This is a genomic window from Streptomyces chumphonensis (assembly GCF_014779715.1).
Taxonomy (GTDB): Bacteria; Actinomycetota; Actinomycetes; order Streptomycetales; family Streptomycetaceae; genus Streptomyces; species Streptomyces chumphonensis.
Genome location: NZ_JACXYU010000013.1, coordinates 1 through 56,390, shown reverse-complemented (window position 1 = coordinate 56,390; position 56,390 = coordinate 1). Strand labels below are relative to the sequence as shown.

At 73.6% G+C, this 56,390-nt stretch carries 54 protein-coding genes (1 of these 54 running past the window's edge); 23 read left to right on the top strand and 31 right to left on the bottom strand.

The features are described 5' to 3' along the window. The 4 genes from IF129_RS20880 to IF129_RS20865 form a co-directional block, all read left to right on the top strand. Positions 1-4,099 carry the 3' portion of a non-ribosomal peptide synthetase gene (locus IF129_RS20880; RefSeq protein ID WP_191211301.1) on the top strand. The gene continues 344 nt to the left of window position 1, outside the view, so the window shows 4,099 of its 4,443 coding nt (coding positions 345-4,443); the start codon falls outside the window, past its left edge; the stop codon is at positions 4,097-4,099. A 96-nt stretch (positions 4,100-4,195) separates the two neighbouring features. Continuing rightward, a complete protein-coding gene (locus IF129_RS20875; RefSeq protein ID WP_191211300.1) occupies positions 4,196-5,299 on the top strand; it encodes an ABC transporter substrate-binding protein in 1,104 nt (367 codons plus the stop codon). A 119-nt stretch (positions 5,300-5,418) separates the two neighbouring features. After that, a complete protein-coding gene (locus IF129_RS20870; protein WP_224755344.1) occupies positions 5,419-6,381 on the top strand; it encodes a FecCD family ABC transporter permease in 963 nt (320 codons plus the stop codon). Next, entirely contained in the window at positions 6,378-7,178 is an 801-nt protein-coding gene (locus IF129_RS20865; protein ID WP_191211298.1) for an ABC transporter ATP-binding protein, read from the top strand. The genes IF129_RS20870 and IF129_RS20865 overlap by 4 nt, the downstream gene beginning before the upstream one ends. 40 nt (positions 7,179-7,218) lie before the next feature. Here IF129_RS20865 and IF129_RS20860 read toward each other — a convergent pair whose 3' ends face one another. The 3 genes from IF129_RS20860 to IF129_RS20850 form a co-directional block, all read right to left on the bottom strand. Continuing rightward, positions 7,219-7,788 carry a Uma2 family endonuclease gene (locus tag IF129_RS20860; RefSeq protein ID WP_191211297.1) on the bottom strand — a complete coding sequence of 190 codons (570 nt, stop codon included), beginning with the start codon at positions 7,786-7,788 and terminating at the stop codon, positions 7,219-7,221. 158 nt (positions 7,789-7,946) lie between these two features. Then, positions 7,947-8,867 carry a menaquinone biosynthesis prenyltransferase MqnP gene (gene mqnP / locus IF129_RS20855; RefSeq protein ID WP_191211296.1) on the bottom strand — a complete coding sequence of 307 codons (921 nt, stop codon included), beginning with the start codon at positions 8,865-8,867 and terminating at the stop codon, positions 7,947-7,949. Then, positions 8,864-10,309, bottom strand: a complete 1,446-nt coding sequence (locus IF129_RS20850; RefSeq protein WP_191211295.1) for a menaquinone biosynthesis decarboxylase — start codon at positions 10,307-10,309, stop codon at positions 8,864-8,866. The genes mqnP and IF129_RS20850 overlap by 4 nt, the downstream gene beginning before the upstream one ends. Positions 10,310-10,450: 141 nt before the next feature. Here IF129_RS20850 and IF129_RS20845 point away from each other — a divergent pair, with 141 nt between their 5' ends. Both IF129_RS20845 and IF129_RS20840 read left to right on the top strand, forming a co-directional pair. Further along, entirely contained in the window at positions 10,451-10,795 is a 345-nt protein-coding gene (locus IF129_RS20845; protein WP_191211294.1) for a PLD nuclease N-terminal domain-containing protein, read from the top strand. Between the two features lie 165 nt (positions 10,796-10,960). Beyond that, positions 10,961-12,205 (top strand): polysaccharide deacetylase family protein, encoded by a 1,245-nt coding sequence (locus IF129_RS20840; protein WP_191211293.1) that lies wholly within the window; start codon positions 10,961-10,963, stop codon positions 12,203-12,205. 11 nt (positions 12,206-12,216) lie between these two features. Here IF129_RS20840 and ccsB read toward each other — a convergent pair whose 3' ends face one another. From ccsB to hemL, 6 genes are all read right to left on the bottom strand, one after another. Further along, a complete protein-coding gene (gene ccsB, locus IF129_RS20835) occupies positions 12,217-13,326 on the bottom strand; it encodes a c-type cytochrome biogenesis protein CcsB (protein WP_191211292.1) in 1,110 nt (369 codons plus the stop codon). 5 nt (positions 13,327-13,331) lie between these two features. Next, the gene (resB, locus tag IF129_RS20830) at positions 13,332-15,128 is read right to left on the bottom strand and encodes a cytochrome c biogenesis protein ResB (RefSeq protein WP_191211291.1); all 1,797 of its coding nucleotides are present in this window, start codon (positions 15,126-15,128) and stop codon (positions 13,332-13,334) included. Positions 15,129-15,132: 4 nt separating this feature from the next. Beyond that, positions 15,133-15,897, bottom strand: coding sequence for a cytochrome c biogenesis CcdA family protein (locus IF129_RS20825; RefSeq protein WP_191211290.1), 765 nt, complete (start codon positions 15,895-15,897; stop codon positions 15,133-15,135). An 18-nt stretch (positions 15,898-15,915) separates the two neighbouring features. Next, positions 15,916-16,530 carry a TlpA family protein disulfide reductase gene (locus IF129_RS20820; protein WP_191211289.1) on the bottom strand — a complete coding sequence of 205 codons (615 nt, stop codon included), beginning with the start codon at positions 16,528-16,530 and terminating at the stop codon, positions 15,916-15,918. Positions 16,531-16,627: 97 nt separating this feature from the next. Then, complete coding sequence (locus tag IF129_RS20815) at positions 16,628-17,302, bottom strand: histidine phosphatase family protein (RefSeq protein WP_191211378.1); 675 nt, start codon at positions 17,300-17,302, stop codon at positions 16,628-16,630. A 68-nt stretch (positions 17,303-17,370) separates the two neighbouring features. Further along, the gene (gene hemL / locus IF129_RS20810; protein ID WP_191211288.1) at positions 17,371-18,690 is read right to left on the bottom strand and encodes a glutamate-1-semialdehyde 2,1-aminomutase; all 1,320 of its coding nucleotides are present in this window, start codon (positions 18,688-18,690) and stop codon (positions 17,371-17,373) included. A gap of 162 nt (positions 18,691-18,852) precedes the next feature. Here hemL and IF129_RS20805 point away from each other — a divergent pair, with 162 nt between their 5' ends. Then, the gene (locus tag IF129_RS20805) at positions 18,853-19,407 is read left to right on the top strand and encodes a hypothetical protein (protein WP_191211287.1); all 555 of its coding nucleotides are present in this window, start codon (positions 18,853-18,855) and stop codon (positions 19,405-19,407) included. Between the two features lie 221 nt (positions 19,408-19,628). Here the strand turns inward: IF129_RS20805 and IF129_RS20800 are convergent, their stop codons facing one another. The 6 genes from IF129_RS20800 to IF129_RS20775 form a co-directional block, all read right to left on the bottom strand. Beyond that, the gene (locus IF129_RS20800; protein ID WP_191211286.1) at positions 19,629-20,201 is read right to left on the bottom strand and encodes a peptide deformylase; all 573 of its coding nucleotides are present in this window, start codon (positions 20,199-20,201) and stop codon (positions 19,629-19,631) included. Then, positions 20,198-20,683: a hypothetical protein gene (locus IF129_RS20795; RefSeq protein ID WP_191211285.1), complete on the bottom strand. Its 486-nt coding sequence runs from the start codon at positions 20,681-20,683 to the stop codon at positions 20,198-20,200. The genes IF129_RS20800 and IF129_RS20795 overlap by 4 nt, the downstream gene beginning before the upstream one ends. A gap of 371 nt (positions 20,684-21,054) precedes the next feature. Beyond that, on the bottom strand, positions 21,055-21,240 hold the full coding sequence (locus tag IF129_RS20790; protein ID WP_191211284.1) for a DUF397 domain-containing protein: 186 nt from the start codon (positions 21,238-21,240) through the stop codon (positions 21,055-21,057). Between the two features lie 6 nt (positions 21,241-21,246). Beyond that, complete coding sequence (locus IF129_RS20785) at positions 21,247-21,432, bottom strand: DUF397 domain-containing protein (protein ID WP_191211283.1); 186 nt, start codon at positions 21,430-21,432, stop codon at positions 21,247-21,249. A 6-nt stretch (positions 21,433-21,438) separates the two neighbouring features. After that, entirely contained in the window at positions 21,439-21,642 is a 204-nt protein-coding gene (locus IF129_RS20780; RefSeq protein ID WP_191211282.1) for a DUF397 domain-containing protein, read from the bottom strand. Beyond that, on the bottom strand, positions 21,639-22,478 hold the full coding sequence (locus IF129_RS20775) for a helix-turn-helix domain-containing protein (RefSeq protein ID WP_318153866.1): 840 nt from the start codon (positions 22,476-22,478) through the stop codon (positions 21,639-21,641). The genes IF129_RS20780 and IF129_RS20775 overlap by 4 nt, the downstream gene beginning before the upstream one ends. Positions 22,479-22,634: 156 nt before the next feature. Between IF129_RS20775 and IF129_RS20770 the strand changes: the two genes are divergently transcribed. Further along, positions 22,635-23,063 (top strand): ATP-binding protein, encoded by a 429-nt coding sequence (locus IF129_RS20770; protein ID WP_381481642.1) that lies wholly within the window; start codon positions 22,635-22,637, stop codon positions 23,061-23,063. A 290-nt stretch (positions 23,064-23,353) separates the two neighbouring features. Next, positions 23,354-24,217: a helix-turn-helix domain-containing protein gene (locus tag IF129_RS20765; RefSeq protein ID WP_191211281.1), complete on the top strand. Its 864-nt coding sequence runs from the start codon at positions 23,354-23,356 to the stop codon at positions 24,215-24,217. A gap of 77 nt (positions 24,218-24,294) precedes the next feature. Here the strand turns inward: IF129_RS20765 and IF129_RS20760 are convergent, their stop codons facing one another. Next, positions 24,295-24,690: a hypothetical protein gene (locus IF129_RS20760; RefSeq protein WP_191211280.1), complete on the bottom strand. Its 396-nt coding sequence runs from the start codon at positions 24,688-24,690 to the stop codon at positions 24,295-24,297. 87 nt (positions 24,691-24,777) lie between these two features. Then, a complete protein-coding gene (locus tag IF129_RS20755) occupies positions 24,778-26,880 on the bottom strand; it encodes a restriction endonuclease (protein WP_191211279.1) in 2,103 nt (700 codons plus the stop codon). A gap of 216 nt (positions 26,881-27,096) precedes the next feature. Here IF129_RS20755 and IF129_RS20750 point away from each other — a divergent pair, with 216 nt between their 5' ends. The 6 genes from IF129_RS20750 to IF129_RS20725 all read left to right on the top strand — a co-directional run bounded on the left by IF129_RS20750 (position 27,097) and on the right by IF129_RS20725 (position 32,436). After that, on the top strand, positions 27,097-27,924 hold the full coding sequence (locus tag IF129_RS20750) for a helix-turn-helix domain-containing protein (protein WP_191211278.1): 828 nt from the start codon (positions 27,097-27,099) through the stop codon (positions 27,922-27,924). Continuing rightward, positions 27,921-28,235: a MazG-like family protein gene (locus IF129_RS20745; protein WP_191211277.1), complete on the top strand. Its 315-nt coding sequence runs from the start codon at positions 27,921-27,923 to the stop codon at positions 28,233-28,235. Before IF129_RS20750 ends, IF129_RS20745 begins: the two co-directional genes overlap by 4 nt. 95 nt (positions 28,236-28,330) lie before the next feature. After that, positions 28,331-28,726 carry a TOBE domain-containing protein gene (locus IF129_RS20740; RefSeq protein WP_191211276.1) on the top strand — a complete coding sequence of 132 codons (396 nt, stop codon included), beginning with the start codon at positions 28,331-28,333 and terminating at the stop codon, positions 28,724-28,726. A 33-nt stretch (positions 28,727-28,759) separates the two neighbouring features. Then, positions 28,760-29,542: a molybdate ABC transporter substrate-binding protein gene (gene modA / locus IF129_RS20735; RefSeq protein WP_191211275.1), complete on the top strand. Its 783-nt coding sequence runs from the start codon at positions 28,760-28,762 to the stop codon at positions 29,540-29,542. A 28-nt stretch (positions 29,543-29,570) separates the two neighbouring features. Beyond that, positions 29,571-31,559 (top strand): ABC transporter permease, encoded by a 1,989-nt coding sequence (locus tag IF129_RS20730; RefSeq protein ID WP_191211274.1) that lies wholly within the window; start codon positions 29,571-29,573, stop codon positions 31,557-31,559. Positions 31,560-31,677: 118 nt separating this feature from the next. After that, entirely contained in the window at positions 31,678-32,436 is a 759-nt protein-coding gene (locus IF129_RS20725; RefSeq protein WP_191211273.1) for an SDR family NAD(P)-dependent oxidoreductase, read from the top strand. Between the two features lie 53 nt (positions 32,437-32,489). On the opposite strand, the gene IF129_RS20720 is transcribed toward IF129_RS20725, so the two are convergent. After that, positions 32,490-33,683, bottom strand: coding sequence for an RtcB family protein (locus tag IF129_RS20720; RefSeq protein WP_191211272.1), 1,194 nt, complete (start codon positions 33,681-33,683; stop codon positions 32,490-32,492). A gap of 181 nt (positions 33,684-33,864) precedes the next feature. Here IF129_RS20720 and IF129_RS20715 point away from each other — a divergent pair, with 181 nt between their 5' ends. From IF129_RS20715 to IF129_RS20705, 3 genes are all read left to right on the top strand, one after another. Next, a complete protein-coding gene (locus IF129_RS20715; protein WP_191211271.1) occupies positions 33,865-34,794 on the top strand; it encodes a hypothetical protein in 930 nt (309 codons plus the stop codon). Positions 34,795-34,819: 25 nt separating this feature from the next. Further along, entirely contained in the window at positions 34,820-35,512 is a 693-nt protein-coding gene (locus IF129_RS20710; protein ID WP_191211270.1) for a DUF3558 domain-containing protein, read from the top strand. A gap of 96 nt (positions 35,513-35,608) precedes the next feature. Continuing rightward, on the top strand, positions 35,609-36,811 hold the full coding sequence (locus tag IF129_RS20705; RefSeq protein WP_191211269.1) for a DUF2637 domain-containing protein: 1,203 nt from the start codon (positions 35,609-35,611) through the stop codon (positions 36,809-36,811). Positions 36,812-36,849: 38 nt separating this feature from the next. Here IF129_RS20705 and lysS read toward each other — a convergent pair whose 3' ends face one another. After that, positions 36,850-38,583, bottom strand: coding sequence for a lysine--tRNA ligase (gene lysS / locus IF129_RS20700; protein ID WP_191211268.1), 1,734 nt, complete (start codon positions 38,581-38,583; stop codon positions 36,850-36,852). 204 nt (positions 38,584-38,787) lie between these two features. Here lysS and IF129_RS20695 point away from each other — a divergent pair, with 204 nt between their 5' ends. Together IF129_RS20695 and IF129_RS20690 are read left to right on the top strand one after the other, a co-directional pair. Beyond that, positions 38,788-39,405, top strand: coding sequence for a carboxylesterase family protein (locus tag IF129_RS20695; protein WP_191211267.1), 618 nt, complete (start codon positions 38,788-38,790; stop codon positions 39,403-39,405). Between the two features lie 67 nt (positions 39,406-39,472). Beyond that, complete coding sequence (locus tag IF129_RS20690; RefSeq protein WP_191211266.1) at positions 39,473-40,840, top strand: CoA transferase; 1,368 nt, start codon at positions 39,473-39,475, stop codon at positions 40,838-40,840. 55 nt (positions 40,841-40,895) lie between these two features. On the opposite strand, the gene hemB is transcribed toward IF129_RS20690, so the two are convergent. The 6 genes from hemB to IF129_RS20660 form a co-directional block, all read right to left on the bottom strand. Further along, entirely contained in the window at positions 40,896-41,957 is a 1,062-nt protein-coding gene (gene hemB / locus IF129_RS20685; protein ID WP_191211265.1) for a porphobilinogen synthase, read from the bottom strand. Continuing rightward, a complete protein-coding gene (locus tag IF129_RS20680; protein ID WP_318153874.1) occupies positions 41,954-43,606 on the bottom strand; it encodes a bifunctional uroporphyrinogen-III C-methyltransferase/uroporphyrinogen-III synthase in 1,653 nt (550 codons plus the stop codon). Before IF129_RS20680 ends, hemB begins: the two co-directional genes overlap by 4 nt. Positions 43,607-43,755: 149 nt before the next feature. Continuing rightward, a complete protein-coding gene (gene hemC, locus IF129_RS20675; protein WP_191211264.1) occupies positions 43,756-44,748 on the bottom strand; it encodes a hydroxymethylbilane synthase in 993 nt (330 codons plus the stop codon). Continuing rightward, a complete protein-coding gene (locus IF129_RS20670; RefSeq protein WP_191211263.1) occupies positions 44,738-46,063 on the bottom strand; it encodes a glutamyl-tRNA reductase in 1,326 nt (441 codons plus the stop codon). Before IF129_RS20670 ends, hemC begins: the two co-directional genes overlap by 11 nt. Continuing rightward, entirely contained in the window at positions 46,060-46,860 is an 801-nt protein-coding gene (locus IF129_RS20665; protein WP_191211262.1) for a redox-sensing transcriptional repressor Rex, read from the bottom strand. The genes IF129_RS20670 and IF129_RS20665 overlap by 4 nt, the downstream gene beginning before the upstream one ends. Positions 46,861-47,194: 334 nt before the next feature. Then, complete coding sequence (locus tag IF129_RS20660; protein WP_224755331.1) at positions 47,195-47,458, bottom strand: glutaredoxin family protein; 264 nt, start codon at positions 47,456-47,458, stop codon at positions 47,195-47,197. An 80-nt stretch (positions 47,459-47,538) separates the two neighbouring features. Here IF129_RS20660 and IF129_RS20655 point away from each other — a divergent pair, with 80 nt between their 5' ends. The 3 genes from IF129_RS20655 (at position 47,539) to IF129_RS20645 (ending at position 51,234) form a co-directional block, all read left to right on the top strand. Continuing rightward, on the top strand, positions 47,539-48,438 hold the full coding sequence (locus tag IF129_RS20655) for an HAD family hydrolase (RefSeq protein WP_191211260.1): 900 nt from the start codon (positions 47,539-47,541) through the stop codon (positions 48,436-48,438). Positions 48,439-48,852: 414 nt separating this feature from the next. Further along, positions 48,853-49,647, top strand: a complete 795-nt coding sequence (locus IF129_RS20650) for an ECF subfamily RNA polymerase sigma factor, BldN family (RefSeq protein WP_191211259.1) — start codon at positions 48,853-48,855, stop codon at positions 49,645-49,647. A gap of 306 nt (positions 49,648-49,953) precedes the next feature. Next, positions 49,954-51,234: a DUF5667 domain-containing protein gene (locus tag IF129_RS20645; protein WP_191211258.1), complete on the top strand. Its 1,281-nt coding sequence runs from the start codon at positions 49,954-49,956 to the stop codon at positions 51,232-51,234. A gap of 111 nt (positions 51,235-51,345) precedes the next feature. Here the strand turns inward: IF129_RS20645 and IF129_RS20640 are convergent, their stop codons facing one another. From IF129_RS20640 to IF129_RS20615, 6 genes are all read right to left on the bottom strand, one after another. Further along, a complete protein-coding gene (locus IF129_RS20640) occupies positions 51,346-52,425 on the bottom strand; it encodes a lysophospholipid acyltransferase family protein (protein WP_191211257.1) in 1,080 nt (359 codons plus the stop codon). Continuing rightward, on the bottom strand, positions 52,422-53,453 hold the full coding sequence (locus IF129_RS20635; RefSeq protein ID WP_191211256.1) for an NAD-dependent epimerase/dehydratase family protein: 1,032 nt from the start codon (positions 53,451-53,453) through the stop codon (positions 52,422-52,424). The genes IF129_RS20640 and IF129_RS20635 overlap by 4 nt, the downstream gene beginning before the upstream one ends. Before the next feature lie 182 nt (positions 53,454-53,635). Continuing rightward, the gene (locus IF129_RS20630; RefSeq protein WP_003948845.1) at positions 53,636-53,734 is read right to left on the bottom strand and encodes a 30S ribosomal protein bS22; all 99 of its coding nucleotides are present in this window, start codon (positions 53,732-53,734) and stop codon (positions 53,636-53,638) included. A 119-nt stretch (positions 53,735-53,853) separates the two neighbouring features. Continuing rightward, on the bottom strand, positions 53,854-54,063 hold the full coding sequence (locus IF129_RS20625) for a helix-turn-helix domain-containing protein (RefSeq protein ID WP_191211255.1): 210 nt from the start codon (positions 54,061-54,063) through the stop codon (positions 53,854-53,856). Between the two features lie 127 nt (positions 54,064-54,190). Then, entirely contained in the window at positions 54,191-55,015 is an 825-nt protein-coding gene (locus tag IF129_RS20620; RefSeq protein WP_224755330.1) for a phosphatase, read from the bottom strand. A 93-nt stretch (positions 55,016-55,108) separates the two neighbouring features. Beyond that, positions 55,109-56,281, bottom strand: a complete 1,173-nt coding sequence (locus tag IF129_RS20615; RefSeq protein WP_191211254.1) for an acetoin utilization protein AcuC — start codon at positions 56,279-56,281, stop codon at positions 55,109-55,111. Positions 56,282-56,390 lie beyond the last annotated feature (109 nt).

Here is a 56,390-nt window from a genome sequence, read left to right as displayed (position 1 = left end):
CGACCTGGGCACCGAACCCGTCTTCGCCCACGCCCTGTTCCGCACCGGCCCCGAGCAGCACCTCTGGTACCACCGGGTGCACCACATCGCCCTGGACGGCTACGGGCTCTCGCTCGTCGCCCGCCGCGTCGCCGAGGTCTACACGGCGCTCGACGCGGGCACGGAGCCTGCCGAACGCACCTTCGGCACCCTGGAGTCGGTCCTGGCTGAGGAACGCGCCTACCTCGCCTCCGAGCGACACGGCCGCGACCGCCGGTACTGGACGGAACGGTTCGCCGACCGGCCCTCCGTGCCCACCTTCGCGGCCAGTGGCCGGACCGCCCTGCCCGCCCGCGACTTCCGCCGCCACATCGCCGACCTCGGCCCCCGGGAGGCCGACCGGCTGCGAGCGCTCGCCGGAGAGCTCGGCGTCACCTGGCCCGACCTCGTCCTGGCCGGGACGGCCGCGGCGCTGCACCGGCACACCCGGGCACCCGAGGTGGTGCTCAGCGTCCCGGCCGCCGCCCGGCTCGGCTCCGTGAGCCTGCGGGTGCCCTGCATGGTCCGCAACATCCTCGCCCTGCGGCTGCCCGTCGAGCCCGGCGACACGCTCCGCGAGCTCGCGGTACGCGCCTCGGCCGAGCTGCGCGCCGCCACCCGGCACCAGCGCTACCGCTACGAGCAGCTGCGCCGGGACACCAGGCTGATCGGCGCCGAGCGGCGGCTGTCCGGGCCGGGCGTCAACATCATGCCCTTCGGCTACGCCCTGACCTTCGGGACGGCGACCAGCACCGCGCACAACCTCACCGCCGGACCGGTGGACGACTTCTCCGTCAACGTCTACGACCGGGGCGAGGGCGGTCTGCGCGTCGCGTTCGACGCCCACCCCGAGCTGTACACCGAGGCCGACCTCGCCGACCGCGCGGGTGAACTGCTCGACCTGCTGCGCACCGGCACGGCCACCGCCCGCGTCGGCCTCGCCCCCGACGCCGGCCGCGCCGCCGGGCGGACGCCGCGCCCCGCCCCCGGCCGCCGGGTCACCGTCCTGAGCGGTGGCCCGCTGCCCGGCCCCGTCCGCACCGTTCCGGAGCTGTTCGCCGCCCGGGTCGCCGAGGACGGCGACCGGCCCGCGCTGGTGGACGGCGACCGCGTGCTCAGCTACGCCGAACTGGACCGCGACGCCCGCACCCTGGCCGCACGCATGGCCCGGCACGGCGTCCGGCCCGGGGCCCTGGTGGCGGTGCTGCTGCCGCGCGGGACGGCGGCGGTCACCGCCGTCCTCGCCGCCTTCGCCGCCGGGGCCGCCTACTGCCCGCTGGACGTCGCGGCCCCCGCCGCCCGCACCACGGCCCTGCTCGACGACGCGGAACCGGCCCTCGTCGTCACCCTCGGCGCCCACGCCGACCGGGTGCCACCGGGCGTCCGGACGCTGCTCCTCGACGAGCCCGGGGCCCAGACCGAGCCGGGCTCCGAACCGGCACCGGAACCGGCGTCGGAGCGGGGGGAGGCGGCCTACGTCATCTTCACCTCCGGCTCCACCGGCACCCCCAAGGGCGTCCGCGTCGGCCACCGGTCGCTGGCCCGGTTCGTCGCGGCGGCGACGGAGCGCTACGGGATCACCGCCGAGGACCGGGTGCTCCAGTTCGCCCCGCTGCACTTCGACGCGAGCGTCGAGGAGCTCTTCGTCACCCTGTGCGCGGGGGCGACGCTCGTCCTGCGCACCGCGGAGATGACCGAGTCCGTCGACACCCTGCTGCGGGCCTGCGAGGCACACGGGGTGACCGTCCTCGACCTGCCCACCGCCTACTGGAACGAACTCGCCTACGCCGTCGCGGGCCGTGCCGTCACGCTGCCCGCGAACCTGCACACCGTCGTCATCGGGGGCGAGAGCGCCTACCCGGAGCGGGTGGACCGCTGGCGGGACACGGTCGGCGACTCGGTCCGGCTGCTCAACACCTACGGGCCCACCGAGGCCACCGTGGTGGCCACCGTGGCCGACCTCGGCGACCCGGAACTCCCGCGCGGCCAGGTGCCGATCGGCCTGCCCCTACCGGGCACCACCGTGGCCGTCGTGACCCCGGGCGACTCCGGCCCCGAGGCGGGCGGCGAACTGTACCTGCTGGGCGACTCGCTGGCCCTCGGCTACCTCGGCCGTCCCGACCGGCAGGCCGCCGCGTTCGCCCCGCTGAGCGAACTGCCGGGCGGCCCGCGCGCCTACCGCACCGGGGACCTCGTCGGGTTCGGCACGGACGGACTGCTGCGCTTCCTGGGCCGTGCGGACGACGAGTTCAAGCTCAGCGGCCACCGGGTGCAGCCCGCCGAGGTGGAGTCGGCCCTGCTCGGCCACCCGCGGGTGCGGGAGGCCGCCGTCGTGGGGCAGGAACTGCCCGACGGCACCAAGCGGCTGGTCGCCCACGTCGTCACCGAGGCCCCGGCGCCGGACGAGACGGAGCTGCGGGCCCACGCCCGCGCGGTGCTGCCCGCCCCCCTGGTGCCCGCGCTGTTCGTCCCGGCGGACCGGCTGCCCCGCACCGGCACCGGGAAGATCGACCGCAGGGCCCTCACCCCGCCCGACGCGGCACCCGGGGCGCCTGCTGCGCCGGAGCCGTCGGCGGAGCAGGAGCCCCCCGACGCGACCGTCGGCGTCATCCTGGAGGTGTGGCAGCAGGCACTCGGCGGACGGCGGCTGACCGCGCACGACGACTTCTTCGACGCGGGCGGCCAGTCGCTCCAGGCCATCCAGGCCGCGAACCGGCTGACGGTACGGCTCGGCCGGGACGTGCGGGTGGCGACGCTCTTCCAGCACCCCACCGCCGCCGGGCTGGCCGCCGCCCTCGCCGCCGCCGACGCCGGCCCGGAGGCGGGAGCGGCCCCGGCCGACCCGGGCCCCGGGGCGGGGACGACGGCCGCCGGGCCGCCCGCCCAGGCGCTGGAGGACGCGCTCCTCCGCCTGCCCGGCCCGGTGCCGTCCCGCCCGGTCACGGGTGCCGACGGGCCCGGACGGGTGCTGCTCACCGGCGCCACCGGCTTCGTCGGCGCCCAGCTCCTGGCCGAACTCCTGCGCCGCACCTCGGCGGAGGTCGTCTGCCCGGTGCGCGCCCCGGACGCCGAGGCGGCCGGGCGGCGGCTGGAGGAGGCGCTGGCGGCCCAGCGCCTGACGCCCGAGCCGGAGGCGGCGAAGCGCATCGTGCCGCTCCCCGCCGACCTCGCCCGGCCCCGGCTGGGGCTGGACGAGGCCGCGTGGGCCGACCTGGCGGCGGGCGTGGACCTGGTCTGCCACAACGGGGCCATGGTCAGCGTCATGCGGGAGTACGCCTCCCTGCGCTCCCCCAACGTGGCGGCCACCCGTGACCTGCTCACGCTGGCCGCCGCCCGGGGCGTCCCGTTCCACCTGGTCTCCACGCTGTCCGTCGCCCCGCCCCGGGCGCTGGCCGCCGAAGTACCGGAGGAGTACCTGCCCGCGCACCCGGGCCTGGTGACGGGCTACCAGCAGTCCAAGTGGGTCGCCGAGCAGCTGGCCCGCGGGGCCGCCGAACAGGGGCTGCCGGTGACCGTGCACCGGCTCGGGCGGGTCACGGGCGAGGCCCGCACCGGGCACGTCAACCCGCAGGACGTGCTGTGGGGGGTGCTGCGCACCGGCGTGCCGCACGGCGTCCTGCCCGAGCTGTTCGAACAGGAGGTGTGGACCCCGGTGGACTACGTCGCCCGGGCCCTCGTCGAGGTGATGCTCGCCCCCGAGCAGCCCGGCGGCGTCCTCAACCACGCCCCCGCGCCGCCCGTCCGGCTCGACGAGCTGTACGCGTCGCTGCGCGCCTACGGCTACCCGGTGCGCTCGGTGCCGATCGCCCGCTGGCACGCCGAACTGACCGCCCGTCCGGCCGCGCGGGAGGGCGTGGCCGCCACCACGCTGTCCTTCTTCGACTCCTGGGAGGCCCCGGACACCGGCGGCGGCGCGGGCCCCGAGACGCTCGACATCGGCACCGTGCGCGCCGAGCGGGCCACGGCGGCGCTGGCCGGCAGCGGGGTGACGTGCCCGGCCCCGGACCGCGCGCTGGTCTTCCGCTACCTCGACCACTGCGTGGCCACCGGCGCGCTGCCCGCACCGGCCGAGCGCGGGTGACGTGAGCGACGGCGGGCGTCGACCGGGAACCCGGGGCGCCCGCCGTCCGACTACTGCACGGAAGGACGTCGTCCCCCGCCGTGCGTTGGAGTCGCCATGCCCTCGTTCCGAACCACCGTCGCCCTGGGCACGGTGCTCGCCACCGCCTGCCTCGGCGCGCTGGGCTGCGCCCCGGCCGACAGCGGCACGACCGGCTCGGCCGAGCCCGCCGCGGCCGTCGGCGAGCGGGAGGCGTGGGAGGGCGAGGGCTACCCGGTGACCCTGGACGTCTGCGGCGTCGAGCAGACCTTCACCGAAGCCCCCGAACGCGTGGTGGTGATGAACGGCGCCTCGGTCGCCGAGGTCTCGACGCTGCTCGACCTCGGCCTGGAGGACCGCATCGTCGCCAACGCCCAGAGCTACGGCCACTCGGAGGTGAAGGGCCGGGCCGAGGCCATCGACGAGCTGCCGACCGGCGACGTCCGCCGCAACGAACTCCAGGACTTCCCCCGGGAGTCGATGCTCGACCTCGCACCGGACCTGGTGCTCTCCACCACCGGCTTCGGGTTCCGCTCGGAGAACGGTTTCGCCACCCGGGAGGAACTCGCCGAGGCCGGCGCCCGCACCTACATACCGCGCACGGGCTGCGACGAACGCGCGGCCGTGAAGGACCCGCCGACCATCGAGGACAGCTACGCCCTCCTCCGCGACCTCGGCGCCGTCTTCGACGTCCGCGACCGGGCGGAGCAGCGCGTCGAAGCCTCCGAACGGCACATCCGGAAGACGGCAGCAGCCGTGCGCGAGGCGCGGAAGAACCAGGGCGACAGCGCGGAGGACACCCCCGACGTCCTGGTCATCTTCGCCAACATGAGCATGGGCGCCAACCCGTACAGCTCCGTCGCCGCGCGCGGCATCTGGAACGACGTCCTCGCCAAGGCCGGGGGCCGCAACGCCTTCGCCGACGCCTCCGCCACCATGTTCGCCGACCTCAGCCCCGAGCAGCTCGCCGCGAAGCAGGTCGACGCCGTCGTCGTCGTCGCCTGGCAGCCCGGGGACGACGCCGACACCTACGCCCGCGACCTCCTCGACGCCTTCCCGCAGTGGCCGGCCGCCCGCGACGACCGGTACACCGTCCTGTCCGACTCGATCTACCTCGGACCCTCCAACCACCTCGCCGTCGAACGCGTCGCGGCCCTGCTGCACCCCGAAGCCGTCCGATGACCCGGGCCACCGCCCCCGTCACCCGCCGCCCGGCGCCGGCCCCCGCCGACCCGAAGGCCCGAGCCGCCCCGCCCCTGCCCCTCCTCCTGCTCGGGCTCACCCTCGCCCTGCTCGCCCTCATGCTGGTCGCCGTGGGCGTCGGCTCCGTCTCCGTGCCGCCGGACGAGACCTGGCGCGTCGTCCTGGCCCAGCTCACCGGCGGCACCGGCACCGACCCCGTCCACACGCAGATCATCTGGGACTTCCGCGTCCCCCGCGTCCTGCTCGCCGCCCTCGCGGGCACCGGGCTCGCCGTCGCCGGGGTCGTGCTCCAGGCCGTCGTGGCCAACCCCATCGCCGACCCGTACGTCCTCGGCGTCTCCTCCGGCGCCGCCCTCGGCGCCGTCCTGGCGCTGTCCTTCCTGCCCCTGACCATCGGCTGGATCGGCGTCTCCTCGGCCGCCTTCCTGGGCGCCGTGCTCTCCGCCGGCCTCGCCTTCCTCCTCGGCCGCCGCGCCGGACGGCTCGCCCCCACCCGGCTCGTGCTCTCCGGAGTGGCCATCGGCTACCTCTTCCTCGCCGCCACCAGCTACCTCCAGCTCCGGGCCACCCCCGGCGAGCTGCGGTCCGTCATGTTCTGGATGCTCGGCAGCGTCTCCGGGGCGAGCTGGCAGCAGCTCCCCGTCGCCGCGACCGTGATCCTCACCACGACGGCCGCGCTCGTGCTGCTGGCCCGGCGGCTCAACACCCTGCTCATGGGCGACGAGTCCGCCACCGCGCTCGGCGTCGACGTCCACCGGCTGCGCGCCGTGCTGCTCGTCCTCGCCGCGCTGCTCACCGGCACCGTGATCGCGGTGGCCGGCGGCATCGGCTTCGTCGGGCTCGTCGTCCCCCACCTCGTGCGGCTGAGCTGCGGCGGGGACCACCGCAGGCTGCTGCCCCTGGCCGCCGTCACCGGCGCCGTCTACCTCGTCGCCGTCGACCTCCTCTCGCGCACCGTGGACCGGCCCAACGAACTGCCGATCGGCATCTTCACCGCGCTCTTCGGCGCCCCCTTCTTCCTGTGGCTGCTGCGCCGCAACACCTCCCTGGACGCCGCGTGAGACTGACCGTGGAAGACCTCTGCGTCGCCCTCGGCGGCCGGCCCGTGCTGCACGACGTGACCCTCGACGCGGGGGAGCGCGAGATCGTCGGGCTCGTCGGCCCGAACGGCAGCGGCAAGTCCACCGTGCTGCGGGCCGTGTACCGCTCGCTGCGCCCCGAGCGCGGCGCCGTCCGCGTCTGCGGCGACGACGTGTGGCGGCTCAGCGCCCGCCAGGCCGCGTGCCGCACGGCCGCCGTCCTCCAGGACGCCACCGGCAACCCCGTCGGGCTCAGCGTGAGCGAGGTCGTCGCCATGGGCCGCACCCCGCACCACGGGCTGCTCGGCCGGGACGACGCGGGCGACCACCGCGCCGTCCGCGAGGCCCTCGCCGCCTGCACCGCCGGACACCTCGCCGCGCGCGAGTTCACCTCGCTCTCCGGCGGGGAACGGCAACGTGTGCTGCTCGCCCGCGCCCTCGTCCAACGTCCCCGGCTGCTCGTCCTGGACGAGCTGACCAACCACCTCGACATCCGGGCCCGCTTCGAGCTGCTGGACCTCGTCCGCTCCACGGGCGTCACCACCCTCGCCGTCCTGCACGACCTCGACCTCGCCGTGCGGCTGTGCGACCGGGTCGTCGTCCTGCACGAGGGCGAGGTGGTCGCCTCCGGGCCGGTGCTGGAGACCCTGACCTCCGCCCTGCTGGCCGAGGTGTTCGGCGTCGCGGCGACCGTCCGCCGGCACGACGACGGCGTCGTCCGCGTCACCTACGCCGCCGACCCCCTCGGCACCGCGGCCCCCACGCCCGTCCGGGGCTGACGCGGCGCCTGAGCGGCGTGCCCGCCGCGTGCGCCTCCCGCTACCGGCCGGCGGTGCCCCGGTCGACGGGGAGGACCGCCGTGTCGAAGCTCAGCTTGCCGACCGGCGTCTCCACCGACACCGTCCCGCCGTAGGGGAACGTGTCCCGCCCCCGGTAGCCGTCCGGGCCCGGGTTCCACATCGTGACGCAGTGCGCCTGGTACGGGTCGAAGATCAGGTAGACCGGGATGCCCGCTCGGGCGTACTGCACGTTCTTGACCTCGTAGTCGTTGCGCACGCTCGTGGGTGACACGACCTCGGCGGCGAAATCGATGAGTTCCGGGGAGTATTGGGTGAGGTTCTTGTCCTTCTCCGCAGCCGGGATGACGGCCAAGTCAGGACAGAACTCGAACTCCTCATCGATCGGAACACTCACATCGCCCATGAGGGCCAGGCCATCCGGCAACTGTGGTTTCAGTGCCGTCCAAAGAGCCACGATGGTCTCGAGGTGGTAGGGGCGGACTGGACTCATCACGATGTTGCCCTCAACGATCTCTGTCGTATAGCCCGGAAACTGGTCCTCCAGGCGGCTGAGTTGTGAGTGCAGGCGGTCCAGATCCGAGATCGTCACGGCGCTCTCCCTTCCATGCCCTCATGGTACGAGCCGAGGCTACGAAGGCACCCGTGCCGCAGCGGCCGGGACCGGGGATGCCACACCCGAACGGGTGACGTGCGGCGGGACCCTTCCCTCAGAGGGGTCAGAGAGAGGGTTCAGAGAGTTCAGAGGGGTCAGAGCGTGAGGCCCCGGAGCGCCAGGTCGGTGAGGGCGCAGACGAAGAGGGCGATGCCGATGAAACCGTTCACCGTGAAGAAGGCGCGGTTGAGGCGGGAGAGGTCGCCGGGGCGCACGATGCCGTGCTCGTAGACGAAGGCGCCCGCGACGATCACCAGGCCCGCCCAGAAGAACCCGCCGGCGTCCGTGGCCAGCGCGTACCAGGCCAGCAGGGCCAGGGTGACGCCGTGGCTGGCGCGGGAGGCGTACAGGGCGGCGGCGATGCCGAAGCGGGCGGGCACGGAGCGGACGCCCTCCGCCCGGTCGGCGGCCACGTCCTGGCAGCCGAAGATCAGGTCGAAGCCGCCGATCCAGATGCCGACGGCCAGGCCGAGGAGCACCGCGTCCCAGGACCAGGCACCGGTCACGGCGAGCCAGGCGCCGATGGGTCCGATCGCCTGGGCGAGCCCCAGGATGGCGTGCGGGTAGGTGGTGAAGCGTTTGCCGTACGGGTAGACGACCATCGGGACGACGGCCAGCGGGGCGAGCGCGAGGCAGAGCGGGTTGAGCAGCGCCGCCGCGCCGAGGAAGAGGGCCAGCGCGATGAGGGCGCCCGTCCAGGCGGTGCGCACGGAGACCGCGCCCGTCACCAGTTCTCGGGAGGCGGTGCGCGGGTTCCGGGCGTCGATCTCGCGGTCGATGATGCGGTTGGCGGCCATGGCGAAGGTCCGCAGCGTCACCATGGCGACGGTGACGAGCAGCAGCGTCCACCACTGCACCGAGCCGCCGTCGCGGTACATCGCGGTGAGTGCGGCGATGTAGGCGAAGGGGAGCGCGAAGATCGAGTGCTCGACCATCACCAGGCGCAGGAACGCCCGGACCCGGCCGGACGGCGCCGGGGTGGGCGGCGGCCCCGTCACGGCCCCCGCCGCGCTCACAGCCCGTACTCCCGCCAGCGCCGCTCGACCTTCGCGGCGGTCTCCGGGTCGGAGGTGACCATCTCGGGCCAGCCGCGCGTGTAGCCCTCCTCAGGCCACTTCTCGGTGGCGTCGATGCCCGCCTTGCCGCCCCAGAACTGCTGGTAGGAGGCGTGGTCCAGGTGGTCGACGGGGCCTTCGACGACGCTGAGGTCGCGGGCGTAGTCGGTGTTGCCGAGGGCGCGCCAGGCCACCTCGTGCAGGTTGTGGACGTCGCAGTCGGAGTCGACGACGATGATCAGCTTGGTCAGCGACATCATGTGCGCGCCCCAGATGGCGTGCATCACCTTCTGCGCGTGCTTGGGGTACTTCTTGTCGATCGAGACGATGGCGCAGTTGTGGAAGCCGCCCGCCTCCGGCAGGTGGTAGTCCACGATGTCCGGGATGATCACCTTGAGCAGCGGGAGGAAGAAGCGCTCGGTGGCCCGGCCGAGGGGGCCGTCCTCCGTCGGGGGGCGGCCGACGACGATCGACTGGAGCAGCGGGCGCTTGCGCGAGGTGACGCAGTCGATCGTCAGCGCCGGGAAGTCCTCCTGCGGCGTGTAGAAGCCGGTGTGGTCGCCGAACGGGCCTTCCGGGAGCATCTTCCCCGGCTCCAGCCAGCCCTCCAGGACGACCTCCGCCTGGGCGGGGACCTGGAGCGGCACGGTCTTGCAGTCCACCATCTCGACGCGCTTGCCCTGCACGAAGCCGGCGAAGAGGTACTCGTCGATGTCACCGGGCAGCGGGGCGGTGGAGGCGTAGGTGACGGCGGGCGGGCAGCCGAAGGCGATGGCGACGGGCAGCCGCTCGCCGCGCCGGGCGGCCACCTGGTAGTGGTTGCGGCTGTCCTTGTGGATCTGCCAGTGCATGCCGATGGTGCGGCGGTCGTGGCGCTGGAGCCGGTAGAGGCCGAGGTTGCGCACCCCGCTCACGGGGTCCTTCGTGTGGGTGAGGCCCAGGTTGAAGAAGGAGCCGCCGTCCTCGGGCCAGGTGAACAGCGCGGGCAGTTCGTCCAGGTTGACGTCGTCGCCCATGCGGACGACGTCCTGCACCGGCGCGTCCTTGACCTTGCGCGGCGGGACGTGCGTCATCCCGGCCAGCTTCCCGAACGCCTCGCGGAAGCCGACGAAGCCCTGCGGGAGCTCCGGCTTCAGCAGTCCGCCGATCCGCTCGCCGATCTCCTGGTACGAGGCGAGGCCGAGCGCCTTGAGCAGCCGCCGGTCGGTGCCGAAGACGTTCATGGCCAGCGGCATCGCCGAGCCCTTGACGTTCTCGAACAGCAGCGCGGGGCCGCCCGCCTTGTTGACGCGGTCGGTGATCTCGCCCACTTCCAGGTGGGGATCGACTTCCGCCTTGACGCGCTTGAGGTCACCGTCACGTTCCAGCGCCCGCAGCAGCGAACGGAGATCGTCGAAAGCCATACGTCCCAGTATCCGGCATGCCGGACAGCCGTCGACGCCGGGGCGCGTACGGCGGCGGCCCGGGCGCCGTAGGCTGGTGCCGTACGCCGCGCTCGCCCGCGCGGAACTCGCGCGGGGTCACCTGCTCTGGGGGCTGTCCACATGCTGAAGGTTCTGCCGGTCCTGCTGCTGCTCGCGGTGTGGATCTACGCCTTCGTGGAGTGCCTCAACACTCCCGAACGGGACGTGCGGAAGCTGCCGAAGGTGGCGTGGATCCTCATCATCCTGCTGTTCACGCCGCTGGGCCCGGTCGCCTGGTTCCTCGCCGGGCGCCCGCGCCGCAACGCGCCCTACGGCGCCGTCCGCTCCGAGGAGCGCCGCTGGGTGGCGCCCGACGACAACCCGAACTTCCTGAAGTCGCTCGACGAGCGCGACGGCGGGCCCGGCCCCGACGAGGGCCCGGCGCCCAGGGACGCCGGGCCGGAGGACCCGCCGCCCGCGCGCTGATCCGCCCCGCACCACCCCCGGTGACGTCCCGCACCACCCGCGGTGACGTCCGCCCGCCCGCCCGGCGGAAGCACGCAAAATGCTGGGCAAATCCCTGGCCGGAAGGAACCGGCCGGACGCACACTCCCTCCTTGGCGATAGCGCATCCGCACCCGAGGGGGAGGCATGGCAGGCATGGAGCGACGGACGCTGCTGGGGCTGGGAGCCGCCGCGACGGCGTCCCTCGCGACGGGGCTGGCCGGCTGCGCCGGACCGTTCCGACGGGACGACTCCGGCCCGGGGTCGACGACCGACGGCGAGGGGCCGGGCAAGAGCGCCGAGTCCCCGCAGCCGAAGCCCATCGGTGACGGTTCCACGGCCGACACCGGGCCGCAGCCGAACCAGCCGCCCGCCCCCACTCCGCTGGAGCCGGGCGAGAAGCCGCCGCAGTTCGTCGTCTTCTCGTGGGACGGTGCCGGGGAGGTCGGCAACGGGCTGTTCCCCCGGTTCCGGAAGCTGGCCCGGGAGCACGGGGCGGCGATGACGTTCTTCCTCTCCGGCCTCTACCTCCTCCCCGAGTCCGAGCAGGCCCGGTACCGCCCGCCGAACAACCCGGTCGGCGCCTCCGACATCGGCTACCTCAAGGACGCCAACATCCGCCGGACGCTGGAGAACCTGCGGGCCGCCTGGCTGGAGGGCCACGAGATCGGCACCCACTTCAACGGGCACTTCTGCGGCGGCGAGGGCTCCGTGGAGCACTGGACGCCCCAGGAGTGGCGGTCGGAGATCGAGCAGGCCCACGCGTTCGTCGCGCAGTGGCGGACGAACACCGGGTTCACGGACCTGGAGCCGCTGCCGTTCGACTACGGCAAGGAGCTGATCGGGGCGCGGACGCCGTGCCTGCTGGGCCAGGAGAACCTGCTCCCGGCGGCGGCCGAGCTGGGCTGGCGCTACGACTCCAGCTCCCCCGGCGGCCTCCAGCAGTGGCCGCGCAAGCGGCAGGGCGTGTGGGACCTGCCGCTCCAGTCGCTGCCCTTCCCCGGGCACGACTTCGAGGTGCTGTCCATGGACTACAACATCCTCGTCAACCAGTCGGGCGGGACGACGAAGGGGCCGCCCGCCGAGTACCCGGCCTGGCGCGAGCAGGCGACGGAGACCTACGTCCAGGGCTTCCTGCGCGCCTACGAGACGAACCGGGCCCCGCTGTTCATAGGCAACCACTTCGAGGAGTGGAACGGCGGCATCTACATGGACGCCGTCGAGGAGTCGCTCAAGCGGATGGCCGGCGGCGGCTACCCGGACGTGCGGCTGGTGTCGTTCCGGCAGCTCGTGGACTGGCTGGACGCCCAGGACGCCGCCGTCCTGGCGAAGCTCCGCGAGCTGCCCGTCGGCCGGGCCCCGGCCGACGGGTGGCGCGCCTACCTGGCCTGACGCGGGCCGGCTCAGTCGACTCCGGCGTAGGAGTGCTGGCCGCTGAAGAGGAAGTTCACGCCGTAGTAGTTGAACAGGTAGCAGGAGAAGGCGGCCAGGGCCAGGTAGGCGGCCTTGCGGCCCTTCCAGCCCGCCGTCGCCCGCGCGTGCAGGTAGCAGGCGTAGGCGGCCCAGGTGATGAAGGACCAGACCTCCTTGGGGTCCCAGCCCCAGTACCGGCCCCAGGCGCTCTCGGCCCAGATCGCGCCGGCCACGATCGTGAACGTCCAGAAGGGGAAGACGGCCGCGTTGATGCGGTAGGCGAACTTGTCCAGCGAGGCCGCCGAGGGCAGCCGCTCCAAGACGGACGTGGCGAACGCTCCGGGCTGCCGACCCTCCTCCAGCTTGACCTCGTAGCGGTCCCGGAAGAGGTACAGCACGGTGCCGACCGTGCCCAGGTAGAGCAGCGCGCCGCAGAAGATGGCGAGCGAGACGTGGATGACCAGCCAGTACGAGTCCAGCGCGGGCGGCAGCTGGTCGCTCTCGGCGTACAGGACGGTGGTGGCCAGCCCGAGGTCGAGCAGGACGGTGGTGACCAGCGGGAGCCCGATCCAGCGCACGTTCTTCTTGGCGACGACGAAGCCCAGGTAGGAGGCGACGGCGACCATGGAGAACGTCGTGGAGAACTCGTACATGTTGGCCCACGGCACGCGCTGCACGGACAGTGCGCGTGTGAGGACGCCGGCGGCGTGGACGAGGAACGCCAGGACGGTGAGGGCGAGGGCGATCGTCCCGTACAGGTCGCCCTGGGCGTCCCCGGCCGCCGCACCGGGTCCGTCGGGCACGTCGGGGCGGGCGCCGGCCGAGCGGGTGACGACCTTGGGCCGGTCCAGGACGGCGGTGCCGCCGCCCTGCTCCGCCCCGGCGGCGCCCGCCGTCGCCTTCGCCCGGACCTCCGGGGCGACGACGGACCGGCGGCGCGGGCTCAGCGCGGAGGCCGTGCGGGCCACCTTGCTGCGTGACCCGAAGGTCCACTCGGCGATGTGGCCGAGGAAGGCGAGGACGTAGACCGCCATCGCCGAGTAGATGAGCACGGTGCTGAAGTCGGCCAGTGACTGGTTGTTCGCCGCGGCGAGGTTCACGTCGGTCAGCTCCTTCGGCGGGGGTCGGCGCCGACGGCGGAGCCGCCGTCCGGCGAGGGGTCGGTGCGGTCGGCAGGGGGGTCGGCGTCGGCGTCGGGGCCGTCTTCGAGAGGTGCGGCCTCGGCCGTCAGGGTCGCCACGAAGCGGTCCAGCTCCTCGGGGAGCCGCGCGGACTCGCTGCGGCCCAGCCCGGCCAGCTCGACGACGGTGTGCCCGGCGTCGTCCCGCCGGGCCCGGACCCACACGCGGCGGCGCTGGATGAACAGCGAGCCCGCGAGCCCGGCGATGGCGGCGAGCGAGCCGGCGAGCGCCCAGCCGCTCGCGGGCTTCTGGGCGATGTTGAAGGAGGCCCAGCGCTCGACGCGCTCGAACGTCAGCGTCCCGGCGCCGTCCGGCAGCTCCCAGGACTCCCCGGGGCGCAGCGACTTGCGCAGGATGTCGCCGTCCGCGCCGGTGAACGGCTCCATCTTGCGCTGGTCGAGCTTGTAGACGTTCTGCGGCAGGCCGGCGTCCACGCCCAGGTCGCCGTGGTAGGCGGACAGGGCCAGCACCGGGTAGTTGAGCGCGGGGAACGTCGAGTGCGGGCCGAGCTCGGCGTTCAGCCCGTAGGTGGGCGTGAACCGGCCGACGAAGCCGAGCTGCTCCGGCTCGCCCTCCCCGTCGCGGTAGTCGGGGATCTTGATGACGCCGGTCGCCGTCCCGTTGATGTCCTGCGGCAGGAACGGCACGGGCCCCCGGTAGGCGAGGTCGCCCTGGCCGTCGGTGAGCGTGACGACGGGCGCGTAGCCGTGACCGATGAGGAAGACCTTGGAGTCGCCGATCTCCAGGGGGTGGTTGACCTCGATCGACTCCTGCCGCTCGGCGCCGTCGGCCCCGTCCCAGTAGGTGACGTCCGCGCGGAACTCGCGGGGCGTGCCCTTCTGCGGGCCGGACGGTTCGAAGGTGGAGTGGAACTCGTCGAGGGTGAAGCCGAAGTCGTCGAGGTCCTCGAAGTCGTAGAGGCCGCCGGCGGAGATGTCGTCGTACTGGGTGAGGGTGTTGGAGAAGCCGTCGCCCTTGACGATCAGCTTGCCGCCCTCGACGCTCCACAGCTGCCCGACGGCGAAGGCCACCAGCATCACGATGAGCGACAGGTGGAAGAGGAGGTTGCCCGCCTCCCGCAGGTAGCCCTTCTCGGCGGAGACGGCGCCGTCCCCCTCGGCGATGCGGAAGCGGGCGCTCCGCAGTGTCCGGTGCGCGGTGGCCAGGACGTCCTCCGGCTCGGCGTCGGTCCGCCAGGTCGCGTACGCGGGCATCCGGTCCAGCCGGTGCGGCGCACGCGGCGGACGCGCCCGCAGCTGGCCGACGAACTGCCAGCTGCGCGGCACGATGCAGCCGATGAGCGAGACGAACAGCAGCAGGTAGATCGCCGAGAACCACACCGAGCTGAAGACGTCGAAGAGCTGGAGCTTCTCGTAGACGGCCGACAGCCCGGGGTTGTCCTCCTTGAACAGGTCGACCTGCAACTGGTCCACACCGTTCTGCGGGATCACCGAGCCCGGCACGGCGGCCAGGGCCAGCAGCAGGAGCAGCAGCAGCGCGACCCGCATCGAGGTGAGCTGGCGCCAGAACCAGCGCAGCCAGCCGAGCACGCCGATACCGGCGGCGGCGGGCGCGTCCTCGCTGGGCGTGGTGGACAGCTGCGCCGCCGCGGCCCGCTCGTCGGCGTCCCCGGCGATGCCGCGGTCGGCGTGCCGGGCGGCGTCGCCCACGGCGGTGCCGGTGGCGGTCTCGTCGGCGCGGGAGGTGTCGATGTCGCTCATGCCCTCAGATCCCCACGGTGAAGCCGGACGACCACACCTGCAGCTCGTAAACGATCTCGTTCCAGATCCCCGTGACCAGCAGCACTCCGACGGCGACCAGCATGCCACCGCCGAGCCGCATGACCAGCGCGTAGTGCCGCTTGACCCAGGCGAACGCACCGAGCGCCTTGCGGAAGGCGACGGCGGCCAGGATGAACGGCAGCCCGAGCCCCAGGCAGAACGCCACCATCAGCACGGCCCCCCGCAGGGCGCTGGCCTCCTGCATGGCCAGGGCGTTGACGGCGGTGAGCGTCGGGCCGATGCAGGGCGTCCAGCCCAGCCCGAACAGCACGCCCAGCACGGGTGCGCCGACCAGCCCGACGGCGGGTCTGCGGTGGAAGCGGAACTCCCGCTGGCTGAACCAGGGCAGCGCCCCCATGAAGGACAGCCCCAGCACGATCACCAGGGCGCCCAGCACCTTCGTGATCACGTCCTGGTGCATCATCAGCGTGTCGCCGAAGTAGCCGAACAGCGCGCCCGTGGAGACGAAGACGGCCGTGAAGCCGAGCACGAAGAGCGCCGAGCCGCCCAGCATCCGCCCCCGCCGGGCCTCGGCCAGGTCGCTGCCGCCGATGCCGGTGACGTAGGAGAGGTAGCCGGGCACCAGCGGCAGCACGCACGGCGAGAAGAACGACACCAGCCCGCCGAACAGCGCGATGGGCAGGGCGAGGAGCAGGGCTCCGGAGACGACCGTCTGGTTCGGGTCGGTGGCGGCGGCGAGAACGTGCATGGGGCCGGCGTCCCCCGGCTACTTCTCGGCCATGACCGGCTCGATGATCTCCCGCAGCTCCTCCTCGGTGAGCGGCTTGAGCGCGCGCACCGCGATCCTGCCCTCCCGGTCGAGGACGAGCGTGGAGGGAATGGCCTTGGGGTTGAGGTTGCCCTTGGGGAACTTCAGGATCAGCTTCCCGCTCGGGTCGTAGAAGCTGGGGTACTCGATCCCGTAGGTGCGGTCGAACGCCTGCGCGTTGGCGACGTCCAGGTCCCGCGTGTTGATGCCGAGGAACTGCACGCCCTCGTCCGCGAGGTCCTCGGAGACCTTGGCGAAGTTCGGCGCCTCACCCCGGCAGGGCGGGCACCACGAGCCCCACACGTTGAGCACGACGACCTCGCCGCGGTGGTCGGAGAGCTTCAGCTCCTTGCCGTGCACACCCTCCCCGGCCAGGTCGGGCGCCGCGACCCGCTTGCCCTCGGGCACCTCGGTGATCTGTCCGGTGCCCGCGACGTAACCGGCGGCGTCACCCGAGCTCACCCCGTCCTCGGAGCCGCAGGCGGTCAAGGCCACCAGGGACGTCACGACGGCCGCTGCGACGGCCGTGGCACGACGGTGCGGAAGGCGCCGGGAGGCGCGGCGGAGACTCATGTGAAAAGTTTCGCATGCGCATCCGAACGCCTGCCCGCGCCCCCCTTGTCCCGAACGTCCGCCCTGTTCAGCCACGGTTCGTGAGGTTTCGCCGGGCTCAGGCCCCGGCCCCCTCAGCCCGCCCGGGACCGTCCGCCCGCGGCGCCCTGCGCTTCGCCGGGCGCGCCCCGGCCAGCAGGTGCGGGGGCACGAGGTCGCGGGCCGGCTCGCTGTAGGCGACGGCGACGATCGTGTCGCCGACGTAGGTGAAGCTCGTCAGCGAGGCGAGCGTGCACTCCCGGCTGCGCGGGTCGTGCCAGAGCCTGCGGCGCTCGACGAAGCTGCGCACCGTCCAGATCGGCAGCTGGTGGCTCACGCACACCGCCTCCCGGCCCCGGGCCGCGTCCTTCGCCGCGTCCAGCGCGGCCGACATCCGCACCACCTGCTCGATGTACGGCTCCCCCCAGGACGGCTTGAAGGGGTTGCGCAGGTGCCGCCAGTTCCCGGGCCGGCGCAGGGCGCCGTCGCCGACGCCGAACGTCTTGCCCTGGAAGAAGTTGCCCGCCTCGATCAGCCGCTCGTCCGCCCCGACGTCCACGCCGTGCGACAGCGCGATCGGCGCGGCCGTCTCCTGCGCCCGCTCCAGCGGGGAGGCGACGACGTGCGCGATGTCGTGGCCCGCCAGCGACTCGGCGACCCGGTCCGCCATCCGGCGGCCCAGGTCGGAGAGGTGGTAGCCGGGGAGACGGCCGTACAGGATGCCCTTCGGGTTCTCCACCTCGCCGTGCCGCATGAGGTGCACGACCGTCACCGTCTTGTCCCGGCCGGGCGCGGGGGGCCCGTCGCCCCGGCGCGGCGCCGTCACGCCGGCACCGCCTCGGCGGCGGCCCGCGCGGCGGCGGGCAGCGCGGCGGCGACCCGCTCGACGGCCGCGTCGTCGTGCGCCGTCGAGACGAACCACGACTCGAACGCGGACGGCGGCAGGTACACCCCGGCGGCCAGCATGGCGTGGAAGAACGCCGTGAAGCGGAACGCGTCCTGCGTGCGCGCCCCGGCGTAGTCGGTGACCGGCCGGTCGGTGAAGAACACGGAGAACATGCTGCCCGCCCGCTGCACGGTGTGGGCGACGCCCTCCTTCGTCAGCGCCTCGGTGACCAGACCGCGCAGCGTGGCGGCCGTCGCGTCCAGCCGCGCGTACGCCGCGTCGTCGAGCTGCCGCAGCTGCGCCACGCCCGCCGCCGTCGCCACCGGGTTCCCGGAGAGCGTGCCCGCCTGGTAGACGGGGCCGGCCGGGGCGAGGGCCGCCATGACGTCCGCCCGGCCGCCGAAGGCCGCGGCGGGGAAGCCGCCGCCCATGACCTTGCCGAACGTCATCAGGTCCGGCACGACGCCGTCGAGCCCGAACCAGCCGGCCGTCGAGACCCGGAAACCCGTCATGACCTCGTCGGAGACGTAGAGGGCACCGTGCTCCTCGCACAGGGCCTTCAACCCCGCGTTGAAGCCCTCGCGCGGCGGGACGACACCCATGTTGCCCGGCGACGCCTCGGTGATCACACAGGCGATCTGGCCGGGGTGCGCGACGAACGCCTCCCGCACGGCGTCCAGGTCGTTGTAGGGCAGCACCAGCGTCTCGCCCGCCTGCGCGCCCGTCACGCCCGGGGTGTCCGGCAGCGCGAACGTCGCCACACCGGAGCCCGCGGCGGCCAGCAGGGCGTCGACGTGGCCGTGGTAGCAGCCCGCGAACTTGACCACCTTCGCCCGACCGGTGAAGCCGCGCGCCAGCCGGATCGCGGACATCGTCGCCTCCGTGCCGGAGGACACCAGCCGCACCTGCTCCACCGGCGCGACGCGGGAGACGATCTCCTCGGCGAGCTCGACCTCGCCCTCACCGGGCGTGCCGAAGGACGTACCCCGGGCGACGGCGGCCTCCACGGCCTCCTGCACGGCCGGGTTCCGGTGGCCGAGGATCATGGGCCCCCAGGAGCAGACGAGGTCGACGTACTCCCGCCCGTCGGCGTCCGTGAGGTACGGCCCGGAACCGGAGACCATGAACCGGGGCGTACCGCCCACGGCCCCGAAGGCGCGCACCGGAGAGTTCACGCCTCCCGGTGTCACGACGGCCGCGCGGTCGAAGAGGGACTGCGATACTGGTGCTTGGTACGGATAGCTCACAGAGGCCATGGTGACAGAGCCTCGTGCGCATGTGCGGCCGGGCGTTTCGGCGGCCGTGGGCGGGGGAGGTCTCTGAGACGATGATCGGGTCGCGCGGCGCACGCCGCGAACGGCTGGGGGTGACCCCGGACGGTGTCCGGGGGATGATGCGGCGAACAGTCGGGTGGTGACATGCAGCGCGGAGGCGGACCGGGCGATGGCGCCGGAGACCTCGAGCCGGAACGCGTTCCCCGGGGCCGGCACCGGGGGGAGGCGGCGGAGAGCGAGGACTTCGGCAGTGGCGGGGGCCGCATGGAGGTGACCTACAAGTACTTCGGCGCGCCCGACGGCGCCACGGCCGCCCGGGTGCCGCTGTCCATGCGCCCCGAGGAGCTCGGCGGTGACGAGCTCGGCCACGGCATGTTCACCCGGATCAAGCCGGAGACGATGGCCGCGATGGTGCTCACCGGCATCGAGGGCATACCCCTGCACCGCGTCCCGCCCCTGGAGCTCGTCGTCCTGCACCCCGACTACGCGGTCGTCAAGCTGCCGATGACGGTCGTCGACCCGCTGCGCGGCGTCGGCGAGGAGTCCGTCGGCGCGGCCGCGTTCATCTGGTCGACCGTCCCCGACCGAGGCGGTCCCAGCGACGCGTTCAACGTCTACCAACTCCTGCACCAGTGGCAGGACTTCAGCCACCGCCTGCACGAAGCCGGCCACGAGGCCTACTGCCTCGTCTGGCCCTGAGGCCCCACGCACCGCGCCCGTCGGGCCGGCCGCAGCACGGCGGCCGGCCCGACCACGCGGTGCGCAGTCGAGGTCCGTCGGACGCGAACGACGCTGATCCTTCGCCCAGCCGAGCCCGACCGTACCCGTCGTCGCTTGCCACAATCATGCGCGCCCCGTCCCGTTTCGCTCACCTGCTCCGGACAGATGCTCGTATCTCGACCCCCACGTGGAGTTGACGGCTATTGCTCGTATGCCCAGGTCCTGCCGGTCTGTCGGTATTCCTCCACGGGGATCGGCTCGACCCCGGTGCGCATGCGGGCGGTGTAGAGCAGGCCGTCGAGGTGGTCGATCTCGTGGTGGATGAGGCGGGCGAGGCCGCGTTCGTACAAGGTGGTCGTGGTCTTGCCGGTCAGGGAGGTCGTCTCGGCGGTGATCTTCAGGGGGCGGGGGACGAGGCCGCGAACGTCGAAGAAGCTCAGGCAGCCCTCGTACTGCTCGTCCAGCTCGTCGGAGCCGTCGGTGATTTTCGGGTTGAGCAGGATGACGGCGGGTGCGTCGCCGGGCGGCTGGATGACGGCTGCGGAGCGGCCGATGCCGATCTGCGGGGCGGCGATGCCCATGCCCATGCCCTTCGCGAAGGGGTGGACCTGGCCGATCCGTTCCATCGCGGCGAACAACTCATCGGTGATGCGCTCGGCCTCGTCGCGCTCGGCGGGCAGGGTGAAGGAGCGGGCCGGTTCGGCCAGGATGCCGGCGCCGTGCTGGACGACTCCGAGGTCGCGCATCTGCTGGCTGGGCCGCACGTCAATCACCTGAAGTCCCCTTGTTCCGGATTGTGTTCGGACCGTGTCCGGAATCTCCACTCAAGACGGTACCGAGCATGGAGGGCGGGCGTGGTCGTGATCCAGGTGAATTGCCTCAGCTCACCGTCGTCACTGCGGACGGGCGGGGTCCGCAGGGGTGAGGCTTCCGCCGTCATGGAGGTCTCGGTGCCCCACACGACGGGGTCGAGGGCGGCGGGGAAGGCGAGCTGGACTTCGAGTTGTTCGGTGGGCAGACGGACGGCCCGCTGGAACCAGTTGCCCCATTTGTCATCGCCGACGCTGTAGGCGTATTCGATCCACACGGATTCGCCGGGGTAGAGCGGGAAGCGGCCGTGTTCGTTGTCGAACAGCAGCCAGATCTCCTTGAAGGCGTCGCGGTCGTGCTTGGCCTGCCAACGCATCGTCTCGCCACGGCAAGTGGCGGTGAGGTCGAGTTCGTTCCAGGTACGTGCCTTGCGGGAGGTGTGCACGGACAGCCCGGATGGACGGACGGTGCGCTCATGTAGGCGAGGCGGAAGAACGTCACTGCCCTCCTCCGACTCCTGGACGCCCGGGCGCGACGGGGCAGGTGCCAGTGCACGTACGAGGGGCCCGGCCCGTCGCGGCGGACGAGGGTGGCGACGGACGCGGCTAGATCTGCGATGGCCCGGCGGTCGTGGAGTGCGAGCCACGTTCCGGGGTGGTCGGGTCAGCCGCACACTGCGGCCCCGACCACACGGTGCCGTCTCCGGTCGGAATGGTGAGCGGCGACCGATGCCCCGGGACTATCGCGCCGTAGCCCTGCCACGCACACCGCGCCCCGCCCGGCCGACGTCGGCCGGGCGGGGCGCGGGTCAGCGCATCACCGCTCGGAGGCGAACCTCACGAACGCGCTCCACGTGCGGTGGGAGACGGAGACGGATCGGCGGTGGACGTCCTTCGAGTCGCGCACGTGCACCACGTCGAACGCTCCGGCCACCTCGACACAGTCGGAGTCCGGCTCGTTACTGCTGTGGCTGCTCTTGAACCAGGTGCCGTCGACAAGCATGGTTGATCAACCCTTCGCGGCCAACGAGATGAAGTCGACCCAGGCGGCGTGCGGAACGGCGAAGCTCGGACCACGCTGAACCTTGGAGTCCCGGACATGCACCGCGTCAGGCGCCTTCGCGACCTCGACGCAGTCGGAGCCGTGCTCATTGCTGCTGTAGCTGCTCTTGAACCAGGTGCCGTCGACAAGCATGGTTGATCAACCCTTCGCGGCCAACGAGATGAAGTCGACCCAGGCGGCGTGCGGAACGGCGAAGCTCGGACCACGCTGAACCTTGGAGTCCCGGACATGCACCGCGTCAGGCGCCTTCGCGACCTCGACGCAGTTGGAGTCGTGCTCATTGCTGCTGTAGCTGCTCTTGAACCAAGCGAGTTGCGAACGGTGAACGCTGCTCTCGGTCATGTCTCTCCCAGGATCTTCTCGATGAAGGCCAGCGACTCCCGGGGCGTGAGCGCTTGGGCCCGAATGATCCCATACTGAATCTCAAGTCGTTGCAACTCCTTCGGGGATGAGACGGTCCGTGCGAAGCCGTGCACCTCCAGGTGGCCGAATCGGTCGCCATTCCGGAGTTTCAGCAGTTGCATGGGTCCGCCCAGACCCGCGTGATCCTCTCGGTGCGTCGGCATGACCTGGATTTCGACGTTGCGCAACTGCCCCAGGTCGATGAGCCGACGCAACTGGGCGCGTTGGGTCTCCTGGCCCCCGAGTGGGCGACGCAGGGTCACCTCTTCCTGAACGAAACTGAAAATGGGGGCGTGAGCTTGGGTGAGGACGCACTGGCGCCCGAGCCGCGCAGCGACGTTGCGTTCGACCAGCTCCTCCTCATACACCGGGCGCCGCATCTGGTACTGGGAGCGCGCATAGTCCTCGGTCTGGAGCAGACCGTGAAGACTGTGGTTCTCGTACGCACTCATCTCCACGGCCTCGCGCTCGTGCCTGGCCAGGTTGCGAATCTTGCGCGGATACCGGGCCTCGGTGACCTCTTGGGCCAGGGCCTTGAGCTTGCCGCCGGCGCCCAGGACGTCGTCGGCCTGCTCCAGGAGGTTCGGCTTGGGCAGGCGGCGTCCGCGTTCCACCGCCGAGATCATCTCCTCGCTGTAGTTGAGGGCGACGCCCAGCTCGGCCTGGGTCATGCCCGCGTCCTCGCGCCACAGCTTGAGCTGACGCCCGACCGTGCGCATGAGCGCGCCGAAGTCGTCCTCCGCGCCGTCGTCGAGCAGACCTTCGTCGTCGATCACAACCGCCCCGCTTCTGTCGTGCCGTGGTCAACCGCGCCCGGCGCCAACCGGTCACCCCGGACGGCCCGGACAGGACCGGACACCACCCGGACCGATCACCCTGCGTGCGGACCGCGTCACTGTTCAGGGTAGACAGAAGCGGACACGCTGGGTGATGTGAACGCAGAAATCACCTCGACCGAAAACCCCACCCCGGTCCACCAGTTCACCGTGATGCTCTCGCCCACCCGGCGCGGTGCCCGGCTGGCCCGCCTCCTGACCGTGGCGCACCTGGGGCACTGGGGGCTGCCGACACAGTCGGCCGGGCACATCGTCGCGGAGCTGGCGAACAACGCCGTCGTGCACGGACGGGTGCGGGGCCGGGACTTCCTCCTCGGCCTGACCGTCACGGACAAGACGCTCCGCATCGAGGTCACCGACACGCGCGGCGACCGGCTACCGGCCACCGACCGGGAAGTGCCCACCCGGCTCACCGAGTCCGGACGCGGACTCCTGCTCGTGGACGCACTGGCCGCGCGCTGGGGCGTCCGCACCGGACCGCCGCCGCGCAAGACGGTCTGGGCCGAACTCGACCTCCCCACCTGACCCGCCCACACCGCGCCCACCGGGTCGTGGAGAACCGCGTCCCGGCGCACGAGGACCCGACAACCCCCGACACCAACCGCTTTCAAGGATCTTCGCGAAAGAACTTCCCCCCACCCACCCCTCACCCCGTGCACCCGGATGGGTGAATGAGCGCCGAAGAGGCTGGACAGGGCGGCCGTTGACCGGCATAGGCTCGCGACGATCACACAACCACACACATGCGACGGCCCCCGATCCGGGACTGGCATCCCGATCGAGGGCCTGACCACCGAGGAAGTAGGAGCTTCCCGATGGCTGAGGCGCAGCTTAGCGCCCGGGTCCGCACGCCGTCCGCCGTTCCGCGGGCGGGCGTCACCCACGTACGGGCCCGGCACACCGAACGGTTCACCGTGGTCGGCAACCACCTCGCCCAACACCGCGAACTGTCCGCGACCGCGATCGGTCTCGCCGTCCACATCCAGTCACTCCCCGAAGGCGCGAAGGTCGGCATCAAAGCGCTGGCCGCCCGTTTCGCCGAAGGGGAGACGCGCGTCGCCGCCGCCCTCCGCGAACTGGAGACCCACGGCTACCTCACCCGCCACCGCACCCGCCTCCCCAACGGCCACGTCGTCACCCGCACCCTCTGCCACCACCGCCCCGACAACCCGCCGCCTCGGCGTCCGGCGACTCATCATCCCCGCCCGGCCCCAAGGCCCGGCCCCGCCGAACTCCCGGCCCCACCTCCGCCCACCACCCCACCTGCGCCAGTGCCGCCGCTCCCCGAACCGCGCACCACCAACCTCGGCCGGCACCGCACCGCCGGAGACCTCCTGGCGAGCCTGCACCACGACGACCCCCGCCTCCTCCTCCCCGAACGCGACATCCGCCGCCTCACCCCGGCCGTCGCCGCCTGGCTCGAACGCGGCACCCCACTCAGCACCATCCGCACCACCCTCACCACCGACCTCCCCCACCCCCTGCGCACCCCCGCGGGTCTCCTCGCACACCGCCTCACCACCCTCATCCCACCCCGAACCACCACCACACCCCCACCACCGAAACCCCACCCGTTCCAGGAGTGCCGAGGCGACTGCGGCCGCGTCTTCCGCTCCCCCACCCCCGGCCACTGCCGCGACTGCCGCCCGGCCCACACCGTGAACGCCCCCTGGCCGTGAGAGGGAGTCCTTCGTTCACCGCATGCACGAAGCCGGTCACGCGGCCTACCGCCTCGCGTGGTCCTGAGGCCAGCGGGTCAGCCGACCGGGCGGTGGGTGGCGGTGAGCCGCAGGCGGACCTCGACCTCGTGCTCCCCCGGCACCGTGCCGTGGTCCTCGGTGGCGAAGGCGGCGGCCAGGGCGTCCCTGACCTGCCGGACGGGGTGGGCGGCGCCGTGGATCTCCGCGCGGACGTCCTCCACCAGCGCCGCCGGGGCACCGGCCCGGTCGGTGCGCGGCGTCGCGGTGTCCACGGTCGAGGACCACACCACGTGGTGCTCCGCCTCCGCCGTGCCGCGCGCGGGCACCGGCCCGGCGTCGCACCCCTGCGGGTAGGCCTCCCGCAGGACCTCGAAGACGACACTGGCCGTCTCGTGGCCGCAGTCCGTCAGGTGGACGCTGACGCAGTGCTCGGTATCAGGGCTCCTGCTCACCGGTGCTCCTCACCGTCGCGCGTGGCCGTCCCCCTCTCCCCACCGTACGACGCCCCACCCCACCCCGCGCCCGCACGGCGACGCGGCTCAGTCCACCTGCACTCCGTGATCGGCCACGAGCGCCTCCAGCCCACCGGCGTAGCCCCGGCCACCCGGGACGAAGTCCCAGTCGCCGTTCGCACGGCGGCGGAAGGAGCCCAGGACGAGCGCGGTCTCACCGGGTCGGCCGTCGGAGACGTCCAGAGTGCCCAGCTCCGTGCCGTCGGCCGCTCTGAGCCGCAGGTTCGGCGCGGTGAATCCGGCCAGGTCCGCGGGCGGGCCGGACTCGGGGTCGACGGCGGCGGCCACCACCAGCCGGTCGGCGGCGGCGGGCAGCTCGTCGAACGCCACGCGCAGGCTCGCCCGGTCCGACCCCGTCGGCTGCACCGCCGCGACGGCGCCCTCGGGCGTCCGGGCGTTGTTGTAGAAGACGAAGTGCTCGTCGCTGAGGACGCGCGGGCCCGCGCAGACCAGGGCGCATACGTCGAGTGCCACACTCCCGGACCAGGACAGGCCGAGCAGGTTGTGTCCGCCCGGCGACTCCGGTGGTGGCGGGGGCGGACCGTCGGCCCGGCACGCGTCCGCCGTGCCGTCGTCCAGACGTCCGGTCAGGCCGTTCTCCCGCAGCAGGGCGACCAGTTCCGGGCCGGAGACCAGGGTGAGCGGCTTCCCCTCGGCGAAGGTTCGCGACCCCGGGCCGAAGCCGGAGGTCGTGACGAGAATGCCCTTGATCGCGCCGGTGGCCTGCACCGTGCCGAACAGTTCGCGCACGGCGGCGGGAGGCACGGTGTTCCGGTAGCGCTTGACCTGCACGACGATCTTTCCGCCGCTGATCGGGTCCGGATCGACCGCTTCGACGTCCACACCGCCGTCGCCCGACCGGCTGGTCGCGACGGCCCGCATGCCGCGAGCCCGGAAGAGGTCCGCTATCAGCGCTTCGAACGCGAACGGGTCCATCGCGTGCAGGTCCGGCTCGGCGTCGTCGCCGTGGGAGACGACGCCGCGCCCCACGTCCTCGGGAAGTCGTTCGGGGCGTACCGCGAGGAGCTGGTCGGGGCGGGTGGAGAGGCTGCCGCCGAGACCGTCCACCAAGCAGTCGACGGCGCTGACCTGGGCGAGATGGAGCCCGGTGAAGTCGGCTCGGGACACCGTCACGGTCGCCAGAACGATCTGGCCCTGCCGCCCGGTCACGGGGTCGTGCTCGTCGACGAAGCCGGTCAACGCGACGGAGTCCAGCGTCGTGAACTCGTCTGCGGAGAAGACCTCCCTGACGGCGAGAAGGACGCACTGGGCCAGCACGTCGCGGTACAGAGCCCGACGCTGCGTGGCGGGGCGCGGGGTCTCCTTCTCCGTGTCCGTGCCCGCCACGTACCGCACCGACTTCACGGCGGGTATCACGGCGGGGCCGGGGAGTTGCCAGCTCAGGACGAGTTGCCGGGCCGCGACGTCGTAGGCGGCGGTCACCTGCCGGGGAAAGCCGTCCGGCCATCCGGCGGACGCGTACAGGGCGGCGGAGAAGTACTCGACGACGGCCTCCGCTCCGCCTGCGGCGAGGTCCTGTCCGAGACGCTCCACGGTGGCGTTGTGCTGCCGGATCTCGGCCAGCCGCTGCGCGGCCCACCGGTCGTACTGCCGTCGGTACTCCGCCAGCCGTGTCTGCCGCTGTGCCTCGGCGGCCTGGGCCGCGTACCAGTCGTGTTCGAAGCGGGCGCGGGCCTCGGCCTCGGCCTGGGCCCGGCGTTGAGCTCCGAACACCCGGCCCCCGGAGGCCGGTGCGTAGCCGCCCGGATCCGGCATCGGGACGGGATGCGCCAGCGTGCCGGGAGCGAACGGCTCGACCTGTTCCGGCTCCCGGAGGGCGGCCGTACGGAAAGCGGCCGTGCGCACTCCACTGGCCAGGAGCGCCGTCAGCGCGGCGACCTCCGACTCCAGCTCGTCGGTGCGTCGTTGCGCATCGGCCGTGCGCTGCCGCCGGTAGGCGGCCTGCTGGTCCCGGTGGGCGCGGGCCTGCTCCCGCTGCCATGCCCGCTGCCGCCGCTCGTACTCCCGGGCGTCGGCGACCCGCTGCCGTTGCGCCGCGACCTGCTGACGTTGCTGCTGGCGCTGCATCTCGGCCCACACGCCGACCAGCCCGCTCGAACGACGGCTCATTCCGCTGCCTGCCCTCCCCGCAGGGCACGACGATGTGCCCCGCCCTCGCCCCGGCCACTCCCACGACCAGCGGTAACGGCATGACTGTAGTGGGTGACGGCCGGTACGCACACCGCCAACGGCACCGGCGGCGGCCGGGGCCAGCCCCCACCGCCAGAGGAGGCGCCGGGTCTGCGGTGGCGGCGTCGGGCGGCGGAGCTGACTACCCTCTGGCGGATGGAGACCGCTGAACTGCCCGGGGTCGGAACGTTGTTGCGTGAGTGGCGGCAGCGGCGCAGACTCAGCCAGCTGCAACTCGCCCTCGACGCGGGCTCCTCCGCCCGGCACGTGTCGTGCGTCGAGACGGGGCGGGCCCGGCCCAGCCGGGCGATGGTGCTGCGGCTCGCCGGGACGCTGGACGTGCCGCTGCGGGAGCGGAACACGCTGCTGCTGGCGGCCGGGTACGCCCCCGCCTTCCACGAGTCGAGGATGGACGCCGCCGGGATGGCCGCCGTCCGGTCGGCGCTCGACGTCATGCTCGGCGCGCACGAGCCGCACCCGGCGGTGGTCGTGGACCGGCTGTGGAACGTCGTCAGCGCCAACGCGGCGATGGGGCGGCTCCTGACCGGCCTGCCGCCCGCGCTGCTCGGCCCCCCGGCGAACATGTACCGGACGGCCCTGCATCCCGAGGGCCTGCTGCCGCGCCTGGTCAACGCCGACGAGGTGCGCGGGCACCTGCTGGGCCGGCTCCTGCGCCAGGTGCGGGCGAGCGGCGACGCCGGGCTGCGCGCGCTGTACGACGAGGTCGCCGCGCACGGCCCGCCCGGCACGGCGGACACCGCGCACGACGGCGCGGCCGGGCCGGTGGTGATCCCGGTCCGACTGCGGAGCCCGCGCGGCGAGCTGGCGATGTTCAGCACGATCGCGACGTTCGGCGCGCCCGCCGACGTCACGCTCTCGGAGCTGGCCGTCGAGTCGTTCCACCCGCTGGACGACGCCACGGCGCGCCGGTTCGCGGACCTCGCGGCGGACGCGGACGCGGCGGACGCGGAGGACGGGCGATGACCGAGGACATCTGGCGGACCGTCGCGGAGCTGCTGGCGTGGCTGGAGCGGGAGAGCAGGGTGCCGCCGGAGCAGGAGCGGCTGCTGCGCATCCTCAAGGTCAGCGAGGAGGCCGGGGAGGTGGCCCAGGCGGTGATCGGCGCGCTCGGCCAGAACCCGCGCAAGGGCTTCAGCCACACCTGGGAGGACGTGGGCGGCGAGCTGTGCGACGTCATCCTGACCGCGATGGTCGCCCTGCGCTCCCTGGACCCCGAGGCGGAACGCGTCTTCGCGGCGCATGTGGCGAAGGTGGCGGACCGCTCCCTGCGGTGACCTCTCGTACGTTCCTCCCGTCGGTACCGCATCTGCCAGGGTGAAGATCCAAACATGGTTGCAGGTGCGGCTGATGAGGCCGTAGATTGACGCACATGCAGTCCTACACCATCGGCCAGGCGGCCCGGCTCCTCGGCGTCAGCCCCGACACCGCGCGCCGCTGGGCGGACGCCGGACGGGTCGCGACCCACCGCGACGACTCCGGACGCCGCCTCATCGACGGCCGCGACCTGGCCGCCTTCGCCGTCGAGGTCGGCCAGGGAAGCCACGGCGAGGACCAGGCGCCCTACACCTCCGCCCGCAACGCCTTCCCCGGCATCGTCACCGCCGTCACGCTCGGCGACGTCGCGGCCCAGGTGGAGATCCAGGCCGGCCCGCACCGGCTCGTCTCGCTGCTGACCCGGGAGGCCGTCGAGGAACTCGGCCTGGAGGTCGGCGTCCGGGCGACCGCCCGCGTGAAGTCCACCAGCGTGCACATCGACCGCGGCTGAGCCGCGCCACCCACCGTGAGGAACCGCACCGCCATGCCCGCCGCACCGCCCTCCGCCCTCCGCCGCCGGGCCACCACGTCCGCCCTCGCCGCCGCCCTGCTGCTCCCGCTGGCCGCCTGCGGGGCCGGAGGCGGCGGGGCGGACGCCGCCACGACGGAGCTGACCGTCCTCGCGGCCTCCTCCCTCACCGACGCCTTCGAGCAGGCCGGGGCCGCCTACAGCGAGGACCACCCCGGCACCACGGTCACGTTCTCCTTCGCCGGGTCGCAGGAGCTGACGGCCCAGGTCCGGCAGGGCGCTCCGGCCGACGTGATCGCCACGGCCAGCGCCGAGAGCATGGCCGACGTGGCGGCCGACGCCGGCGAACCCGTCACCTTCGCCGAGAACCGGCTCGTCATCGTCACCGGCGAGGGCAACCCGCACGGCGTGAAGACGCTGGCCGACCTCGCCGACGCGGACCTGACGGTCGTCCTCGCGGCGCCCGAGGTCCCCGTCGGGGCGTACGGGCAGGACGTGCTGGACCGGCAGGGCATCGACGTCGAACCGGCGTCCGAGGAGCCCAACGTGCGCGCGGTGCTGAGCAAGGTGGCGCTCGGCGAGGCCGACGCGGGCCTCGTCTACCGCACGGACGCCGCCACGAGCCCCGACACGGTCGACGCCGTGGAGATCCCCGACGCCCAGAACGCCGTCGCCGCCTACCCGGCCGCCACGCTGGACGCCGCCGAGCACCCGAAGGAGGCCGCCGCCTTCGTGGAGTGGCTGCGCGGCCCCCGGGCGCAGCGCATCCTGGCGGAGTACGGCTTCCAGCAGCCCTGAGCCGCCCTCGACCCGCAAGGCCGCGCCCGTGAACAGCTCCCCGCCCCCGCGCCCCGCCCCGGCGGCCACCGCGCCCGGCCGCCGCCCGGGACGGCGTCGCACCCCCCGGGCCCCGATCGCCCTGGCCCTGCCCGCGCTCGTCGCCGTGGCGTTCCTGCTGCTGCCGCTGGTCGGCATCCTCGCCCGCACCGAGTGGGCCGAACTGGGCGACCACCTCACCCGGCCCGGCACCGCCGAGGCCGTGCGGCTGTCGCTGCTGGTGTCCGGCTGGGCCCTCGCCCTCTCCCTGCTGCTCGGGGTGCCCCTGGCGTGGGTGCTGGCGCGCGTCCCCTTCCCCGGCAAGGCGTTCGTCCGCTCCCTGGTCCTGCTGCCGATGGTGCTGCCCCCCACGGTGGCCGGGGTGGCGCTGCTCCTCGGCCTCGGCCGGCGCGGCCTGCTCGGACCCTGGCTGGAGGACACCTTCGGGCTCACGCTGCCCTTCCACACCACCGGGGCCGTCGTCGCGGCGACGTTCGTCTCGATGCCGTTCCTGGTGATCAGCCTCGAAGGCGCGTTCGCCGGGCTGCACTCCCGCTACGAGGAGACGGCCGCCTCCCTGGGCGCCTCCCCGCTGCGCGTGTTCGCCACCGTGACCCTGCCCATGGTCGCCCCCGGCCTCGCCGCCGGAGCCGCCCTGACGTGGGCCCGCGCGCTCGGCGAGTTCGGCGCCACCATCACCTTCGCGGGCAACCTGCCCGGCGTCACCCGCACCCTCCCGCTGGAGGTGTACCTGCTGCTCCAGGAGGAGCCGCAGGCCGCGACGTCCGTGTCCCTGCTGCTCCTCGCCGTCGCCATGACCGTGCTCGTCGCCCTGCGCGGCCGGTGGACGGCCGCCGGTACCGCGCCCGCGCGGCGCCGGGCCGCCGTCCCCGAACCCGAACCCCTGCCGCCGCGACCGCAGCACCCGGACACCACTCCCCCGACCCCCGCCCCGCCCCGCGAACGGTGGGCTCTGCACGCCGACGTCACCGGGTTCACCCGGCTCGTCCTGGACGCCGAACCCGGCACGACCCTCGCCGTCGTCGGGCCCAACGGCGCGGGCAAGACGACGCTGCTGCGCGCCCTCCTCGGCCTCACCCCCCGCGCCCACGCCCGGCTCACCCTCGGCGGCACCGACGTCACCGACCGGCCGCCGCACCGGCGCGGCGTCGCCTGGGTGCCGCAGGACGGCGCCCTCTTCCCCCACCTCTCCGCCCTGGCCAACACCGCCTACGGGCTGCGGGCGCACGGAGCGGGCCGCGCCGAGGCGCGCCGCACCGCCCGCGCCTGGCTGGAGCGGCTCGACGTCGGCCACCTGGCCCACCGCAGACCCGCCCAGCTCTCCGGCGGGCAGGCCGGACGCGTCGCGCTGGCCCGCGCGCTCGCCGCCCGCCCCCGGCTCCTGCTGCTCGACGAACCCCTCGCCGCGCTCGACCAGACCACCCGCGCCCACGTGCGGCACCTGCTCCGCACCCACCTGCGCTCCTTCGGCGGGGTCTGCCTGATCGTCACCCACGACCCCGTCGAGGCCGTCTCCCTGGCCGACCGGGTCCTGGTGCTGGACGGGGGGCGGGCCCTCCAGGACGCGCCACCCGCCGAGGTCGGCCGCCACCCGCGTTCGCCGTGGGTCGCGCGGATGCTCGGCCGCAACGCCTGGCCCGGCACCGGCACCCCGGACGGCCTCGCCCTCGACGACGGCGGGCACCTCGTCGTCGCCGAACCCGTCGCCCCCGGCACCGAGGCGCTCGCGATCATCCCGCCCGAGGCGGTGTCCGTGCACCGCGAACGGCCGGGCGGCAGCCCGCGCAACGTGTGGCCCGGCACCGTCCGCGAGATCACCGCGCTCGGCAGCCGGCTCCGCGTCCTGATCGCCTCGGACGCGGCGCCCGACCTCGTCGCGGAGATCACCCCCGAGGCGGCGGCCGAACTCGGGCTGGCCGAGGGCGGCGCGGTCTGGACGAGCGTCAAGGCGACCGAGACGACCCTCGTCCCCCGCTGACATCCGCCCCGGACACCCCGGCGCCCGGACGCCCCGGAGGGCCGCGAGCGCACGCGCGTTAGCCTGCGGGGAGAGGGACGCGACCGGTCGGGGAGACCGGCACGAGAGAGGACCGCGCATGAGTGGGCGAACCGCCGTCGTCACCGGAGCCAGCAGCGGGATCGGCGCGGCGACCGCGCGCCGACTGGCGGAGGCCGGGTACCGGGTCGTGCTGACCGCCCGCCGCGCCGAGCGGATCGAGGCGCTCGCGAAGGAACTGACCGACGCCGGGCTGGCGGCCGGGGCACACCCGCTGGACGTCACCGACCGGGCGGCCGTGGACGCCTTCGCCGCCTCCCTCGGCGGCGTGGACGTGCTGGTCAACAACGCGGGCGGCGCGCTCGGCACCGACACCGTGGCCGAGGGCGACCCGGCCGACTGGCGGACCATGTACGAGGTCAACGTCCTCGGCGTGCTGCACATGACCCAGGCCCTGCTCCCCGCGCTGCGGGACGCCCGGGACGGCGGCACGGTGGTCGTCGTCTCCTCCACCGCCGGGTTCGCGGTCTACGAGGGCGGGGGCGGCTACGCGGCCGCCAAGTACGGCGCGCACGCCCTGACGGAGACGCTGCGCCTCGAACTGTGCGGCGAACCGGTGCGCGTCGTCGAGATCGCACCCGGCATGGTCCGCACCGACGAGTTCGCCCTGACCCGCTTCCGGGGCGACGCCGACCGCGCGGCGGCCGTCTACGCGGGCGTGCCCGAGCCGCTGAACGCGGAGGACGTAGCCGACACCATCGGATGGGCCGTCACCCGGCCCCCGCACGTCAACGTGGACCTGCTCGTCGTGCGGCCGCGCGCCCAGGCGTCCAACCGCAAGGTGCACCGCGAGAACTGACGGCGCGGCCCGCGCCCACCGACGGGGCCTTCGCGCGGCGGGCGCGCACCGGGTCAGCCCTTGACGCAGATGACCTGCCTGAGCTGGGCGACCACCTCCACCAGATCCCGCTGCTGGTCGATGACCTGCTCGATCGGCTTGTAGGCCGCCGGGATCTCGTCCACCACACCCGCGTCCTTGCGGCACTCGACACCGAGGGTCTGCCGCTCCAGGTCCCGCGTCGTGAACCGCTTCTTCGCCTGGTTCCGGCTCATCCGCCGCCCGGCGCCGTGGGAGGCGGAGTTGAACGAGGCCGCGTTGCCGAGCCCCTTCACGATGTACGAACCCGTGCCCATCGAACCGGGGATGATGCCGTACTCGCCGCTGCCCGCCCGAATCGCGCCCTTGCGTGTGACGAGGAGGTCCACGCCGTCGTAGCGCTCCTCGGCCACGTAGTTGTGGTGGCAGGAGATGACCGGGGCGAAGGTCGGCTTCGCCTTCTTGAACTCCTTGCGGAGCACGTCGAGCGAGAGCGCCATCATCACGTCGCGGTTGTGCCGGGCGTACTCCTGCGCCCAGAACAGGTCGTTGCGGTAGGCGGCCATCTGCGGGGTGTCGGCGACGAACACGGCCAGGTCACGGTCGACGAGCCCCTGGTTGTGCGGCAGGTTCCGGGCCACGCCGATGTGGTGCTCGGCCAGTTCCTTGCCGATGTTGCGCGAACCGGAGTGCAGCATGACCCAGACCGAATCGGACATATCTATACAGAATTCCCAAAAGTGGTTCCCGCCACCCAGGGTGCCCATCTGCTTGGCCGCCCGCTCGCGCCGGAAGTGCACGGACTCGGCGACCCCGTCGAAGCGCGACCAGAAGGAGTCCCACCCCGCGGTGGGGAAGCCGTGCAGCCGAACCGGATCGACGGCCTCGCGGTGCAGCGCGCGCCCCACCGGGAGGACCGCCTCGATCTTCGACCGCAGCCCCGACAGATCGCCGGGCAGGTCGTTCGCGGTCAGCGACGTGCGGACGGCGGACATCCCGCAGCCGATGTCGACCCCGACGGCCGCCGGACACACGGCACCGTCCATGGCGATGACGGACCCGACCGTCGCCCCCTTGCCGAAGTGCACGTCCGGCATGACGGCCAGCCCCTTGACCCACGGCAGGGTCGCGGCGTTGTGCAGCTGCCGCATCGCGACGTCCTCGACCCCAGCCGGGTCCGTCCACATGCGGATCGGCACCCGGGCACCCTGCACCTCGGTGTACGACATCGGTGATTCAGCTCCCCCTACGTGACGATTCTCAACCCACCGAAGAATCCGGACAAAGCACGGCAAAGAACCCGGTATTCCGGGCGTCGGCGCGTGGGTTGCTGTAGACATTGTGTTCTGCCGCCCCGTCGGGGCGGCAACACGTTTTCGAGTTCGGCGAGGCGAACGCAGGGAGGCCGACGTGCGGCGCAGGACGTACCGGGGCGGCTCCGCAGCCCTCGTGGCGCTGGCCGTGGCCCTGACGGGCTGCACGGCCGACGCCGGGGAGAGCGGGGGCACGACGGACGGCAAGTCGGGCTCGACCGGCGCCTCCGAGACGTCCGTGGAACCCGGCCGTTACCGCACGCTGCCGGAGCCCTGCGGATCGCTCGGCCGGGAGAGCCTGCGCGCCGCCCTGTTCCCGGAGGACGTGGGCCGGGGGGCCGACGACGCGACGCTGGAGGGCGAGGCGGCCGTCACGTTCGACACCGACCGCCGCGTCGGCTGCACGTGGAAGAGCGCGACCTCCCTGGGCAGTCATCATCTGACCCTGGACTTCGAGCGCGTCGTCTCCTACGACCCCGAGGTCAGCGACGGCGACCGCGCCGTCGAGCTGTTCGACCAGCGGGCGACGGAGGCGGACATCCCCGCCACCGCCCCGCCCACCGACGAGCCGTCCGACCCCGCCGCGTCCGACGGCGGCTCGGAGGAACCCTCCGACGGCGCCTCGGAGGAGCCGTCGGGCGCGGCGTCCGAGGCGCCCGGGGACGAGGCGTCCCGCGAACCGTCCGGAGCGGACGAGGAGGGGCCCGACCCCGCGTCGGCCCCCGGCGGCACCCCGCCGGCGGGCCCCGGCCCGGACGGTGAGCCGGACGCGGAGACCCCCGACCCCGCCCTGGCCCCGCGCCCCCTGGAGGGCGTCGGCGAAGCGGCCTACCTCGACGACGAGCTGGTCACCGCCGACGCCGGCGTCCACCGCGACATCACGCTGGTCTTCCGCAAGGGCAACGTGATCGTCACCGTCCAGTACAACCAGTGGTCCACCGACAAGCGCCGCCTGCCCGACAGCGAGGAGCTGCAACGGCAGGCCGGCCGCCTGGCGCAGCAGATCGCCGAGCGGCTCGACAGTTGACCCGAGACCGGGAAGCGAATCCACCATGTTCCACAGCAACCTGACCGTCCGCCGCGCACTGGCCCTGGTGGCCGTGCCCGCCCTCCTCGTCACCGGCTGCCTGGGGGGTGGCGACGACGACGCCAAGGCCCCCGCCGAGAAGCCGTCCGCCGAGGCGGAGAAGTCCTCGGAGCCGAAGCCGGAGCCGGTGAAGTTCTCCGAACTGCCGGACGCCTGCAAGACGGTGCCGGGGAAGACGATCGAGGACATCGTCCCCGAGGCGGAGAACGAGAAGGGCAAGAACCTCAAGAGCAAGGACACCGACAGCTACACCAGCTGCCTGTGGTCCGGGCTGGACGAGTACGACTACCGCTCGCTGTTCGTCTCGCTGCGCCGCTACGACTCGGTGCTCGACGTCGGCTCGGGCGACGACCGCGCCGCGCGCTCCGCCGCCTCCGAGGTCGAGAAGATCACCGGCGACAAGGCGAACAAGAAGGTCGAGGAGAAGGCCCTGAAGGACCTCGGCGACGAGGCCACCACCATCGGCTTCGACAGCGAGGAGAAGGGCGACGACGGCGGCGACTACCGCAACCAGCGCGTCGTGGCCCGCACCGCGAACGTCGTGGTCGTCGTGGACTACTCCGGCACCGGGTTCGAGGACGCCGACAACCCGAAGGCCGACGAGATCCGCAAGGGCGCGGAGAAGGCCGCCGAGCAGGTCGTCGCGGCCGTCAAGTAGGCGCGGAACCGCACGTTCCCCTCCCGCCGGACATGACCTTGACAACGTGTGTCAGGCTGGGCGCCGCTCAGGTGTCCGAGCGGGAGGAGAACGCGGGTGTCCGCGACGCAGCTCAGCCGAACCCACCGCGTCCTCATCGGGGTCGTCCTGGTCGGGGCCCTGGTGATCGCCGCGATCGGCTTCGCCGGGTCGTACGCGGCCGTGCGCGACCTCGCCGAACGCAAGGGCTTCGGCTCCTTCGCCCCCTTCTTCCCCATCGGCATCGACGCGGGCATCGTCGTCCTCCTCGCGCTGGACCTCCTGCTGACGTGGCTGCGCATCGGCTTCCCCCTGCTGCGCCAGACGGCCTGGCTCCTGACGGCCGCCACCATCGCCTTCAACGGCGCCGCCGCCTGGCCCGACCCGCTGGGCGTCGGCATGCACGCGGTGATCCCGGTGCTGTTCGTCGTCTCCGTGGAGGCGGCCCGGCACGCCATCGGCCGCATCGCCGACATCACCGCGGACCGGCACATGGAGGGCGTGCGCGTCTCGCGCTGGCTCCTCGCCTTCCCCTCGACCTTCCGGCTGTGGCGGCGGATGAAGCTGTGGGAACTGCGGTCGTACGACGAGGTCATACGCCTGGAGCAGGAGCGGCTGGTGTACCGGACGCGGCTGCGCGCCCGGTACGGCCGGGCCTGGCGGCGGCGGGCGCCGGTGGAGGACCTCATGCCGCTGAAGCTCGCCCGCTACGGGATACCGCTGAGCCGGTCCGTGGCGGCGCTCGCCGCGACGCCGACGCCCTCGGCCGAGGCGTCGCTCACCGGGCCCCCGGCCGAGCAGCGGCCCGAGCATCGTGAGCCCCCCGCCGCACCGGAGCCCGACCGCTCACCGGCCCCCCGGCCCGCACCGGCCGAAACCGCACCCGTCCCGGAGCGCGTGGCCGAGCAGCCCGCGGCCGCCGCACCGGAGCCCGAGCCCGCACCCGTGCCCGTTCGGGAGCCCGCGCCGGAGTACGTGGCCGGGACGCAGGGGCGCCGGCCCATCCGACGCCCCCCGGCGCCGCCGGAGCCGGTCGAGGCGCCCGCCGACGAACCGACCGGGGTCCCGGACGGCGTCCCCGTGGAGGACGTGTACTTCCAGGCGTACCGCGACCTCGCCGCGCGGGGCGCCCGGCCGACCGCCCGTGATCTGTCCCGGGCACTCAACGATCGCTTCGGCGTGACGAACCGGGACGGCGGCCTGCTGAGCGAGGCGTATCTGCGCCCCTACGTGCGGGAGTGCCGCGAGCGCCTCAACGAGGAGATCGGCGTCGTCGGCTGACGCCGATCACCCCGTCCGGCCGTCACGCGGTCGGCCCGTCACGCCGACAGGAGCGTGCGGACGCGGTCGGCGCCCACCGCGAGCAGCAGCGTCGGCAGGCGCGGCCCGGTGTCCCGGCCCACCAGCAGTTGGTACAGCAGCGCGAAGAACGACCGCTGGGCCAGCTTCAGTTCGGGCGTCGGCTTCGCCTCCGGGTCGAGCCCGGCCCGCACCTTGGGCACGCCGTAGACGAGCGTCGTCAGGCCGTCCAGCGACCAGTGCGTCTTCAGCCCGTCGAGCAGCAGCCGCAGGGCCTCGCGCTGCCCGTCGTCGAGGGAGGCGAGGAGCTCGGTGTCCGGCTCCGACCGCACGCGGGTGCGCTGGTCGGCGGGGACGTGGGTGGAGATCCAGCGCTCGGCGCGGTCGAGCCGGGGGCGCGTCTGGTCCAGGGAGGTGACGGGACGCTCCGGATCCAGCTCGGAGAGGATGCGCAGCGTCTGGTCGGCCGAGCCCTGGGTGATGTCGACCACCGAGGCCAGCGTCCGGTACGGCAGCGGGCGCGGGGTGCGGGGCAGTTCACCGGCGGCGGTGCGCACCGAGCGGGCGTGGGCGGCGGCGTCGGCGGGCTGGGCCGTGCCCTCCGCGATCCTGCGCTCCAGCGCGTCCCACTCGTCGTAGGTGCGCTGGATCTCCTGGTCGAAGGCGACCTTGAAGGACTGGTTCGGCCGGCGGCGCGCGTACAGCCAGCGCAGCAGGGGCGCCTCCATGATCTCCAGCGCGTCGGACGGCGTGGGCACGCCGCCGCGCGAGCTGGACATCTTCGCCATGCCGCTGATGCCCACGAAGGCGTACATCGGGCCGATGGGCTGACGCCCGCCGAACACCTCGCGGACGATCTGGCCGCCGACGACGTAGGACGAGCCGGGCGAGGAGTGGTCGACGCCCGAGGGCTCGAAGGTCACGCCCTCGAAGGCCCAGCGCATCGGCCAGTCGACCTTCCACACGAGCTTGCCGCGGTCGTACTCGCGCAGCAGCACCGTCTCCTTGTGCCCGCAGGCGCAGGTGTAGGTCAGCTCGGTGGTGTCGTCGTCGTAGGAGACGACCGTGGTGAAGTCCTTCTCGCAGTTGCCGCAGTACGGCTTGTACGGGTAGTAGTCCCCGCCGGTGCCGCTGCCGTCGTCCTCCCCGGCCGCGCCGGAGCCCTCGGCGGCGGCCAGCTCGGCCTCGTCGACGGGCTTCTGCTGCTTGCCGCCGGCCTTCTTGCCGCCCGGCTTCTCCTTCGTGCGGTAGCGGTCGAGCACGGCGTCGATCGTGCCGCGCTCCCGCATGGCGAGGAGGATCTGCTCGCGGTAGACGCCCGAGGTGTACTGCTGGGTCTGGCTGACGCCGCGGAACTCGACCCCCAACTCGGCCAGCGCGGTGACCATCGCCGCCTTGTAGTGCTCGGCCCAGTTCGGCTGGGTGCTGCCGGGCGGCGCCGGGACGGAGGTGAGCGGCTTGCCGATGTGCTCGGACCAGGACGGGTCGATGCCCGCCGGGACCTTGCGGAAACGGTCGTAGTCGTCCCACGAGATGAGGTGCACGCAGTCGTGTCCCCGGCGGCGGATCTCGTCGGCGACCAGGTGCGGGGTCATGACCTCGCGGAGGTTGCCCAGGTGGATCGGCCCGGAGGGGCTGAGCCCCGAGGCGCAGACGATGGGTTTGCCGGGCGCGTGGCGCTCCGCGTCGGCGATGACCTCGTCCGCGAATCGGGAGACCCAGTCGGTCTCGGTGCTCTGAGCCACGGTCGGCACGTCCTTACTTCCCTGGTCGGTCGGTGGGTGTATCCCGCGTGGGTGGGTGCGCTCATTGTCCCAGACGGGCGGCGCTCCTCCCGACCCCGCACGGCGACGCCCCGGGGGCGCGCGGGCCCCCGGTCCGGGGTGGGGCCAACCCCACTCCGGACCCGGGTGGTGGACGGCTGCTCCAGCGGGGTTCGACCTCCTAGCGTCATCGTCATGGGCACCATGACGATGACGGGTGCGGGTGTCGCACAGCGCATGGCCTTCGGGGCGATCTCGGCCGCACTGGCGGCCGGGCTCCTGGCCACGGCCGGGCGTGCGTCGGGAGGGGACCCCGACCCGTCCGTGGTCCGCACGGACCAGGGCGGACTGCGCGGCGAGATCACCGCCTCCGCCAGGGTCTTCCACGACGTGCCCTACGCCTCCCCGGCGCAGGAGTGGCAGGGGGTGCGGGACGCCACCGCGGCCCGGACGCCGTGCGCCGACGCCTGTGGGGCCTTGACGGTGACGACGCCGCGCGGGGTCAGCGTGGGGGCCGGTCTCCCCGTGGACGTCCGGCTGGGCGGGTCGTCCACCGCGCCGGACGACTCCCCGGCAGACCCTCCGGATGTCGTCCTGGTCACCGTGCCCGCCGGGGAGCTGGCCGCGCAGCAGGCCGCCCTGCACTGGCTGCACCGCAACGCGGTGCCGTTCGGCGGTGACCCGGACGCCATCACCCTGCACGGCCCGTCCGCGCAGCTGTGCGCCCACCTGGCCTCCCCCGACTCCGCCTACCTCTTCGCGGGTACCCGCCCGGCGACGGGCTGCGCCACCGCCGCCGCCCGGGGCCGGTAGCGTCACCCCGAGCGCCCCCTCCCGGCCACCGGGGCCGGACGCGGGCGCGCGAGGCCGGGAGGACGGCATGGGGACGGACGGGGACGCGGCCACGGCGGACGCCTGGGCGGCCCTGGGCGGACCGCCCGACGCGGCGGCGCGCGTCACCTACACGCCGGCGCCCGGCGTGCTGCCGGCCCGGCTTCCGGTGCGCGAGCTGGCCCGCGCCACCGTCGGGGTCTGCTCGCTGGCCGCCGCGGAGCTGCTGGCGTGCCGCAACGGCGGACCGCTGCCGGCGGTCCGGGTGCACGAGGGCGCCGTGGCGACGGCGTTCGTCAGCGAGCGGCACCTGCGCGTCGACGGCCGGGCCCCCACCTCGTTCGCGCCCCTGTCCGGCTTCTGGCGCGCCGCCGACGGCTGGGTGCGCACCCACGCCAACTACCCGCACCACCGGGCCCGGCTGCTGGACGCCCTGGGGCTGCCGGAGTCCACGGAACCGCCGCGGCTGGCCGCCGCCCTGGCCGCCCGGCCCGCGCACGCCGTGCGGGAGCGCGTATACGCGGCGGGCGGCCTGGCCGTCGCCGTGGCGACGGAGCCGTGGGCGGCCGGTACGCCGCTTCTCGAGCAGCGCGTGGTGGGGGCCGGGGGCCGGGGGGCGCGTCCGCTGCCGCCCGCGCCGCTCCCCGCGCGGGGCGTGCGGGTGCTGGACCTGACGCGCGTCATCGCGGGCCCGGTGGCGACACGCACGCTGGCCCTGCTGGGCGCCGACGTGCTGCGGATCGACCCGCCGGAGCTGCGGGAGGACCCGGACACCCACCTCGACACCGGTCCGGGCAAACGCTCCGCCCTGCTCGACCTGCGCGACGCGGGCGACCGCGCCCGGTTCGAGGAGCTGCTCGCCGCCGCCGACGTCGTGGTCACCGGGTACCGTCCCGGCTCCCTCGACCGGTACGGCCTGGCCCCGGAGGCACTCCTCGCGCGCCGCCCCGGGCTGACGGTGGCCCAGCTGAGCGCGTGGAGCCGGACGGGGCCGTGGTCGGGGCGGCGGGGCTTCGACAGCCTCGTCCAGGCGGCCTCCGGCATCGCCGCCGTGGAGGCGGCCCCGGACGGGACGCCCGGTGTGCTGCCCGCCCAGGCGCTGGACCACGGGACGGGGTACCTCCTCGCGGCGGCCGTCCTGCGGGCGCTCACCGCTCGCGGGACGGACGGCTGCGGGCGGCACGTGCGGCTGTCCCTGGCGGGGACCGCCTCCTGGCTGCTGCACGGTCTGCGGTCCGCGCCCCCGGACGGCGGCCCGGCGGCCCCGTACACCCCCGAGCCCTGGCTGGCCACGACCGCGTCCCCCCACGGCACCCTGGTCCACGCGCTGCCGCCGATCGCCTACCCGGGCTCACCGCGCACCTGGGCGTCCCCGCCCGCACGCTGGGGAGGGGACGCACCCGCCTGGCCGGCGTGAGGCACCGCACGCCGGCCGCCCGCGCGGACGTCGGAGTGCGGCGCCCGCACGGGCGTCAACGCCCGGCGGAGAGCCAGCGTGCGGCCTCGGTGGCCCAGTAGGTGAGGACCAGCGACGCACCGGCGCGGCGGAAGCTGGTGAGCGTCTCCAGGATCGCCCGTTCCCGCTCGATCCAGCCCTTCGCCGCCGCGGCCTCGACCATCGCGTACTCGCCGGAGATCTGGTAGACGCCCACCGGGACGTCGACCTCGCGGGTGAAGTCCCGCAGGACGTCCAGGTAGGGCAGGCCGGGCTTGACCATGACCATGTCGGCGCCTTCGGCGAGGTCGAGGGCCAGCTCGCGCATGGCCTCCCGCCCGTTCGCCGGGTCCTGCTGGTAGGTCTTGCGGTCGCCCTTCAGCGAGGAGCCGACGGCCTCCCGGAACGGCCCGTAGAACGCGGACGCGTACTTGGCGGTGTAGGCGAACATCGCGACGTCCGTGTGCCCGGCCGCGTCCAGCGCCTGCCGGACGTGGCCGATCTGGCCGTCCATCATGCCGCTCGGCCCCAGGACGTGCGCCCCCGCCTCGGCCTGGACGCGCGCCATCTCCGCGTACCGCTCCAGCGTCGCGTCGTTGTCCACGCGCCCGGCCGCGTCGAGGACGCCGCAGTGCCCGTGGTCGGTGTACTCGTCCAGGCACAGGTCGGACATGAGCACGAGGTCGTCGCCGACCTCACCGCGCACGTCCCGCAGCGCGACCTGGAGGATGCCGTCCGGGTCGGTGCCCTGGGAGCCGGCGGCGTCCTTGTGCTCGGGCACGCCGAACAGCATGAGCCCGCCGACGCCCGCCTCGACCGCCTCCACGGCGGCCTTGCGCAGGGTGTCCCGGGTGTGCTGCACGACGCCGGGCATGGAGGACACCGGTACCGGCTCGCCGATGCCCTCCCGGACGAAGGCCGGGAGGATCAGGTCGGCGGGGTGCGGCCGGTGCTCGGCGACCATGCGCCGCATCGCCGGCGTCGTGCGCAGCCGCCGGGGCCGCGCCGCCGGGAAGGCGCCGTAGCGGCTGCCGTGACCGGCGTACGCACCGCCGTGCCCCGCGCCGACGCCGCCGTCTCCACCGTGGGTGCTGCTCACGAGCGCGCTCTCCTCCTCGTCGGCCGCTTCTCACTCGGCCGCTTGACGGGTTCGCCCGCCTCGACGGCCGCCGCCCGGCGCCGGGCGCCGAACTCCGCGAGCGCCTCGGCCAGCCGGTGCACCGAGGGCTCGGGGGCGAGCACGTCGACGCGCAGCCCGTGCTCCTCGGCCGTCTTGGCGGTGGCCGGGCCGATGCAGGCGATGACGGTCACGTTGTGCGGCTTGCCCGCGATGCCCACGAGGTTCCGCACGGTGCTGGAGGAGGTGAACAGGACGGCGTCGAAACCGCCGCCCTTGATCATCTCCCGCGTCTCGGCGGGCGGCGGCGAGGCGCGCACCGTCCGGTAGGCGGTGACGTCGTCGACCTCCCAGCCCAGTTCGATCAGCCCCGCCACCAGCGTCTCGGTGGCGATGTCGGCGCGCGGCAGGAAGACGCGGTCGATCGGGTCGAAGACGGGGTCGTAGGGCGGCCAGTCCTCCAGCAGCCCGGCGGCGGACTGCTCGCCCGAGGGGACGAGATCCGGCTTGACGCCGAAGTCCACCAGCGCGGCGGCGGTCTGGTCGCCCACGGCGGCCACCTTGATGCCCGCGAAGGCCCGCGCGTCGAGACCGTACTCCTCGAACTTCTCCCGCACCGCCTTCACCGCGTTGACGCTGGTGAACGCGATCCACTCGTACCGCCCGGTGACCAGGCCCTTGACGGCCCGCTCCATCTGCTGCGGCGTGCGCGGCGGCTCGACGGCGATCGTCGGCACCTCCGCCGGGACGGCTCCGTAGGAGCGGAGCTGGTCCGACAGCGACGCGGCCTGCTCCTTGGTGCGCGGCACCAGGACGTTCCAGCCGAACAGCGGCTTGGACTCGAACCAGGCCAGCTGGTCGCGCCGGGCGGGCGCGCTGCTCTCCCCGACGACGGCTATCACCGACTGGCCGCCGTCGGCCGCCGGCAGCACCTTGGCCTGCTTGAGAGTCTGCTGGAGCGAGCCCAGCGTCGCCGTCCAGGTGCGCTGCCGGGTCGTCGTCCCGGCCACGGTGACGGTGAGCGGGGTGTCCGGCTTGCGCCCGGCGGTGACCAACTCGGCGGCGGCGCCCGTCACCGCGTCCAGCGTCGTGGAGATGACGACGGTGGCGTCGGAGGCGCCCAGCTCCGTCCAGCAGCGGGCGTCGGCGGTCCGGGCGTCGACGAAGCGGACGTCCGTGCCGTGCTCGCTGCGCAGCGGGACCCCCGCGTAGGCGGGGACGCCGACGGCGGTGGCGATGCCGGGCACGACCTCGAAGGTGATGCCGGCGGCGGCGCAGCCCAGCATCTCGGCGGCGGCGTCCGCGTCCATGCCCGGGTCGCCGAGGACCGCACGGACCACCCGCTTGCCCGAGCGCGCGGCCGCCATGACAAGATCTGCTGCACCGGCAGATGTGGCGGAAGTCTCGGTCGAGTCGTCCGCCGCTGCCTGCACGGGCGTGTCCACGGCTGCCCGGGCGTGCGGCCGCACGACGTCGCGGACCTGTGGATCCGCGACGAGGACGTCCGCGTTCGCCAGGGCCTCGACGGCGCGCAGGGTGAGCAGTCCCGGATCACCGGGACCGGCCCCGAGGAACGTCACGTGGCCGTCGGCACCGTAGAGGTGCCGGTTGGGCGACGGCGCGGACGACACCGGCGGGGCGACGCTCGGCGCGCCCGTACCCGCGACGGCGGCGGGGGCCGTCGTCACGGTGGCCGCGTCGGCTTTCGCCGTGCCCGCGTCCGTGGTGGCACGGGACGGCCGGGGCTTCGGCGTGGTCGCGTTCTGGGCGGTGGTGGGGCTCAATGTGCGCGCTCCCCCATCAGACCGGCCGCACCCTTGGCGAGCATCGCGTCGGCCAGCTCGCGGCCCAGGCGCGTGGCCCAGGCCGTCTGCTCGACGGCGGATGCCGGTACGTGACCGGTGGTGGACAGCTGCACCAGCGTCGAGCCGTCGATCGTGCCGACGACGCCACGCAGGCGCATTTCGGTGACAGCCTCCCCGTCGGCCTGGGGGTCGGCCAGCGCGCCCACAGGCGCACTGCAACCGGCCTCCAGGGCGGCGAGGAGGGTTCGCTCGGCGGTCACGGCGACCCGCGTGAACGGGTCGTCGAGTCCGGCGAGCCGGGTGGCGAGGGGTGCGTCGGAGGTGACGCACTCCACGGCCAGTGCCCCCTGCCCGGGCGCAGGCAGGACGGCGTCGGAGTCGATCAGCTCGGTCACCTCGTCGAGGCGGCCGACGCGGGTGAGGCCGGCCGCCGCCAGGACGACGGCGTCGAGCTCCCCCGAACGGACGAAACCGATCCGGGTGTCGACGTTGCCCCTGATGGGCACCGTCTCGATCCGGTGGCCCAGGGTACGGGCCCAGGCGTTCAGCTGCGACATCCGGCGCGGCGAACCCGTCCCGATGCGGACGGGCGCCGCGTCGGTGCCCGCCGCGGTGAGCTGCTCGAACGTCAGGCCGTTCCGGGCGATCAGGGCGTCGCGCGGGTCGACGCGCGGCGGCACCGCCGCGATCGTCAGCTCGGCGGGCTGGTCGGTGGGGAGGTCCTTGAGCGAGTGGACGGCGAGGTCGATGTCGCCCGCGAGCAGCGCGTCGCGCAGCGCGGACACGAACACGCCGGTGCCCCCGATCTGCGCCAACTGCTCGCGCGAGACGTCCCCGTAGGTGGTGATCTCCACCAGCTCCACGTCCCGGCCGGTGAGCCGGGTGATCTCGCGGGCGACCTGGCCCGACTGCGCCATCGCGAGGGCGCTTCGGCGGGTGCCCAGCTTCAGTGGGCGTTCAGTTCTCATGGCCGCTCCTGTTCGGCTTGCTGACAGCGGCGACCGTCTGCGGGTCCAGGTCGAAGAGTTCACGCAGGGCGTCGGCGTAGCTGGCGCCGCCCGGCTCCCCGGCGAGCTGCTTGACCCGCACGGTGGGCGCGTGCAGCAGCTTGTCGACGACGCGCCGCACGGTCTGCGTGATCTCGGCGCGTTCACGCTCGTCCAGGCCGGGCAGCCGGCCTTCGAGCCGGGCCATCTCCCCGGCCACGACGTCGGACGCCATGGTGCGCAGGGCGATGACGGTCGGAGTGATCGTCGCGGCACGCTGGGCGGCGCCGAAGGCGGCCACCTCGTCGCCGACGATGCCGCGCACGGCGTCCACGTCGGCGGCCATCGGCGCGTCGGCGGCGGCCTCGGCCAGCGACTCGATGTCCACCAGCCGGGCGCCCGCCACCCGGTGCACGACGGCGTCGACGTCCCGGGGCATGGCGAGGTCGAGCAGGGCCAGGGGCGACGTGCGCCCGGCGACGGCCGCCTCGACGACGGCGGCGGACAGCACGAGCCCGGTCGCACCGGTGCAGGAGACGACCACGTCGGCGGCGGCCAGCTCCCGCGGGACGTCCGTGATGGTCGCCGCCCGGCCGCCCAGCGAGGCGGCGAGGCGGTCGGCACGCTCCAACGTCCTGTTGGCGATCACCAGTTCGGTGACACCGGCGCGCCACAGCGTCGTGGCGGCCAGCGCGGACATGGACCCGGCGCCGATGACGAGCGCCCGCTTGTCCTTCGCCCACCGCTCGACGTCCGGCGCCTCGGCCTCGGCGGCGGCGAGCTGCTCCAGGCCGAAGGTCACCAGCGACTGCCCGGCCTTGTCGATGCCCGTCTCGCTGTGCGCGCGCTTACCGACCCGCAGGGCCTGCTGGAAGAGGTCGTTCAGGAGCTTGCCCGCGCTGTGCTGCTCCTGGGCGACGGCCAGCGCGTCCTTGATCTGGCCGAGGATCTGCCCCTCGCCGACGACCATGGAGTCCAGCCCGCAGGCCACCGAGAAGAGGTGGTGGACGGCCCGGTCCTCGTAGTGGACGTACAGGTAGGGCGTCAGCTCCTCCAGCGCGACGCCGCTGTGCAGCGCGAGCAGCGTGGAGAGCTCGGCGACGCCGGCGTGGAACTTGTCGACGTCCGCGTACAGCTCGATGCGGTTGCAGGTGGACAGCACCGCCGCCTCCGTGGCGGGCTCGGCGCCCACGACGTCCGCGAGCAGCGGCCCCCGGGCGTCGGGGGCGAGGGCGGCCCGCTCCAGGACGCTGACGGGTGCGCTGCGGTGGCTCAGGCCGACGACGAGCAGACTCATGCCGGCATCACGGCGGGGACGTCCCCGTCGGGCCCTGCCTCGGTGTCGTCGTCCGCGTCCTCGGCCGCCCGGCGCGTCACGGACACGGCGGGCGGAGCGGCCGGGGCGGCGGTGTCCGCGGCCTCGGTGTCCAGCTCGCCGGCCTTGCGCTGCTCGTGGAAGGCGAGGATCTGCAGCTCTATGGAGAGGTCCACCTTGCGCACGTCCACCCCGTCCGGCACGGACAGCACGGTGGGCGCGAAGTTCAGGATGGACGTCACCCCGGCGGCCACCAGCCGGTCGCAGACCTGCTGCGCGGCCCCGGCCGGGGTGGCGATGACGCCGATGGAGACGCCGTTGTCGGCGATGATCCGCTCCAGCAGGTCGGTGTGCTGGACCTCGATCCCCGCGACGATCTTCCCGGACATGGCCGGGTCGGCGTCGATGAGCGAGGCGACGCGGAAGCCCCGGGAGGCGAAGCCGCCGTAGTTCGCGAGGGCGGCGCCGAGGTTGCCGATACCGACGATGACGACGGGCCAGTCCTGTGTCAGCCCCAGCTCGCGGGAGATCTGGTAGACGAGGTACTCGACGTCGTAGCCGACGCCCCGGGTCCCGTAGGAGCCGAGGTAGGAGAAGTCCTTGCGCAGTTTGGCCGAGTTGACGCCGGCCGCGGCGGCCAGCTCCTCCGAGGAGACCGTGGGAACCGAGCGCTCGGACAGCGCCGTCAGTGCCCGCAGGTACAGCGGAAGTCGGGCGACGGTGGCCTCGGGGATCCCTCGGCTCCGGGTCGCCGGTCGGTGGTTTCGGCCAGTTGCCACGGTGCTCCTGCCGTTTGCGCCTGGGGTACCCCCAGCGCCTGCTGGGGGAGGTGAGCGGTCCTCTGTGCCGGGCGCGCCGGTACCGCTCCATCCCTGACAGGCTATGCCTTTGTGAAAGCGTGCACAAAGATGGTGTCCGATTTGTCCGCCCGAAGTGATCGGCGCCACACGCACCAACCCGGACACCTCCCTGCAACTCGCCGTCCCCCCGGGCGGTGGACGAGGGCTCCGGTCCCACCCTGTCACCGCCGACCGGCCCCGCCCAGCCCCGACGCACACCCTTCGACGCCGGGGCCCGCGGTGCCGCCCGCGGGCCCCGGCCCTGACCGGCGCCTCAGCGGGTCAGCGCGGTGCGCAGCCGGTCCGCGTCGACGCGCCAGAAGTCGTGCTGCGCGCCGTCGACCAGCACCACGGGGATCTGCTCCCAGTACCTGCGGTGCAGCTCGGCGTCCTGCTCGATGTCCTTCTCCTCCAGCACGGCGCCGAGCTCCCGGCACACCGCCGTGACGACCACCCGCGCGTCGTCGCACAGGTGGCAGCCCGGCTTGCCGATCAGGGTCACGGTCCTGGGGGCGGAGGGGGTCTGTGGGGTGTCCATGGCCCCCATTGTCCCGCCGGACGCGACCGGGTCACCGGGGCGTAACCGGAGCGCCCAGCTCCGCTGGCTATGCTCACTCCATGGGTGCACTGGCATGGCTCACCCCCCGTAAGCGCGCGGCGACCGAGGCGAGCGTTCTCGCCGGTGAGGCTTCGGCCGAGGCCGCGCGCAAGACCGAACGCACCGAGCCGGAGTTCCCCGTCGCGGGGGACGTCCGGGCCGCCGCCTTCTTCGACCTCGACAACACCGTCATGCAGGGCGCGGCGCTCTTCCACTTCGGCCGCGGCCTCTACAAGCGCCGGTTCTTCGAGACGCGGGAGCTGGCCCGCTTCGCCTGGCAGCAGACGTACTTCCGGATCGTCGGCTCGGAGAACCCGGAGCACATGGCCGAGGTACGGGCCAGCGCGCTGTCCATCGTGAAGGGGCACCGGGTCGCCGAGCTGATGGCCATCGGCGAGGAGATCTACGACGAGTACATGGCGGGCCGCATCTGGCCGGGCACCCGCGCCCTGGCCCAGGCGCACCTGGACGCCGGCCAGAAGGTGTGGCTGGTCACGGCCGCCCCCGTGGAGACGGCCACCATCATCGCGCAGCGGCTCGGCCTGACCGGCGCGCTCGGCACCGTCGCCGAGTCGGTCGACGGCGTCTACACCGGGCGGCTGGTGGGCGAGCCCCTGCACGGACCGGCCAAGGCCGAGGCCGTACGGGCCCTGGCCACGGCAGAGGGCCTCGACCTGGAACGATGCGCCGCGTACAGCGACTCGGTCAACGACATTCCGATGCTCTCGCTCGTCGGCTATCCGTATGCGATCAATCCTGACAGCCGGCTGCGCGAGCACGCCCGCGACAACGGGTGGCGGCTCCGCGACTACCGGACCGGCCGGAAGGCGGCCCGCGTGGGCCTGCCGGCGGCCGCCGGAGTGGGGGCCGTGGCGGGCGGCGCCGCAGCCGCCGTCGCCCTCCAGCGCCGCCGCCGTTAACCGGTTCCCCGGCCCGGACACCGTTCCCGACCAGCCACGGACCGGCAGCCGGCGCCCACCGCGGCGGGCGGCCGACCACGACCGTACGGGTGGTGCGCACCCGGCTCCGGACGGCCCATCCGGCCATCATTCCCCGGGCCGGGGCAGGGTAGTCCACCGAGACCCCCGCCAGCCCAACTCGGCCGTGAATCGACCCCACTTGATGCGTGAACGGTCAATCACCGTCACGCGTTCGAATCATGATCGATCGCCGTTCCGCAACGAAACGAACCGAATCGGCGATTTCGACAACTAGGCGTAGTGCCGCCAGCACTAAGGGTTATTCTCCTCAGACGCAATCCGGTGCCAAACGTCCCACCATCGGACGGTCGGTCCCGCACTGCACGTGATGGAAGCTCTGCCTCTGGGAGTCCCGTGTACCCACACGTCGGGGTTGACGCCTCGGGCCTGGCCAGGCTGCGCGATACGGTCGCCGACCGGCTGCGCTCACTCGTCCCCACCGCCTACGCCGTCCCCGCCCTGGCGGGGGCCGCCCCCGCCCACCCCGCCTACGCGCTGGCCGACCGGGCCACCGGTACCGCGCCCGCCACCGCACTCGGCAGACGCAGCCGCACCGGGGCCGCCGGCACGTCCACGGCCCGCCGCCCGGCGGCGGACAGCGACAGCCGCCGCATGATGGACCTGGTCGAGAGGGCCCAGGACGGCGAGGCCGACGCCTTCGGCATGCTCTACGACCAGTACGCGGACACCGTCTACCGCTACATCTACTACCGCGTCGGGGGACGTGCCACGGCCGAGGACCTGACCAGCGAGACGTTCCTGCGCGCCCTGCGCCGCATCGGCACGTTCACCTGGCAGGGCCGCGACTTCGGCGCCTGGCTGGTCACCATCGCCCGCAACCTGGTGGCCGACCACTTCAAGTCCAGCCGGTTCCGGCTGGAGGTCACCACCGGGGAGATGCTCGACGCCAACGAGGTCGAGCGCAGCCCGGAGGACTCCGTCCTGGAGCGGCTGTCCAACGACGCGCTGCTCGACGCCGTCCGCCGCCTCAACCCGCAGCAGCAGGAGTGCGTCACGTTGCGGTTCCTGCACGGGCTGTCGGTGGCCGAGACGGCCCGGATCATGAGCAAGAACGAGGGCGCGATCAAGACCCTCCAGTACCGGGCCGTGCGCACGCTCGCCCGGCTGCTGCCCGACGACGTCCGCTGACCGCCGGTCGCGCGCCGCCCCCGCACGGCTCGCGGCCGCGCCGTCCGCGCGTGGCGGCCCCGAACCCCTTCCGAGCCCCCTGGCATCTCACTCCGAGCGACCCCTCATGAGCCGAACGTCATCTTTTCCGTCACATCATCGTTCCTCCGTAACCCGGGCGCGCTGCCGCTCGTTGGGGGGTGTGCGGACTCCCCGCAGCCCCGCTCCGGCCGCCCGGCTTCACTCGTTCGGGTGTATCGGTAAGGGCTGTGCAACCTGGCGTACGGTCCCGGGAGTCACACGTGCTGACGTTAGGAGGTGCCGCCCGTGATCGGCTCCGTGTCCACGAACCGGCGGGCCGCCGCCTTCGCCCAGGCCCTCGACGAGCGGGCCGGGTCGGCGGCGGAGGATGCCGCGGCCGAGGCCCCGCACGCCGAGGCCCCGCACGCGGGGGCCGCCCCACCCGACGCCCACCGCGCGTCCGGCCGGGGCGAGCCCGCGGAGGAGGCCGAGCAGCGGCTCATGCTGTCGCTCGCGGAAGGGCTCGGCTCACTGCCCGCTCCCGAGCTGGACCCGGAGGTGAAGGCGGTCCAGCGGGCCCAGCTCATCGCCGCGATGGAGAACCAGTTCGCGCCGGGCGGCGCCCATGTGCCCGAACAGCGCTCCCGCTCCGGCAGGGGCGCCCACCGGGCGCAGCCGCTGAGCCGGCTCCGCCCCCGGACGCGGCTCAGCAAGGGCCTGGCCGCCGGCGGGCTGACCGTCGGTGTCGCCGCCGGCGCCTTCGGCGGTGTCGCCGCCGCCAGCACGGACGCCCTGCCCGGCGACACCCTCTACGGGCTCAAGCGGGGCATGGAGGACCTCAAGCTGGACATGGCGGGCGACGACTCCGAGCGCGGGCTCGTCCATCTCGACCAGGCCTCCACGCGGCTGAACGAGGCCCGGCGCCTCATGGAGCGCGAGCGCAGCGGCCCCCTCGACCACGAGTCGCTCGGCGAGGTCCGCAACGCCCTCACCGCGATGCGGGTCAACGCCGCCGAGGGCCACCGGCTGCTCAGCGGCCTCTACGAGCGGGACGGCAACCTCAACCCGATGCGCTCGCTGTCGGCGTTCACCGAGTCCCACCGCGGCGCCTGGGTCCAGTTGCGGGACCGGCTGCCCGCCCCGCTCCACGAGGTCGGCGAGGAGGTCACCTCCGTCTTCGACGCCATAAGCGAGGACGTGGACCCGCTCGCCGACCTGCTGCCGACCGAGCCGGACGCGAAGAACCGGGACACGACCACCGGTCCCGACGAGGCCACCGGAACGGAGCAGGACACCGTGGCTCCGACGGCGCCGCGCTCCGGTGCCCCCGGCAGCCCCGGTGAGGAGGACGGGCGGTCGCCCGACTCCGGCCAGCGACGACCCAGCCCCTCGGCCTCCGACGGCGGCAGCGCATCGCCCGACGAGGGCCTCATCGGTGAGCCCGGCCTGCTCGACCCGCTCCCCTCGGACGGCCCGAGCCTCCCCGGCACGGACCAACCGCCGCTGTCGGACCCGGAGATCACCATTCCGCCGCTCCTCCCCGGCGGCCTGCCCGGCCTCGGCCTCGACGTCGAGGACCAGGGCTGAGCCACTCCCGACCGGGTGCCCCACGGGGTACCGCGCCGGGTGCGCACGCCGTCGTGACGCACCCGGCTCCGCGCGGTACGCGGCACGCTCGCGTCGGGGGAACGCCCCGCGTCAGAAGAACACCGAGCGGCGCTGCACCAGCAGGTGGTAGAGCGTGCGCTGAATCGTCTCGCGCACCTGGTCCGTGAGGTTGAACATCAGCATCGGGTCGTCCGCCGCCTCGGGCGCGTACCCGTCCGTGGGAATCGGCTCACCGAACTGGATCGTCCACTTCGTCGGCAGCGGCACCGCGCCCAGCGGCCCCAGCCACGGGAACGTCGGCGTGAGCGGGAAGTAGGGCACGCCCAGGAGCCGGGCGAGGGTCTTGGCGTTGCCCACCATCGGGTAGATCTCCTCGGCTCCCACGATGGAGCACGGGACGATCGGCGCGCCCGCCCGCAGGGCCGTCGACACGAAGCCGCCCCGCCCGAAGCGCTGAAGCTTGTACCGGTCGGCGAAGGGCTTGCCGATGCCCTTGAAGCCCTCCGGCATGACGCCCACCAGCTCACCCCGGGACAGGAGTTGCTGCGCGTCCTGGGCACAGGCCAGGGTGTGGCCGGCCTTGCGGGCCAACTCCCCCACGACCGGCAGCGCGAAGACGAGGTCGGCGGCGAGGAGCCGCAGGTGCCGGTCGGCGGGGTGGTGGTCGTGCACCGCGACCTGAAGCATCAGCCCGTCCCACGGAAGGGTGCCGGAATGGTTCGCGACGACCAGGGCCGCGCCTGCCTCGGGCAGATGCTCCACGCCCCGGACGTCGACCCGGAAGTACTTCTCGTACACCGGGCGCAGCAGGGACATCAGCACCTGCTCGGTGAGGTCGGCGTCGTAGCCGAAGTCGTCCACGGGGTAGTCGCCGGTGAGCCGCCGCCGCAGGAACGACAGCCCGTGGGCGGCCCGGCGGTCCCATCCGTCGCCGAGGAGCCGGTCCAGCACGCCGGGCTCCGACCCCCGCCCGCCGATGCCCGCGTCCCGGTCCGCGTCCCCATCCGGACCCGGCGCACCGCGCGGCGCGACGACCTCCGGGCCGGGCTCACGACGGTCCGGGGCCGGCTCGGTGGCCGGAGCCGCCGAGCCGGAGGCCGGACGACCGACACCGCGCCCGCGCCGCCGCGCGCGGTCGTCGTCGAACGGGATGACCTTGGCGTCAGTCACGGGCGGACCGCCTCCTGGACTCGGTCGACGGCACGGGCGACGGCGCGCGGCGGCAGCAGACCCGGCCCGTGGCGCCGGGCGAAGCCGGCGAGGGCCTCGGCGGTGGTGTACCGGGGCTCGAACCCCAGCATGTCGCGCATCAACGAGGTGCGCACCACGCGCCCGTAGGTGAGGAGCCGGACGTACTCCGGTGAGAAGTCGGTGGCGCCGACCGTGCGCAGGGCGGTACCCGCCCAGCTCAGCGCGGGCAGCACGAGCGGGAGGGTCGGGCGTCCGAGCCGTCGGGCGCACTGGGAGAGGAGCAGCACGCCGTCGCCCGCGATGTTGAACGTCCCGTCGGGCAGCGTGCCGCGGCGCGGCTCCCCCGCCGCCAGCGCCAGTACGTCCAGGGCGTCGTCCTCGTGCACGAACTGCAGACGCGGGTCGTAGCCGAGGACGGTCGGCAGCACCGGAAGGGCGAAGTACCCGGCGAGCCCCTCATCGAGCGCCGACCCGAGGATGTCGGCGAACCGCAGGACGGTGACGGAGATGTCGGGGCGCCGCCGGGCGAACCCCCGTACGTAGCCCTCGACCTCCACGGTGTCCTTGGCGAATCCGCCACCGGGCAGCGTGCCCGACACCGTCGTCTCCTCGCACACGGCCGCGTCGCGCGGCGCCCCACCGTAGACGTGGGTGCTGGACCGCACCACGAGGCGCCGCATCGCGGGTGCCTGCCGGCAGGCACCGAGCAGCTGCATCGTGCCGATGACGTTGGTCTCCTTGACGGCGGCCCGGCTGCGCCGCCCCGCCGACGGGCCGCCCCCGACGTCGAGGTGCACCACGGTGTCCACCGCGCGCCCGACGACGAGCTTGCCGATCGACGGGTGGCGGATGTCGGCCTGGACGAACTCGGCGTCGCCGAGGGGCTCGTCGGGCGGGACGACGTCCACGGCGAGGACGGAATCGACGTCGGACTCGCGCTGGAGGCGGCGGACGAACCGGCCGCCGATCCGCCGGGCGGCTCCCGTGACGAGAACGACCCTGCCCACGTGCCCTCCTCGCAGCCGGGTGCAACAGCCGAGGCCACCGTATCGGGTGAGGGTTTCCGCGTCGTGACCCGCACACGTCGCCGGACGCGAACCGGACGCGAAAACGCCGCAGCCCCCACTCGCCATCGCGAAAGGGGGCCACGGAGGGGTCCGGTACTAGGACCTGCGTGCTCGGCGCTCGCTCACTTCTTGTTGCGGCGCTGCACACGCGTGCGCTTGAGCAGCTTGCGGTGCTTCTTCTTCGCCATCCGCTTGCGCCGCTTCTTGATAACAGAGCCCACGACTACCCTCGCTCACTTGATCACTCGGTGCGGGGCGTCCGAGCCCACACGACCTACGGTGCCCCAGCCTACCCGGCACCGAGTGGTGGTCGTGATCCGAGGGTCTCCGTACTTCTGTCTCAGGCGCTTTCCACCCCCACATACGACTGTTGGAGGTATTCGTGAACGGCGTTCTCCGGGACGCGGAACGAACGGCCCACCCGGATGGCCGGCAGATGACCGCTGTGCACCAAGCGGTACACGGTCATCTTGGACACGCGCATCACCGCGGCCACTTCCGCCACGGTCAGAAAGTTGACCTCGCTGAGAGGCTTCTCACCAGCAGCCATGTCACACCTGAACCTTTCGCACATGTCGGGCACCGGCTTCCCCTCCGATGCACCTGCTCGCATGCGCGCTCCTCCCCAGATTAGGGGCGGGTGATGCAAGTGGGGAAGAGGAGTAGCGATCGGCCTCCTACTGTGACAGACAGGCGCGATTGAGTACATAGCGCGTGAGCGCCCGGTAGCTGCCGGGCCGCGCAGCGTCATCGACCGGGACGGCGACCGCGACCCGTCCCTCGGCCTCTCCGACGAACGGGGCCGGATCGTTCACGTCCGCCGGCCCGATCGCCTCCACACCGAGCTGACCTGCGCCGCAGGCCCACCCGTGATCTCCGATCACCAGTCCGGGCAACGGCTCGCCGGCGGCGGCCAGCGCGTCGAGCGCGAGACGCAGTGGCAGCGGGGAGTGCGTGTGTGCGCCCGGCGCATCGGGGGCGCACAGAGTCGCGCCCTCTCTGACGAGTGCCACTCCTCGTACGTAGGACAACGTGCACGCCCGTACGCCGAAACGAGTCGCCAAATCGATACATCGCCCCTCGGCCGGCGTCAGGACCCGGCAGCCCGCCCCCTCCAGGGCCGCCGCCAACGCCCCGTAGAAGCCGAGCAACGCCCCCGGGTGCCCGGTACCGAGCAGCACCGGCGACCGCAGGGACGCCGCGCGGGCGAGCCGGTCCGCGAAGACGTCCAGCGCGGAGAGGGTCAGCGCGGGATCGATCGTCTCCCGGCCGGTCACCACACGCGGATCCGGCGAGTTGCCGCAGCGCGACCCCATCAGGGTCAGCAGCCGCCGCAGGTCCCACACGCCCTCCGGTTCCAGGCCCAGCAACGCCCGGGGATCCCCGGCCGCGAACAGTCGGTAGCGCACGAGACTCTGCTCCCGCGTCGTGGAAACGGTTCCGGCCAACCCGGCCGCGACGAGATGCGCCCGCAGGGCGTCCTGACCCACCACAGGCAGCATCGTGCCGTCCGGCGGGACGGCCCGGACCGGAACGGCCGCGCGTCACCCGTCGGAGTGCTGGCGGGAGGTGCGGTGCGGTCGGGGTGCGGGGTCCTACGGCAGCAGGCCGTGGGCGGGGAACACCGCATGACGTGTCGCCCGCACCGCCTGGTCCAGCGCGTCGGCGGGGTCGTACCCGGACGTCTCCCAGTCCCGCCACACGGGTTCACGCCCGTCCGTCATCCGACGCGGGGCCGCCTGTCGCGTCGCGGCGTACACCGTCCGGCGCCACTCCTCCGGCACGGGCGCGGCGGGCTCGATCGGCGCCCCGGCGGCGACGGCCACCAGGTGCGTCCACGTCCTGGGGACGACGTCGACGACGGCGTACCCCCCGCCGCCCAACGCCAGCCAGCGGCCGTCCGCGTAGGCGTGCGCCCACGCGTGCAGGGCCACGGCCGCGGCACGCTGGGCGTCCACCGTGACGGCCAGGTGCGCGAGCGGGTCCTCGATGTGCGTGTCGGCACCGTGCTGCGTCACCAGGACCGTCGGGCGGAAGGCCGCCAGCAGCTCCGGCACCACGGCGTGGAGGGCCCGGAGCCAGCCGCCGTCCGCGGTCCCGGGCGGCAACGCCACGTTCACCGCGGACCCTTCCGCGTCCGCGCCGCCCGTCTCCTCCGGCCAGCCGGTGCCGGGGAAGAGAAGACGGGGATGCTCGTGAAGCGAGATGGTCAGCACCCGGGGGTCGTTCCAGAACGCCGCCTGCACACCGTCACCGTGGTGGACGTCGACATCCACGTACGCCACCCGCTCCGCCCCCGACTCCAGGAGCCGGGCGATGGCGAGCGCGGCGTCGTTGTAGACGCAGAAGCCGGCGGCGGAGCCGGGCATCGCGTGGTGCAGGCCCCCCGCGAAGTTGACGGCGTGCAGCGCCTCCCCCCGCCACACGGCGTCGGCACCGGCGATCGACTGGCCCGCGATGAGGGCCGAGGCCTCGTGCATCGCAGGGAAGGCCGGATCGTCCTCCGTGCCGAGCCCGTACGAGCCGTCGGCCCCGGCCGGGTTCTCCGACACCCGCCGCACGGCGTCGATGTAGTCGGCACGGTGGACCAGCCCCAGCGAGGACGTCCCCGCCGGCTTGCCGGCCACCACCTCCGTCCTGCGGTCCAGTCCGAACGCCTCGACGAGCCGCATCGTCAGGGCCAGCCTGACCGGGTCCATCGGGTGTCCGGGGCCGAAGTCGTAGGCCGTCACCGCCTCGTCCCACATCACACGTGCTCCGCCACTCATACGGCCACCGTATCGACAGCACCTACAACGAAACAGCACTGTGGGCGAGGCCACACGCGTAACGCGGAAAAGCCCCGTTGGACCAGGTCCAACGGGGCTTCCCCACACA

Excerpts from the sequence above, each read along its gene's own strand:
- IF129_RS20840 (WP_191211293.1), top strand. The coding sequence starts at position 10,961 with ATGGCAGGCATGGAGCGACGGACGCTGCTGGGGCTGGGAGCCGCCGCG.
- IF129_RS20785 (WP_191211283.1), bottom strand. The coding sequence starts at position 21,432 with ATGCTTGTCGACGGCACCTGGTTCAAGAGCAGCTACAGCAGCAATGAG.
- IF129_RS20850 (WP_191211295.1), bottom strand. The coding sequence starts at position 10,309 with ATGGCTTTCGACGATCTCCGTTCGCTGCTGCGGGCGCTGGAACGTGAC.
- IF129_RS20670 (WP_191211263.1), bottom strand. The coding sequence starts at position 46,063 with ATGAGTCTGCTCGTCGTCGGCCTGAGCCACCGCAGCGCACCCGTCAGC.
- IF129_RS20615 (WP_191211254.1), bottom strand. The coding sequence starts at position 56,281 with ATGAGTGGCGGAGCACGTGTGATGTGGGACGAGGCGGTGACGGCCTAC.
- IF129_RS20745 (WP_191211277.1), top strand. The coding sequence starts at position 27,921 with ATGACCGAGGACATCTGGCGGACCGTCGCGGAGCTGCTGGCGTGGCTG.
- IF129_RS20690 (WP_191211266.1), top strand. The coding sequence starts at position 39,473 with ATGGGGACGGACGGGGACGCGGCCACGGCGGACGCCTGGGCGGCCCTG.
- IF129_RS20790 (WP_191211284.1), bottom strand. The coding sequence starts at position 21,240 with ATGCTTGTCGACGGCACCTGGTTCAAGAGCAGCCACAGCAGTAACGAG.
- IF129_RS20710 (WP_191211270.1), top strand. The coding sequence starts at position 34,820 with ATGTTCCACAGCAACCTGACCGTCCGCCGCGCACTGGCCCTGGTGGCC.
- IF129_RS20805 (WP_191211287.1), top strand. The coding sequence starts at position 18,853 with ATGCAGCGCGGAGGCGGACCGGGCGATGGCGCCGGAGACCTCGAGCCG.
- IF129_RS20755 (WP_191211279.1), bottom strand. The coding sequence starts at position 26,880 with ATGAGCCGTCGTTCGAGCGGGCTGGTCGGCGTGTGGGCCGAGATGCAG.
- IF129_RS20765 (WP_191211281.1), top strand. The coding sequence starts at position 23,354 with ATGGCTGAGGCGCAGCTTAGCGCCCGGGTCCGCACGCCGTCCGCCGTT.
- IF129_RS20780 (WP_191211282.1), bottom strand. The coding sequence starts at position 21,642 with ATGACCGAGAGCAGCGTTCACCGTTCGCAACTCGCTTGGTTCAAGAGC.
- IF129_RS20740 (WP_191211276.1), top strand. The coding sequence starts at position 28,331 with ATGCAGTCCTACACCATCGGCCAGGCGGCCCGGCTCCTCGGCGTCAGC.
- IF129_RS20620 (WP_224755330.1), bottom strand. The coding sequence starts at position 55,015 with ATGCTGCCTGTGGTGGGTCAGGACGCCCTGCGGGCGCATCTCGTCGCG.
- IF129_RS20820 (WP_191211289.1), bottom strand. The coding sequence starts at position 16,530 with ATGAGTCTCCGCCGCGCCTCCCGGCGCCTTCCGCACCGTCGTGCCACG.
- IF129_RS20815 (WP_191211378.1), bottom strand. The coding sequence starts at position 17,302 with ATGCGGCACGGCGAGGTGGAGAACCCGAAGGGCATCCTGTACGGCCGT.
- hemL (WP_191211288.1), bottom strand. The coding sequence starts at position 18,690 with ATGGCCTCTGTGAGCTATCCGTACCAAGCACCAGTATCGCAGTCCCTC.
- IF129_RS20725 (WP_191211273.1), top strand. The coding sequence starts at position 31,678 with ATGAGTGGGCGAACCGCCGTCGTCACCGGAGCCAGCAGCGGGATCGGC.
- IF129_RS20625 (WP_191211255.1), bottom strand. The coding sequence starts at position 54,063 with ATGGCTGCTGGTGAGAAGCCTCTCAGCGAGGTCAACTTTCTGACCGTG.
- IF129_RS20845 (WP_191211294.1), top strand. The coding sequence starts at position 10,451 with ATGCTGAAGGTTCTGCCGGTCCTGCTGCTGCTCGCGGTGTGGATCTAC.
- IF129_RS20870 (WP_224755344.1), top strand. The coding sequence starts at position 5,419 with ATGCTGGTCGCCGTGGGCGTCGGCTCCGTCTCCGTGCCGCCGGACGAG.
- IF129_RS20655 (WP_191211260.1), top strand. The coding sequence starts at position 47,539 with ATGGGTGCACTGGCATGGCTCACCCCCCGTAAGCGCGCGGCGACCGAG.
- IF129_RS20695 (WP_191211267.1), top strand. The coding sequence starts at position 38,788 with ATGGGCACCATGACGATGACGGGTGCGGGTGTCGCACAGCGCATGGCC.
- modA (WP_191211275.1), top strand. The coding sequence starts at position 28,760 with ATGCCCGCCGCACCGCCCTCCGCCCTCCGCCGCCGGGCCACCACGTCC.
- hemC (WP_191211264.1), bottom strand. The coding sequence starts at position 44,748 with ATGAGAACTGAACGCCCACTGAAGCTGGGCACCCGCCGAAGCGCCCTC.
- IF129_RS20720 (WP_191211272.1), bottom strand. The coding sequence starts at position 33,683 with ATGTCGTACACCGAGGTGCAGGGTGCCCGGGTGCCGATCCGCATGTGG.
- IF129_RS20825 (WP_191211290.1), bottom strand. The coding sequence starts at position 15,897 with ATGCACGTTCTCGCCGCCGCCACCGACCCGAACCAGACGGTCGTCTCC.
- IF129_RS20750 (WP_191211278.1), top strand. The coding sequence starts at position 27,097 with ATGGAGACCGCTGAACTGCCCGGGGTCGGAACGTTGTTGCGTGAGTGG.
- resB (WP_191211291.1), bottom strand. The coding sequence starts at position 15,128 with ATGAGCGACATCGACACCTCCCGCGCCGACGAGACCGCCACCGGCACC.
- IF129_RS20875 (WP_191211300.1), top strand. The coding sequence starts at position 4,196 with ATGCCCTCGTTCCGAACCACCGTCGCCCTGGGCACGGTGCTCGCCACC.
- IF129_RS20660 (WP_224755331.1), bottom strand. The coding sequence starts at position 47,458 with ATGGACACCCCACAGACCCCCTCCGCCCCCAGGACCGTGACCCTGATC.